The 57,671-nt window shown below is 39.9% G+C and carries 52 protein-coding genes and 3 pseudogenes (2 of these 55 running past the window's edge); 29 read left to right on the top strand and 26 right to left on the bottom strand.

Annotation, left to right across the window (positions count from 1 at the left end):
• Together PluTT01m_RS28020 and PluTT01m_RS28025 are read left to right on the top strand one after the other, a co-directional pair.
• Positions 1–183, top strand: the 3' portion of a protein-coding gene (locus tag PluTT01m_RS28020; RefSeq protein ID WP_324251510.1) for a hypothetical protein. It extends 12 nt beyond the left edge of the window; 183 of the gene's 195 nt are visible here — the last part of the coding sequence; the start codon falls outside the window, past its left edge; it ends in the stop codon at positions 181–183.
• 18 nt (positions 184–201) lie between these two features.
• Positions 202–435, top strand: coding sequence for an Arm DNA-binding domain-containing protein (locus PluTT01m_RS28025; RefSeq protein WP_323839268.1), 234 nt, complete (start codon positions 202–204; stop codon positions 433–435).
• A 100-nt stretch (positions 436–535) separates the two neighbouring features.
• Here PluTT01m_RS28025 and PluTT01m_RS04390 read toward each other — a convergent pair.
• The 7 genes and pseudogenes from PluTT01m_RS04390 to PluTT01m_RS04420 form a co-directional block, all read right to left on the bottom strand.
• Positions 536–835, bottom strand: a pseudogene (locus PluTT01m_RS04390) (helix-turn-helix domain-containing protein); the annotation flags it as partial.
• A gap of 189 nt (positions 836–1,024) precedes the next feature.
• Positions 1,025–3,118, bottom strand: coding sequence for a peptidase domain-containing ABC transporter (locus PluTT01m_RS04395; protein WP_011145222.1), 2,094 nt, complete (start codon positions 3,116–3,118; stop codon positions 1,025–1,027).
• A 5-nt stretch (positions 3,119–3,123) separates the two neighbouring features.
• Complete coding sequence (locus tag PluTT01m_RS04400) at positions 3,124–3,939, bottom strand: HlyD family secretion protein (RefSeq protein ID WP_157866893.1); 816 nt, start codon at positions 3,937–3,939, stop codon at positions 3,124–3,126.
• 77 nt (positions 3,940–4,016) lie between these two features.
• Positions 4,017–4,985, bottom strand: a complete 969-nt coding sequence (locus PluTT01m_RS04405) for an IS30-like element ISPlu1 family transposase (RefSeq protein ID WP_011145223.1) — start codon at positions 4,983–4,985, stop codon at positions 4,017–4,019.
• Positions 4,986–5,055: 70 nt separating this feature from the next.
• A complete protein-coding gene (locus PluTT01m_RS04410) occupies positions 5,056–5,484 on the bottom strand; it encodes an HlyD family secretion protein (RefSeq protein WP_041379934.1) in 429 nt (142 codons plus the stop codon).
• Positions 5,474–6,640, bottom strand: a complete 1,167-nt coding sequence (locus tag PluTT01m_RS04415) for a ribosomal protein uL16 3-hydroxylase (protein ID WP_011145224.1) — start codon at positions 6,638–6,640, stop codon at positions 5,474–5,476. Before PluTT01m_RS04415 ends, PluTT01m_RS04410 begins: the two co-directional genes overlap by 11 nt.
• Positions 6,641–6,799: 159 nt before the next feature.
• Positions 6,800–7,216: a hypothetical protein gene (locus tag PluTT01m_RS04420; RefSeq protein WP_192880152.1), complete on the bottom strand. Its 417-nt coding sequence runs from the start codon at positions 7,214–7,216 to the stop codon at positions 6,800–6,802.
• A 1,541-nt stretch (positions 7,217–8,757) separates the two neighbouring features.
• On the opposite strand from PluTT01m_RS04420, the gene PluTT01m_RS04430 reads away from it, so the two are divergent.
• The 6 genes from PluTT01m_RS04430 (at position 8,758) to hpt (PluTT01m_RS04455) (ending at position 12,505) form a co-directional block, all read left to right on the top strand.
• On the top strand, positions 8,758–9,021 hold the full coding sequence (locus PluTT01m_RS04430; RefSeq protein ID WP_011145227.1) for a helix-turn-helix domain-containing protein: 264 nt from the start codon (positions 8,758–8,760) through the stop codon (positions 9,019–9,021).
• 369 nt (positions 9,022–9,390) lie between these two features.
• Positions 9,391–9,936 carry a hypoxanthine phosphoribosyltransferase gene (hpt, locus tag PluTT01m_RS04435; protein WP_011145228.1) on the top strand — a complete coding sequence of 182 codons (546 nt, stop codon included), beginning with the start codon at positions 9,391–9,393 and terminating at the stop codon, positions 9,934–9,936.
• Positions 9,937–10,156: 220 nt separating this feature from the next.
• Positions 10,157–10,435, top strand: coding sequence for a type II toxin-antitoxin system TacA family antitoxin (locus tag PluTT01m_RS04440; protein ID WP_011145229.1), 279 nt, complete (start codon positions 10,157–10,159; stop codon positions 10,433–10,435).
• A gap of 4 nt (positions 10,436–10,439) precedes the next feature.
• Positions 10,440–10,940: a GNAT family N-acetyltransferase gene (locus PluTT01m_RS04445; protein WP_011145230.1), complete on the top strand. Its 501-nt coding sequence runs from the start codon at positions 10,440–10,442 to the stop codon at positions 10,938–10,940.
• A gap of 154 nt (positions 10,941–11,094) precedes the next feature.
• Complete coding sequence (locus tag PluTT01m_RS04450) at positions 11,095–11,634, top strand: Panacea domain-containing protein (RefSeq protein WP_041379935.1); 540 nt, start codon at positions 11,095–11,097, stop codon at positions 11,632–11,634.
• Positions 11,635–11,968: 334 nt separating this feature from the next.
• The gene (hpt, locus tag PluTT01m_RS04455) at positions 11,969–12,505 is read left to right on the top strand and encodes a hypoxanthine phosphoribosyltransferase (protein ID WP_011145232.1); all 537 of its coding nucleotides are present in this window, start codon (positions 11,969–11,971) and stop codon (positions 12,503–12,505) included.
• A 99-nt stretch (positions 12,506–12,604) separates the two neighbouring features.
• Here hpt (PluTT01m_RS04455) and PluTT01m_RS04460 read toward each other — a convergent pair whose 3' ends face one another.
• From PluTT01m_RS04460 to can, 3 genes are all read right to left on the bottom strand, one after another.
• Positions 12,605–12,883 (bottom strand): HigA family addiction module antitoxin, encoded by a 279-nt coding sequence (locus tag PluTT01m_RS04460; protein WP_011145233.1) that lies wholly within the window; start codon positions 12,881–12,883, stop codon positions 12,605–12,607.
• Between the two features lie 10 nt (positions 12,884–12,893).
• A complete protein-coding gene (locus tag PluTT01m_RS04465; protein WP_011145234.1) occupies positions 12,894–13,175 on the bottom strand; it encodes a type II toxin-antitoxin system RelE/ParE family toxin in 282 nt (93 codons plus the stop codon).
• 1,519 nt (positions 13,176–14,694) lie between these two features.
• Positions 14,695–15,348 (bottom strand): carbonate dehydratase, encoded by a 654-nt coding sequence (can, locus tag PluTT01m_RS04475; RefSeq protein WP_011145235.1) that lies wholly within the window; start codon positions 15,346–15,348, stop codon positions 14,695–14,697.
• Between the two features lie 187 nt (positions 15,349–15,535).
• Between can and PluTT01m_RS04480 the strand changes: the two genes are divergently transcribed.
• Entirely contained in the window at positions 15,536–16,447 is a 912-nt protein-coding gene (locus PluTT01m_RS04480; RefSeq protein ID WP_011145236.1) for an ABC transporter ATP-binding protein, read from the top strand.
• Between the two features lie 11 nt (positions 16,448–16,458).
• On the top strand, positions 16,459–17,229 hold the full coding sequence (locus tag PluTT01m_RS04485; protein WP_011145237.1) for an ABC transporter permease: 771 nt from the start codon (positions 16,459–16,461) through the stop codon (positions 17,227–17,229).
• A gap of 78 nt (positions 17,230–17,307) precedes the next feature.
• Here the strand turns inward: PluTT01m_RS04485 and panD are convergent, their stop codons facing one another.
• The 13 genes from panD to PluTT01m_RS28190 all read right to left on the bottom strand — a co-directional run bounded on the left by panD (position 17,308) and on the right by PluTT01m_RS28190 (position 26,641).
• Positions 17,308–17,688, bottom strand: coding sequence for an aspartate 1-decarboxylase (gene panD, locus PluTT01m_RS04490; RefSeq protein ID WP_011145238.1), 381 nt, complete (start codon positions 17,686–17,688; stop codon positions 17,308–17,310).
• Between the two features lie 67 nt (positions 17,689–17,755).
• Positions 17,756–18,610 (bottom strand): pantoate--beta-alanine ligase, encoded by an 855-nt coding sequence (gene panC, locus PluTT01m_RS04495; protein ID WP_011145239.1) that lies wholly within the window; start codon positions 18,608–18,610, stop codon positions 17,756–17,758.
• 26 nt (positions 18,611–18,636) lie between these two features.
• A complete protein-coding gene (gene panB, locus PluTT01m_RS04500; RefSeq protein WP_011145240.1) occupies positions 18,637–19,428 on the bottom strand; it encodes a 3-methyl-2-oxobutanoate hydroxymethyltransferase in 792 nt (263 codons plus the stop codon).
• A gap of 70 nt (positions 19,429–19,498) precedes the next feature.
• A complete protein-coding gene (gene folK / locus PluTT01m_RS04505; protein ID WP_011145241.1) occupies positions 19,499–20,014 on the bottom strand; it encodes a 2-amino-4-hydroxy-6-hydroxymethyldihydropteridine diphosphokinase in 516 nt (171 codons plus the stop codon).
• 5 nt (positions 20,015–20,019) lie between these two features.
• Positions 20,020–21,522: a polynucleotide adenylyltransferase PcnB gene (gene pcnB, locus PluTT01m_RS04510; RefSeq protein WP_228957153.1), complete on the bottom strand. Its 1,503-nt coding sequence runs from the start codon at positions 21,520–21,522 to the stop codon at positions 20,020–20,022.
• 90 nt (positions 21,523–21,612) lie between these two features.
• Positions 21,613–22,563 carry a tRNA glutamyl-Q(34) synthetase GluQRS gene (gluQRS, locus tag PluTT01m_RS04515; RefSeq protein ID WP_011145243.1) on the bottom strand — a complete coding sequence of 317 codons (951 nt, stop codon included), beginning with the start codon at positions 22,561–22,563 and terminating at the stop codon, positions 21,613–21,615.
• A 62-nt stretch (positions 22,564–22,625) separates the two neighbouring features.
• Complete coding sequence (gene dksA / locus PluTT01m_RS04520) at positions 22,626–23,081, bottom strand: RNA polymerase-binding protein DksA (RefSeq protein WP_011145244.1); 456 nt, start codon at positions 23,079–23,081, stop codon at positions 22,626–22,628.
• Positions 23,082–23,276: 195 nt separating this feature from the next.
• Complete coding sequence (gene sfsA / locus PluTT01m_RS04525) at positions 23,277–23,984, bottom strand: DNA/RNA nuclease SfsA (protein ID WP_011145245.1); 708 nt, start codon at positions 23,982–23,984, stop codon at positions 23,277–23,279.
• A 171-nt stretch (positions 23,985–24,155) separates the two neighbouring features.
• Complete coding sequence (locus tag PluTT01m_RS25465; protein ID WP_041379936.1) at positions 24,156–24,425, bottom strand: hypothetical protein; 270 nt, start codon at positions 24,423–24,425, stop codon at positions 24,156–24,158.
• A gap of 63 nt (positions 24,426–24,488) precedes the next feature.
• The gene (cpmH, locus tag PluTT01m_RS04530; protein ID WP_011145246.1) at positions 24,489–25,034 is read right to left on the bottom strand and encodes a carbapenem biosynthesis protein CpmH; all 546 of its coding nucleotides are present in this window, start codon (positions 25,032–25,034) and stop codon (positions 24,489–24,491) included.
• Positions 25,031–25,567: a carbapenem biosynthesis protein CpmG gene (gene cpmG / locus PluTT01m_RS04535; protein WP_011145247.1), complete on the bottom strand. Its 537-nt coding sequence runs from the start codon at positions 25,565–25,567 to the stop codon at positions 25,031–25,033. Before cpmG ends, cpmH begins: the two co-directional genes overlap by 4 nt.
• On the bottom strand, positions 25,557–26,372 hold the full coding sequence (cpmF, locus tag PluTT01m_RS04540) for a carbapenem biosynthesis protein CpmF (RefSeq protein WP_041379937.1): 816 nt from the start codon (positions 26,370–26,372) through the stop codon (positions 25,557–25,559). The genes cpmG and cpmF overlap by 11 nt, the downstream gene beginning before the upstream one ends.
• A 2-nt stretch (positions 26,373–26,374) precedes the next feature.
• Entirely contained in the window at positions 26,375–26,641 is a 267-nt protein-coding gene (locus PluTT01m_RS28190) for a carbapenam-3-carboxylate synthase domain-containing protein (RefSeq protein ID WP_082303150.1), read from the bottom strand.
• Between the two features lie 289 nt (positions 26,642–26,930).
• Here PluTT01m_RS28190 and hrpB point away from each other — a divergent pair, with 289 nt between their 5' ends.
• From hrpB to PluTT01m_RS04635, 18 genes and pseudogenes are all read left to right on the top strand, one after another.
• Positions 26,931–29,420 (top strand): ATP-dependent helicase HrpB, encoded by a 2,490-nt coding sequence (gene hrpB, locus PluTT01m_RS04550; RefSeq protein ID WP_011145249.1) that lies wholly within the window; start codon positions 26,931–26,933, stop codon positions 29,418–29,420.
• A 93-nt stretch (positions 29,421–29,513) separates the two neighbouring features.
• Positions 29,514–31,970, top strand: a complete 2,457-nt coding sequence (mrcB, locus tag PluTT01m_RS04555; RefSeq protein ID WP_011145250.1) for a bifunctional glycosyl transferase/transpeptidase — start codon at positions 29,514–29,516, stop codon at positions 31,968–31,970.
• Positions 31,971–32,454: 484 nt separating this feature from the next.
• Positions 32,455–34,128 (top strand): S-type pyocin domain-containing protein, encoded by a 1,674-nt coding sequence (locus PluTT01m_RS04560; RefSeq protein WP_011145251.1) that lies wholly within the window; start codon positions 32,455–32,457, stop codon positions 34,126–34,128.
• Positions 34,128–34,580: a DUF6392 family protein gene (locus tag PluTT01m_RS04565; RefSeq protein WP_011145252.1), complete on the top strand. Its 453-nt coding sequence runs from the start codon at positions 34,128–34,130 to the stop codon at positions 34,578–34,580. The genes PluTT01m_RS04560 and PluTT01m_RS04565 overlap by 1 nt, the downstream gene beginning before the upstream one ends.
• An 81-nt stretch (positions 34,581–34,661) precedes the next feature.
• The gene (locus PluTT01m_RS04570) at positions 34,662–35,114 is read left to right on the top strand and encodes a DUF6392 family protein (RefSeq protein ID WP_011145253.1); all 453 of its coding nucleotides are present in this window, start codon (positions 34,662–34,664) and stop codon (positions 35,112–35,114) included.
• A 120-nt stretch (positions 35,115–35,234) separates the two neighbouring features.
• Positions 35,235–35,660: an HNH endonuclease signature motif containing protein gene (locus PluTT01m_RS04575; protein ID WP_071824155.1), complete on the top strand. Its 426-nt coding sequence runs from the start codon at positions 35,235–35,237 to the stop codon at positions 35,658–35,660.
• A gap of 7 nt (positions 35,661–35,667) precedes the next feature.
• Complete coding sequence (locus tag PluTT01m_RS04580; RefSeq protein WP_011145254.1) at positions 35,668–35,919, top strand: bacteriocin immunity protein; 252 nt, start codon at positions 35,668–35,670, stop codon at positions 35,917–35,919.
• A gap of 75 nt (positions 35,920–35,994) precedes the next feature.
• Positions 35,995–36,186 (top strand): annotated as a pseudogene (locus tag PluTT01m_RS04585) (S-type pyocin domain-containing protein); the annotation flags it as partial.
• A gap of 18 nt (positions 36,187–36,204) precedes the next feature.
• Positions 36,205–36,672, top strand: coding sequence for a DUF6392 family protein (locus PluTT01m_RS04590; RefSeq protein ID WP_011145255.1), 468 nt, complete (start codon positions 36,205–36,207; stop codon positions 36,670–36,672).
• Between the two features lie 64 nt (positions 36,673–36,736).
• Complete coding sequence (locus PluTT01m_RS04595) at positions 36,737–37,204, top strand: DUF6392 family protein (RefSeq protein ID WP_011145256.1); 468 nt, start codon at positions 36,737–36,739, stop codon at positions 37,202–37,204.
• 61 nt (positions 37,205–37,265) lie between these two features.
• A complete protein-coding gene (locus tag PluTT01m_RS04600; protein WP_011145257.1) occupies positions 37,266–37,523 on the top strand; it encodes a bacteriocin immunity protein in 258 nt (85 codons plus the stop codon).
• 240 nt (positions 37,524–37,763) lie between these two features.
• On the top strand, positions 37,764–38,213 hold the full coding sequence (locus PluTT01m_RS04605) for a DUF6392 family protein (RefSeq protein WP_255562933.1): 450 nt from the start codon (positions 37,764–37,766) through the stop codon (positions 38,211–38,213).
• A 105-nt stretch (positions 38,214–38,318) separates the two neighbouring features.
• Positions 38,319–38,627 (top strand): DUF6392 family protein, encoded by a 309-nt coding sequence (locus PluTT01m_RS04610; protein ID WP_011145259.1) that lies wholly within the window; start codon positions 38,319–38,321, stop codon positions 38,625–38,627.
• A 148-nt stretch (positions 38,628–38,775) separates the two neighbouring features.
• Positions 38,776–39,108, top strand: a complete 333-nt coding sequence (locus PluTT01m_RS04615) for a helix-turn-helix transcriptional regulator (protein ID WP_244213450.1) — start codon at positions 38,776–38,778, stop codon at positions 39,106–39,108.
• A complete protein-coding gene (locus PluTT01m_RS04620) occupies positions 39,102–40,418 on the top strand; it encodes a type II toxin-antitoxin system HipA family toxin (RefSeq protein ID WP_011145261.1) in 1,317 nt (438 codons plus the stop codon). Before PluTT01m_RS04615 ends, PluTT01m_RS04620 begins: the two co-directional genes overlap by 7 nt.
• 792 nt (positions 40,419–41,210) lie before the next feature.
• A complete protein-coding gene (locus PluTT01m_RS04625) occupies positions 41,211–44,717 on the top strand; it encodes a non-ribosomal peptide synthetase (protein ID WP_011145262.1) in 3,507 nt (1,168 codons plus the stop codon).
• Positions 44,714–49,447 carry a non-ribosomal peptide synthetase gene (locus tag PluTT01m_RS04630; protein WP_011145263.1) on the top strand — a complete coding sequence of 1,578 codons (4,734 nt, stop codon included), beginning with the start codon at positions 44,714–44,716 and terminating at the stop codon, positions 49,445–49,447. The genes PluTT01m_RS04625 and PluTT01m_RS04630 overlap by 4 nt, the downstream gene beginning before the upstream one ends.
• Positions 49,444–55,473: a non-ribosomal peptide synthetase gene (locus tag PluTT01m_RS04635; RefSeq protein WP_011145264.1), complete on the top strand. Its 6,030-nt coding sequence runs from the start codon at positions 49,444–49,446 to the stop codon at positions 55,471–55,473. The genes PluTT01m_RS04630 and PluTT01m_RS04635 overlap by 4 nt, the downstream gene beginning before the upstream one ends.
• A 140-nt stretch (positions 55,474–55,613) precedes the next feature.
• Here PluTT01m_RS04635 and PluTT01m_RS04640 read toward each other — a convergent pair whose 3' ends face one another.
• Together PluTT01m_RS04640 and PluTT01m_RS04645 are read right to left on the bottom strand one after the other, a co-directional pair.
• The gene (locus PluTT01m_RS04640; RefSeq protein ID WP_011145265.1) at positions 55,614–55,898 is read right to left on the bottom strand and encodes a helix-turn-helix domain-containing protein; all 285 of its coding nucleotides are present in this window, start codon (positions 55,896–55,898) and stop codon (positions 55,614–55,616) included.
• Positions 55,888–56,043 (bottom strand): annotated as a pseudogene (locus PluTT01m_RS04645) (type II toxin-antitoxin system RelE/ParE family toxin); the annotation flags it as partial. The pseudogene PluTT01m_RS04645 and the gene PluTT01m_RS04640, both read right to left, overlap by 11 nt.
• 166 nt (positions 56,044–56,209) lie before the next feature.
• Here PluTT01m_RS04645 and PluTT01m_RS04650 point away from each other — a divergent pair.
• Complete coding sequence (locus tag PluTT01m_RS04650; protein WP_011145266.1) at positions 56,210–56,473, top strand: antitoxin; 264 nt, start codon at positions 56,210–56,212, stop codon at positions 56,471–56,473.
• 41 nt (positions 56,474–56,514) lie between these two features.
• On the opposite strand, the gene hemL is transcribed toward PluTT01m_RS04650, so the two are convergent.
• On the bottom strand, positions 56,515–57,671 hold the 3' portion of the coding sequence (hemL, locus tag PluTT01m_RS04655; protein WP_011145267.1) for a glutamate-1-semialdehyde 2,1-aminomutase. The gene runs 127 nt beyond the window's last position; the window shows 1,157 of its 1,284 coding nt (coding positions 128–1,284); its start codon lies beyond the right edge, outside the window; it ends in the stop codon at positions 56,515–56,517.

The raw sequence follows: 57,671 nt of genomic DNA on the forward strand, positions 1-57,671 counted from the left end.
TCACTCAGACAGAGACACTATGTTGAGGTAATGAATGGCACGGACAAACAACTCAGTGACAAAAAACTAAAAGCATTGCTAGGTGTTAAAAGGGATTCTCCGGCTATGATTGCTGCTGGTGAAGGGTTGAGCATTAAGGTTTTCAAAAGTGGACAGTTAAGTTGGGTATTTATATATCGCTGAGGTGGGCGTGGTAGTCGCTTGGAGCGCCCCACTTTAGGTCGTTACCCTGATATGTCACTAAAAGTGGCAAGAGAAAAACGTGGACAGTGCAGAAGGTGGCTCGCTGAAGGTTTTGATCCAAGGATGGAGTTGGAATTGAGAATAGAAGAAACTTTAAAACCGGTGACTGTCAAAGATGCTCTGGAATATTGGTTAGTGCACTATGCACGCGCAAAAAGAGCAGATGAAGAACTTGCAAGAGCGCGCAGCTAGAAAACATATTTATCCCCGATTAGGTCATTATCTTCTCATACGGTGTGAAATCCGTCACTGGGTAGCCTGTTTTGACGAAATAAATAAAACGCAACCTATACGAGATAAAAATGCTTTTCTTACGTAATTCGTTACTGGTCCGGTGCTGGTTGTGAGCAGGGAACTCAATGGCATAATCGATAACCGCTTGTTCTGTTGTTGCATCGATCCTATTTTTGAGGTTAGGGCTGCGATTAACTAACGCTTCGACTCCTCCTTCTTCGACGAGTTCCTGATAGCGATAAAAAGTATCGCGGGATATGCCTATCATCTTGCAAGTTTTCGACACATTGTTAAGTTCTTCAGCCAGGTTCAACAAACTGGCTTTATGTTTAATGGTAGGGTTGTTAGTATGAAGCATGAGAGTTACCCCTTGTATTTTGTATAAGGGTTCGGCACCCCTATCAAAACCTGTAACTCTCAACTTTTCAAGTTCTATGTCATATCTAGTCGCGACTAATACGATTAATAACAATTTAATATTAATAATGCCTTTTTCACTTGTATTAATTGATAAATTATACGTACAAAAATAGACAATTACACAAGGTTATGCACATTTTTTTGTTAAATCAATTAGTTTATTCGCGGATTCTATTGTTTCTTTCCTATGGGCAACCATTACTTTTGTAATGCTTAACATTTTAAGGTTAGATGAAATTATTTTTTCGTTTTCAGTATCGAGATGACTCGTGGCTTCATCTAAAAATAAGATCTTAGGGTCTTTGTATAATGCTCTTGCTAAGCATAACCTCTGTTTTTGTCCACCAGATAAGATAGTTCCCATATCTCCAATCAATGTTTCATATTCCATTGGCATTTTTTTTATATCATGGTGTATAGCTGCTATTTTTGCACAATTAATAGCTTTATCTGTGTCTGGATGTTCATCAAAAAAAGTTATATTTTCCATAATAGAACCAGAAAATAGTGAATCATCTTGCGCTACATACCCGATATTATCTCTGATGATTTTTGGATGTGTTTTATTAACTATAACTCCTCCAATCCTAACTTCTCCTCCTGTAGGTAAAATGTTTCCTATCATTAAATTTAATAGTGTGGATTTCCCACAACCTGATGGACCTATTATTGCCACTGAATCTCCAGGCTGAATGTCAAAATATAAATTCTCTATTAAATAATTATTATTTCCCTCATATTTAAAGGAAAGATTTTTAATTTCAATTTTATTTGATTTTATTGTTTCTGTTTTTAGTAGTATATTGGATTTTAATTCTGTTTCAGATAGTACAATATCTGATAATCTTTCAATATGGATCCCAAGCATTTTAAAAGAAATAAATAGATCAATGAGAGATATAGTTCTAGACTCAAATTGAGTTTTGTAAGCAAGAAATGATATTAATATACCTACTGTAAATGTATTATCAAAGATAAAAGATGTACCTATATAAACTATTAGGATGTTTTGAATTCCAAATATAATTCTATTGGAAAAAGAAAATCCTAGCGATAGTCTTTGAGATTTAAGGGCAGAGTTTACAGTATTTATAGATAAAGTTAACCAAGAATTATATCGGTGATTCTCTTTGCAGAAAATCTTTATTGCTCTTATTCCTCTCATTGTTTCCATAAAATTGGAGCTCAGCTTAGCTGATTGTACGATATTTTCTTTAGTAGCTTCTTTTAAAGGGTAATACCATATTATCCTGATTATTATATATATGAAAATAGTGACAATTGATATTAATGTTAACTGAAAATTATACATTGTCATGATAATAATAGTTGTTGCAGAAACAAGACTATTACATATGGAAATAAAAAAAGAAGAAGTTAACGTATTTTGTATGCTATCAATAGACGAGAATTTTGAAATTATATCACCTAAATGTCTTTTTTCAAAAAAAGAAACTGGCAAATTCATTAAATGAGTAAATACATTTGCCTTCCATTGTATATTCAAATTTGTACTAATATATGTAGTCAATAGGCTTTGAATAATGTTTATTACTTGCTCGAAAACAAGTAATACTCCAAAACCTATTGATAGCAACAATATTAAATTTTTATCTTCAGAAACTATCCCATGATCAATTATTAATTGCATGTAAAATGGCCCGATTAGTGCAAAGAACTCTAATACAAAAGCTAGCAATAATATTTTTACTAGTGATCTTTTTATTCCTGATATGTTTTTAAAAAAACTTAAAATGTCAACTTTTTCTTTATCAATTTTTTTTTTGAAATCGTTATTTGGCCAGAATTCAACAGCAATTCCAGTAAAACAATTAGAGAATTCATTATAACTCAAACGTCTAAATCCAATACTGGGATCCATTATTGTTATTGTATTTTTTGATATTTTTTTTAAAACTACAAAATGATTAAGCTCCCAATGTAAAATACATGGCAGTTTTAATTGATTTATTTCATTGATGTCTAGTTTAACAGCTCTATAAGATAGTTTTAACTCTTTAGCGTAGTAAGCAATATCATTAAGATTTGTACCTGTAAGAGGAATACGGAATTTTTTTCTAAGCGAAGATAAATCAACTTGGTATCCATGATAAGAAGAAATAGATGCTAAACAAGCTAGGCCACATTCAGCTATTTCTGTTTGTAAAATAGATGGCAAATTATGAGAATGCCAAAATATGATTTTTTCTAATTTCATCATCTTATTCAAATGCTATTTTTATTAATAGTAATAAGTGGCTCGAATATCCACTCGTATAATTTTCTTTTTTCGTGTAAAATATCAGCATCTAGAGTCATTCCTATCTCTAATGCCTTTTTTATTTTATTTATTTCAATGTATTGTTTTTCAAGTTCTGCCTTTACTAAATAAATAGGTTCATTTGCTATGTCTAATGTATGGAATACGGTTCCTATGCTTTTAACCTCTTGAGCTGGTATTGCGGTTCTACTTATGGAAATAACTTTAGCCTTAAATATTCCGAATTTTTGATATGGATATGCTGAATATCTTATATTAACTATATCACCATTTTTAACAAACCCTATAGATTGGCTAGGAATATATAAATTAATAGAGAATTTTTTGGTATTGGGGACTATATTCAACAATAAAGTAGATTGTTCTACATGAGAACCTAAATCAAAATTATTAATATTTATAAATCCTGATGAACTAGCCACGATAACAGATTCCGTTTGGCTTTCAATATTTATAATTTCTTGATTAACTGACGCTAAAATTCTATCTATCTCTTGTTTTTCTATAAATTGTTTTAATGGAAGTTCTTCTAACTCAAATTTCTTTTCACTAATTGTTCTTTCTATGTCAATCAATTCTTTTTTTGTTAAACTTAAGTTTATTAATTGGTCTGATTCACTATTTTCTGCAATGGTTATGTGCTCTTTTGATATAAATCCTTTTCTTTCTAATAATTTGTATCTGTTGGTATTTTTTTTTAGTCTATCTAATTTATTCTGTTGTGATGTTAATTTATCCTTAATATTTTCTTTTTGTTTCATTAAGCTTTCAACATGCTCATGTAGTGAATCTAGTTTACTTTTATGTATCTTGGATTCACATAATAAGTGCAACATCGTTAATCTGGAAGTAAACATGTTCGTATTCCTTTAAATAATTCATTCGGTGTTTTCCCACCCCGTGTTTTTCGAGGACGATTATTTAATCGGTTTACCACAAAATTTATTTCCTGATCAGAGATTTCATTAAAATTGGTTCCCTTTGGAAAGTATTGTCTGATTAACCCATTGATATTCTCATTGATCCCTCTTTCCCAAGGCGAATAAGGGTGAGCAAAGTAAATTTGGGTTTCTAATTCTTCACCGATGATTTCATGATCTGCGAACTCCAAACCGTTATCGAACGTGATGGTCTTAACCTTTTGTTTTAACGGGTATAATACTTTCACTGCTGCTTTCGCGACTTCTGATGCCTGCTTGCTATCAAGTTTAACGATAATTGTATACAGCGTCTTGCGGTCAACCAATGTTAATAAGACACTTTTTTTATCTTTCCCTATTATCGTATCTCCTTCCCAGTCCCCAATACGTTCTTTTTTATCAACAATTTCCGGGCGTTCATCAATACTGACCCGATTTTTAATTTTACCTCTTCTTTCATAGCGACCATAGCGTTTGCGATAGGGTTTTCTGGCTATTCGCAGATGTTGCCATAAATCCCCCCCCTCTCTTTTATCTTGATAAATCAGTCTATAAATCGTCTCATGATGCAAAGATATCCCTTTATGTTGCTTCAAATAATCAGCCACCTGTTCAGGGCTTAAATCTTTCCAAATTAACCGTTTTATCCATCTTTTTACTTCCGGCGTTATTTTCACGGCCTTTTTAGCAAAATGACGACGCGCCAATACCTTCAAATGAGCCTGTTCAGGGCAGTATGTCTGGACTTCTTGATTTCTCTTCAATTCTCTGCTGATGGTCGATGGGCTTCGCTTAAGTGACTTCGCAATAAAAAGCTGTGAAAAACCCGCTTCTCTTAAACTGGAAATCTGGTATCTTTCTGTTTCGGTCAGTTGTGTATAGGCCATAGTGCATTTTCCTTTGGCGAGAAAGATGCCTACTATAGCAACTGACCGCCCTTCTGAAAAATTGCACTTATTAGTCGAATCCGCCTATTTTATCTATTTTATCAATGGCTTGATCTAACGTTTTCTTCTTTAAGATGGCTTGCTCTTTTAATTTATCTTGCAGTATTCCTGTGTTTAAGTTTTGAGCTTTGTATATAACACCCAGAACCTCGCCTTTTTTTACAAATTGACCATCTTTAATCATAACCTTGTTAATTATCCCTGTCTCTCTTGAATAGACTTTTGTGATCCCATCTTCAGGGTAAACTTGTCCTTTTATGGTTGTTTTCCTAGAGTAATCAGTAAACATAATAAATATTATTATAAACAATACAAGAAGGCATGAAATATATGTTAAAACGGTAAAAATAAAGGGGCTGGTCAAAATTACTCGACCAGCCAAAGGTATTGCTTTATGCTTTAAAGCCTCCTTGCGAAAAAATTCACTTTTATAAATCATCTATAATTTCTAATATATCTTGGTAACCTAGTTTATAAATTAAATCTTCTATGTTTTTTTGTTTACTATGATCAAAAAAAGAAAGTAGATTCTCGAATGATATATATGGTATCTCACTAATTTTACTAAGAAGATGTATAGAGAATTGATCTAAATTTACTTTTGCTCCGTTGCAAATAATATATCCTTCATCTATGGATAGATTATTATTTGAATTTATTCTTAAGCGTGATGTCTTGGATATGGAATGATGTTTTTTTCCACAAAATAGTCTCAGATTTAATTTTGATGGAACCCTTTTTTCATCGCTGAAAGATTTTAAAAATTCATTATATGAATCTTCTGAAGTAATATTATCAATAACATATTTTGCTAAGATATCAATTTCATCTTTAGCTTGTTTCCATGATCTCGGAAGTGATTTCCTTCCAATGTCAATATCGGTTATTTTATATGATAACCAGTTTATGTACTCATGGGCATAAGGTGGAAAAATGCCAACAGATAAATGTATAGTCTCTTCACCAAGAGGTAATGGATTATGCCACCATCCTCTTGGTAGATAAAGGACATCTCCAGTTTCCAGCACAAAATCATCATATGGTTCAGAAGGGCATGGATACGTATTTTCCATATCTTTTGATTGATGTAAATATACAGGGTCAGGAAAGCTTGGTTTGTAAATTATCCATCTTTTCTTTCCTGATAACTGAATTGCGAATATATCTCTGCTATCCCAATGAGGTTTAAAAGAACTTTTTTCTCCATATGATAAATATAGGCTTGAAAACGGATGACTATCTGTAAATGAAGAGCAAGCCTTAGCCAGTTGATCTATTTTTGTTTCATTAATTATACCATTTGCAACTAGTGTTGCACCTGAGTTTAGATAGTCATATAACTTAGAGTATATATATCTATACCGTCTAGTGCCTAAATCATTATAGGATTCAATATATTCTGTTTTATCAATAATACCATTGTACATTAATTTAATACCTTCAAATGAAGGCAGGTTGGAACGATTAAATATATTTTCTATTTCACTATGTTTTATAAAATCATCATCATATATTTTTTTAAAAACACACGGTTTCTTTTCGAAGAAATTTTCTAGGAAGTCTTTTTTATCAATGGGAAAATTAATTGGATTCATATTTAATGTTAATGATTGTTGATTGTGGCTCTATAAGTGAGTAATAAGTTATCTTATTAAGAGGTTATTAAAATAAAAGGTTTTTGTTTACGTAGCCTCTTTTTTTTGGTTGATGGGTGTATAATTACACCCATTTTTATCTAAAAATATCACGGTTTATTAGTGGCAATAGTTAGATCCACTTGAATTACAATAATTGGTCCCAGCACCATTGCTATTCCCTCCAGAATCAATTCTACCTCCTATCTCTCCTCCGATGTAGCGGCCAGCTGCAGCTCCTCCGGCAGCTCCAGCACCACCACCTGCAAATCGACCAACAACAACACCAATTACTGCACCAGCTGCAGTACCTGGGCCCGGTGCTATTACAGAGCCTATTGCTGCACCAGCTGCGGCTCCAGCATATCCTCCAGCTACACTACCAGCTACTCTTCCAGCAGCTCCCCCTGCGGCTGCTCCTGCTATTTCACCAGCGGTTTCTCCTGCTCCTGCACCTGCAACTAAATCAAACTCTTGAATGGTAAGCTCACGCATAATAAATTTACCTTCATTCAGGTTTACTAAAAATAATAACAATCAAATATATATAAGAACTTATGATTGTATTCAAAAATAATTTTAACGAAAAATCATAATGGATATGATTTAATATATACAAAAAAGGAATCGATACTAATATCAGTAAAATAGTTATAATAGATAGAGTAAATATCTTATAAAAAAAATTTGGTTTTTTATCATGTGAGTATTCTTTTTTGAACCTTTTTTTCAATAAAGAAAATTCATTGGATATTTTATTTGCAGTGCTGAACATGATAATCAATAAAATTATTGACATACTGTAATCTATATACTCAAGAATAGGGGTGTCTAATCTAAGTATAAATACCGAGACAATATAAACTATAAAAAAATTAAAAAATAAAGCCTCTTTTTTAAAGGTTTTTTTAGATAATTTTGATATTTCTTTGGCTCTGTACAATAAGGTGTTTTTATGGTTTTTTATTTTCATAAATTCTTGTTTATTATTTTTATAGGGTTTTTGATTTGTCTTGATTATATTTTTTTGTTTTTTTTATGTCAATGTCTTTTTTTTAAATAAATAAAATAACCAAATGTGGTAATTATCCTAACATCTTGAAAATATAGGGATGAATTAAATTTTAAAAGAAAATATTAAACCTCTAATCTTTTCAAGAGAAACTATAATTAAAGTTATCATGATAATGCGCTAAATCTATTGGATGATATAAATAAAAACTTATTGATATATTTATTTAGTCATTACTTTCTCTTATTGTCAGTAAAAGCATTCGTTAGTCTAAATCTGTTTAATTACCATCACAGATGGTCATCAATGTTTCCGTAGGTCTGAGAGGAAGCGCTTAAACGACTAGAAAAACTTCTGTAGCCTGAAAGTGAAAGCAAGAATTGCGGTACATCTGCACACCTTTGGAAGCATATATTGCTAGTATGAACAATCCTAGCTAGTTTGGTGATGACGGTCTTTTTAGCTAATAGAGTACCAACGGTACTTCGGCGTGTGAGGTTATGGTTTTCATTGCCTTTCGTAGCTGGATTTAAGGTGGGGAAGATCCACTTTACTTTTATCTGATTTCAAGTGGGCATGAAACATGCGCTCGCTTACTTTTCACATTAGCGTTAGGTGATAGCCTTTCGCACAATGGGATTGAGCTACGTCTCGATCTCATTTCACTTCAATGAGCAGGATTGCTTTTGCGCATCTCGCTCATGCCTAGCTATGTTTGCTTAAAATATTTAGCGGGCGGCTTCTCTACACCTAAATAATTAGCTCATTGCTACCGTTTGATCCTTAACGTTGCGGCGTTTTGCTGTGCTTGTTGGTATTTCAACGTTTGCACCACTTTTGCTGACTGTTTGCGGACTTGACGCCGCAGCAAAAGGGCAGTACGACGATTACAGGCTCATGCCTGCTAGCAGCGCAGTGAATCTGACACGGCATTTTATAGATTGAAAGAGTAATGGTGGTTCAGGCGGGGGAGGCTTCGGCCTTGCCGGAAGGTAGCTACCGGTACTGTGAACCCTGTCTGAATCACCATCATCAATTTTCTCAATTAATGGAAGGGGTAGCAGGAATGAATAATGTTAGAAATGACTGGCATCAAGCCGATATTATTGCTGCGCTACGTAAGCGTGGTCCAACCTTAGCTGCGGTATCCCGTGAAGCGGGACTGAATTCTTCCACATTAGCCAACACGCTGTCACGTCCTTGGCCTAAAGGCGAATGGATTATCGCTAATTATCTCAACATTCATTTATCTGAAATCTGGCCTAGTCGTTATTTTGATATGGACAGTAATCTTATTGAGAGCAAAGTTCGCGAGAAATCAGCAGAATAATTATTCTAATACCGTAAAATATCAGGGAAATAGTCACCTCACTTCATCTCATTACCTACTGTGTTGTTTGATTGATGAGGTAGAATAATTGGTTATCCATCACCGTAATCTTTAATACCTTTCGACGAAATGCGTCGCAACTTTCTATCACGAGGCCAGAACGTTTAGTGTACTTATCTACTCACTGGCAACGAGTCATATATCCTTCTTTTACTGTAGGCGGTGAATTCTGATATGCTTTGCAAAATATTTTGTTCTCATGTTTTTGTGTGTGCGTCTTTGTGTGGTGAACGGTATATCAATCGGTGTATCACTTTTTGTAAAAAGACACATGATTTTATTTTAGTTATCGTTTAAAAATATATAGTTATGAGTAAACCAAAACATATTGTAGAAGTTATGATCTCCGAACTGGAGGTTAAACAGCGTATTGCTGAACTGGGAAAACAGATTACTGAACATTATCGTGACAGTGGTAGTGATTTGGTGTTGGTCGGGTTGCTGAGAGGTTCATTTATTTTTATGGCTGATTTATGCCGTGAAATTCAGATCCCTCATCAAGTCGACTTTATGACGGCTTCCAGTTACGGTAGCGGTATGAATTCCACTCGTGATGTGAAAATCCTGAAAGATCTGGACGAGGATATCCGCGGTAAGCATGTACTGATTGTGGAAGATATTATTGATTCAGGTAATACCCTGAATAAAGTACGTGAAATTTTGGCGCTGCGTGAGCCAAAATCACTGGCAATTTGTACCTTGCTGGATAAACCTTCCCGCCGTGAAGTTGGTGTTCCGGTGGAGTGGATTGGTTACTCAATTGAGGATAAATTTGTGGTGGGTTATGGTATCGATTATGCGCAACTTTACCGTCATCTGCCTTATATCGGCCATGTAATTTTGCTGGAAGAGTAGTTTTTATCATATTTTGGAAACGGCAACTTTTGGGTTGCCGTTTTGGCCTTAAGCGGGCTTCAACAATGTTCCCTTGTTGAAATATTACCACTGCATTTTATTAGCGAAAGCCGATGTAAGCCTCTATGCCTAATGGGAGTTCTCTCCCCCCATAAATGTGATGACAATGGCGTTACATTTGTGTATTATTTAGACCATATATAGCATAAGGGGATTTGAAATGAACGTAATAAGTGAGAATCGTAAAAATAAGACACTCAACTTGAGGATTAGGCAAGAGGATCGGGATTTAATAGATAGAGCAGCAAAAGTGAAGGGAAAAACCGTTACTGAATATGTCCTTGATACAATCAAACGTGATGCTGAAAACACGTTATTGGAACATTCATTTATGATTGTATCTCCAGAAATTTTTAATGCTTTTATTGCTAAACTTGATGCTCCGGCTGTTCCAAATGAGCGTCTTATCAAAACGGCAAATATGAAAAAACCGTGGTGATAAAATGATTAATGATCCAACCTTGTTAACAGATGATCACAATTTAAATAGTTTTACTTCAGGAATTGATACCCTAGACAACTGGTTAACAGACAGAGCATTAAAAAATCAAAAAGAGAATGCTTCACGAACCTATGTTGTAAGCGAAGACAGAGATGTTATTGCTTATTATTCGTTAGCGACCGGCTCAATTATGTCAGAAGAGGCGATAAGCAAGTTTAAGCGTAATATGCCAAATCCTATTCCGACGATTATTTTGGGTCGCTTAGCTGTTGATAAGCGTTATCAAGGAAGAGGGTTTGGTCGCTATTTAGTTAGAGATGCTTCCATACGTGTCGCTCAAGCGGCAGATTTGGTGGGTGTTAGGGGGTTGATTGTCCATGCTATCTCGGAGAATGCTAAGGCATTTTATAAGTCTGTGGGTTTTAGTGATTCGCTTTTAAATCCAATGACGTTAATGATCACGCTAAAGGATTTAAAAACGGTTTTTAAAATAACAGATTAATACTATTTATACCCAATGGATTTCAAGATGCATCGCGACGGCAAGGGAGCGAATCCCCGGGAGCATAGATAACGATGTGACCGGGGTGAGTGAGTGCAGCCAACAAAGAGGAAACTTGAAAGATAACGGGTATATTTAAATGAAGGTAATTGAGATGATTAGTGCAAGATTTGACTCAGAAAAGGCTATAGAGGCTATTCTGTACGTTGCCTCTATAGCGCCAATTTCTGACGTTTATCATGTGGGTAAAATTCTGTATTTTGCTGACCGGCTGCATTTGGAGCGTTATGGTCGGTTAATTACGGGTGATAACTATCTTGCAATGAAAGATGGCCCTGTTGCAGTGAATGCCTATGATATTATAAAAGTAGCCAGGGGAGACGGGCGCTTTATTCCAAATAAGTGTGATGTTGATGTCATTCGGTCATTGTTGTCAGTAGAGGGACGTCATGGAAATCATCAAATACGTGCTTTGCGTGATTTCGATGAAGATGTATTTAGTGATTCGGATATTGATTGCATAAATGAAGCAATCGAAAAATATGGGAATCTCTCGTTTAAAGAAATACGTGATATCAGCCACGATAGTGTTTGGATGACGGCTAACCAGAATAGTGAGATTCCATTGGAAGTGATAGCTGCCAGTTGTAAGGATGGTGACAAGTTAGTTGCTTATCTGATTTCTACTGAGTAGCTGATGACTAATTTTGGTGACAGATTTTCCGCATCTTTTAGGGCGGATTTTTTTATCTTCACTGACCTTTTACAACGCCGCCAAAGTTAAAATATCTGTTGGTTTGCTGCTGTGAGCTATTATTACTGAATAATAGTTTTGGTGTATGATCTATAGATTGGTTTCCCATGAATATCCTTATCTTATGCCATACTTGCCTTGAGATATCCTAAGGGAAAGGAACTGTTCAATAATATTGCTAGAAGAATGGCGTATTAATTGGCATATCAACTGGTTATAATCTTTTATTGATTTTTATATATTTATTCATTAAAAACAATTGGTTAACTTTATAATGAAACACACTGTAGAAGTTATGATCTCCGAACAGGAGGTTAAACAACGTATTGCTGAACTGGGAAAACAGATTACTGAACACTATTGTGACAGTGGTAGTGGGCTGGTATTGGTCGGGTTGCTGAGAGGTTCATTTATTTTTATGGCTGATTTATGCCGTGAAATTCAGATCCCTCATCAAGTCGACTTTATGACGGCTTCCAGTTACGGTAGCGGTATGAATTCCACTCGTGATGTGAAAATCCTGAAAGATCTGGACGAGGATATTCGTGGTAAGCATGTACTGATTGTGGAAGATATTATTGATTCAGGTAATACCCTGAATAAAGTGCGTGAAATTTTGGCGTTGCGTGAGCCAAAATCACTGGCAATCTGTACCTTGCTGGATAAACCTTCCCGCCGTGAAGTTGATGTTCCGGTGGAGTGGATTGGTTACTCAATTGAGGATAAATTTGTGGTGGGTTATGGTATCGATTATGCGCAACTTTACCGTCATCTGCCTTATATCGGCCATGTGGTTTTGCTAGAAGAGTAGTTTTCTCGTATTTGAAAACGGCAACTTTCGGGTTGCCGTTTTTATTAGGCATGGTGTGTAGTGTTGTAGCTGGCTAAGTAAAGCCCTCTTATTACGCTATCAGGAGTGAGCCAGTATTGGTTTTATTTCTGGTCTTTTGTGCTGTGAGGCAATCCACAGTTCATATTGGGACTGCATTCCTGTCCACATTTCGGCACTAGTACCTAATGCGGCTTCCAGTCGCAGGGCCATATCAGCAGATATTCCTGCATTGCCGTTTAATATGCGGGATAGTGCAGCTCTGGTTATACCGAGAGCCTTTGCTGCTTCCGTGACAGATATGTCACCAAGATATTCACGCAAAACTATGCCTGGGTGTGCAGGTTTATGCATTTTCATTTCGTTGCCCTCAGTGATAATCTTGATAATTAACGAGAATTATATCTTCGCCCTCAAATCTAAATGTTAAACGCCAATTACTGTTAACAGATATTGCCCAGTGACCGCTAAGATTTGCTCCTTTTAGTGGGTGAAGTTTCCAGCTAGGGGCATTCATATCTTCTGGTTTTTTAGCCGTATTCAATGCAGTTAGCTGGATTTGCAGCTTTAGGGCATGCTTAGGCTGAATGCCAGCGGTAGAACCAGTTTTGAAAAATTTTTCCAATCCTTTGTGTTTGAAGCTTTTAATCATACTAGTCTCGTATACTGTATATGCACACTATGCGGAGGTCGTCATGGCATGTCAACAAATACATATAATTTCTGTAATATTTAAGTATTCAATGAATGATAATTAATTAGTATTTAGATTAATTACTCATTTTACATTATTGAGGATAAGTAATTTTCTTATTCTAAAAATAATTGTAAAAATTGTCAAAAATATTATAAAAGTAGTCTGATTCACCTGATTAATTTAATGGATTAATTAACTTTTGGGTTTTTTATTTCTGTATGTTAAAAGTTTTTACTATTATGCTTTAGTGTGTTGACTCAATCAAAAAAATACTGAATTTTACATTGATGATGATTTTTTATAACCTTATAAAAATAAATTAAAAATTTCTTACATCTTAATATTAATAAAATCATTTTTCATATTCATTTTAACTTACTATCGTTTATTTTCATTCAGATATTCCATTGTTTTTTGATCTTTAGGAGCTCATTAATACCTATTTTCTTGGGGGAATAGGTGTGGTATCGTCATATTGTCCATTTTATGAAAATATTTTCAGTAATTATGTTAGTTTGTTTATTCCAGTTTTTTATATTTTTTTCTTGTTCATATAGAAATAAACTTTAAGATGAAATATGTCAGTTTTAATTGGAAAATAATATTTTAATACATCGGATGGATATTTATTAATTCAATGACTATATATCATGATGAATGTTTATATTATGTTTATCATGGGTTATTTTGTTTTCTTCTTATTACCTCATGCATCCATTCGAAAAATTAAAATAGCTATTTGAGGTTTAAATGGCTATACCCTATGGATTTCAAGATGCATCGTGACGGCAAGGGAGCAAATCCCCGGGAGCGTAGCGAACTATATGACTGGGGTGAATAGGTGCAGCCAGCAAAGAGGCAACTTGAAAGATAACGGGTATATTGCATTTTTATTAGCGAAAGCCGATGTAAGCCTCTATGCCTAATGGGAATTCTCTCCTCTAGAAATGTGATGATAATGGCGTTACGTTTGTGTATTATTTAGCTCACCTATAGCATAAGGAGATTTGAAATGAACGTAATAAGTGAGAATCGTAAAAATAAGACACTCAACTTGAGGATTAGGCAAGAGGATCGGGATTTAATAGATAGAGCGGCAAAAGGCTTCGCGAACCTATGTTGTAAATTTTCCACTCTAGTTTAGATAATATCTCTGGAGAAAAATATTATCATGAGTTTAAAGGGTAAAATATAATTTTTAAGTCTGAGAAAAAATTAAAATATATTTTTAATATAATCTATAATCTATAATCTATAATCTATAATCTATAATCTATAATCTATAATCTATAATCTATAATCTATAATCTATAATCTATAATCTATAATCTATAATCTATAATCTATAATCTATAATCTATAATCTATAATCTATAATCTATAATCTATAAATTGAAAATCTTCGTTTAATTACACTATAGAAAAAGTTAAATATAACCTTTTCTACAGCGTATTTTATGAATGATCTAAAAAATCACTTCTTATGCGTCAGTTTGGATATTGTCTGGCGATAGGCAAGCTCCAGTTTTTCACGGCTGTCAGCCGTGACTTCCAGATCTTGCAATTGACCATTATGGATACCGTAAACCCAACCGTGGATCATCACTTTTTGGCCTCGTTTCCATGCTGCTTGCATAATGGTTGAGTGACCAAGGTTATATACTTGCTCAACAACGTTAATTTCGCACAGACGGTTCAGACGCTCATTAGGGGGTAATTCACCTAGCATAGAACTGTGTTTATACCAAAGATCACGAATATGTAGCAGCCAGTTGTTAATCAATCCCAGTTCGGTGCCATCAATTGCAGCTTCGATACCACCACAACCGTAGTGTCCGCAGATAATGATATGTTCAACTTCCAGTACATCTACTGCATATTGAATAACTGAAAGACAATTTAAGTCAGTATGAATAACCAGGTTTGCAACGTTTCTGTGAACAAATAAGTCACCGGGGGCGGCATCAATTAGTTTTTCTGCTGGTACCCGGCTGTCTGAACAACCAATCCATAAGAAATGAGGTTTTTGTGATTTTGCTAATTCTTTGAAAAAAATTGGATTTTCTTCGTTAACCGATTCTGACCACTGCTTGTTATTGGCAAGCAGCTCTTCTATTTTTTTCATCATGATTCATAGCCTGGTAGTGTTTCTTTAAGATAGAATCATATACAACATCAATTGAAATTTTAATATTTTATTGCTGTTTGTTTTTAATCTTTCTACTGTTTTTGTAAAGCAAGTCAGGCAGAAAAGCAGCATTATGTTTCCACATTACACGCAAAAGCGACCAGATAATAAAGGTGTTTTGTAATTTATGACTTATGCATTGGAGTTAACGCAGCTTACTAAGACTTACACTGATGGTGTTAAGGCACTGCGTGGGATAGATCTGAATGTGGAAGTTGGAGACTTCTACGCATTATTAGGTCCGAATGGTGCAGGGAAATCCACCACAATCGGCATTATTAGCTCTCTGGTAAACAAAAGCAGCGGTAAGGTTAAGGTGTTTGGCTATGATATTGATACTGATATTGTCAATGCTAAACGCCAGTTAGGTCTTGTTCCGCAGGAATTTAACTTTAACCCGTTTGAGACGGTGTTGCAGATTGTTCTCAATCAGGCCGGTTACTATGGTGTACCGCGAAAAGTAGCGCAAGCCAGAGCGAAAACTTATCTGTTGCAGTTAGATCTGTGGGAAAAACGCAACCAACGGGCGATTCGTCTGTCTGGTGGGATGAAACGACGCTTGATGATTGTACGAGCGTTGATGCATCAGCCTAAGTTATTGATCCTTGATGAACCGACTGCTGGTGTTGATATTGAACTTCGTCGCTCTATGTGGAATTTTTTGCAAGAGCTGAATGCCCAAGGAACGACAATTATTCTAACGACTCACTATCTGGAAGAAGCAGAAATGCTGTGCCGTAATATTGGTATTATTCAGCATGGTGAATTGGTGGAAAACACCAGTATGAAAAATTTACTCAGTCGGGTGGAGTCTGAAACATTCTTCTTCGATCTGGCGACACAAAACCCAATTCTTGAACTAGTAGGATATGATTATCGACTGCTGGATGCCTCTACTTTGGAAGTGGATGTTCAGCGTGGTCAGGGAATAAATAGCGTATTTACCCAATTAAGTGCTCAGGGTATTCATATTTTAAGTATGCGTAATAAAGCGAACCGTCTGGAAGAGTTATTTGTCAGCTTGGTGAACAATAAGTAAGGAGATAGTAAATGATTCAGTTGTACTGGGTGGCGCTAAAAACTATCTGGATTAAAGAAATTACCCGTTTTGGTCGTATCTGGGTACAGACTTTATTACCACCGGTTATTACCATGTCGCTCTATTTTATTATCTTCGGTAGCTTGATTGGTTCGCGTATTGGGGAAATGGGCGGTGTCGATTATATGCAGTTTATTGTCCCTGGCCTTATTATGATGTCGGTGATTACTAACTCTTATGCCAATGTTTCTTCCTCCTTCTTTGGTGCGAAATTCCAGCGCAGTATTGAGGAATTATTAGTAGCGCCGGTTCCGACACATATAGTTATTGTGGGGTTTGTTGGTGGTGGTGTTGCCCGTGGTGTCTGCGTCGGTATTCTGGTGACATTGGTTTCTCTATTTTTTGTGCCGCTTCATATTCATGCGTGGTGGATGATTGTTGTCACGTTGTTGATGACCTCCATTTTGTTCTCACTAGGGGGGTTGCTGAATTCGATTTTTGCTAAAACGTTTGATGATATCAGCATTATTCCGACTTTCGTATTAACGCCACTGACTTATCTTGGTGGGGTGTTTTATTCATTGACATTATTACCCCCATTTTGGCAAGCGGTTTCCAAGTTGAATCCGATCGTTTATATGATTAGTGGTTTCCGTTATGGTTTCCTGGGGATTACTGATGTTTCTTTGATAATTACGTTGAGTGTTTTGACTGCATTTATTGTGGCTTTTTATCTTGTTGCTTGGTATTTAATTGAAACAGGGCGGGGATTGAGGACTTAAATTCGGTAATTTATTAACGGTTTCTATTTTTGAAGTCCCCTAAATTTTGCTGGCTAATTTTAGGGGACTAAATTTAATTTAAGCCACTTGAACCGGCACGGCTTTGGCGATCCGCCTCATAATATTATCACCATCGAAGTAAGCGATATTAGGCTTATGGTGACGGGCATCTTCGTTAGGGATTTGTACATATGAGCAAATAATTAGCTTATCACCTACCGCAGCACGGCGTGCGGCTGCTCCGTTAACTGAAATTATTCTAGAACCACGTTCAGCGGCAATAGCATAAGTGGAAAAGCGCTCACCGTTATCCACGTTATAGATATCAATAGCTTCATATTCCAGAATACCGGCTGCATCCATGAAATTCTGATCCATTGCACAGGAACCTTCATAATGCAAATCTGCCTGAGTGACTTTCACCCGGTGCAATTTCCCCTGTAGCATCGTACGCAACATGGTTTTTCTCCTGATTCGATGACAAATTAGAACCTTTTTGCATCAATAACGCCTGATACAACGGCGATTATTGCGTTAAATCTACCTGCTGATTATCGATCATACGGGTCTGCCCTAACCAGGCAGCCATTAGAATAACGGCTTTTTTGCTTTCGGTATTTAACGGTGCCAATGTTTCAGCGTCACGGATAAACAACTCATCAGGTACAAAGCCCGCTTCGTGTAGCTGTGAAGAAGCTTGAGTGAGCAACTGTTCTGTGTGACGTTCACCCTGTGCCATTTTTTCAGCGATAGATCGCATGATCTTGCTGAGTTCTGGGGCGATTCGATGTTCATCGGCGGTTAAATTGTTATTACGTGAACTGAGAGCCAGGCCATTTTGGTCACGCACCGTGGGTACTGAAACCAGCGTAATATCATAAGCCAGGTCGGCAATCATTTTGCGAATAAGTTGTAATTGTTGAAAATCTTTTTCGCCAAAATAGGTTAAATCTGGCTGTACCAGATTGAACAGTTTACTCACTACGGTTGAAACACCACGGAAATGACCGGGACGACTGGCCCCTTCCAGCATGGTAGAAAGCTCAGGAACATCAACGTAAGTCTGATGTTCCATACCATCAGGGTATATTTCCTTATCAGCAGGAGCAAATACCAGATTGACACCGTGTTGATGAAGTTTTTCGCAATCTTCCTGTAAGGTACGAGGATATTTTGCCAAATCATCTGGACGATTAAACTGCATCGGATTGACGAAAATAGAGACGATCACAATATCTGCTTGCCCTTTGGCTGTATCGACTAACGTCATATGGCCGTCGTGCAAGTTACCCATTGTTGGCACCAGTGCAATGCGTTTTCCTTCCTGACGCCAGCGGCGGATTTCACGGCGTAGAATCGGTACAGTTTCGACAATCAGCATTGCTTAATACTCCTTAGGGGAATTTATTAATAAAATGAGTGTTCTTTACCAGGGTAAATACCACTTTCCACCTGTTCTTTATATAGGCGAATGGCATCACGTATATTCCCTGCTTCTTCAAGGAAGTTTTTCACAAATTTAGGGGGGCTTACGGTAATGCCCAGTGTGTCATGCATCACTAAAACTTGCCCATCAGTCACATTACCGGCACCAATACCAATTACCGGGATCTGTAATTCATCGGTGATACGTTTAGCTAAATCAACGGGTACGCATTCTAGTACTAGCAGTTGTATGCCTGCCTTTTCTAAGGTAATGGCATCTTTTATCAATTGATTCGCTGATACTTCATCACGTCCCTGAACTTTATAACCGCCAAGAATATGGACTGATTGAGGAGTTAGCCCTAAATGGGCGCAAACGGGTACAGAACGCTCGGTAAGCATGTTAATGGTATCGTATAACCAGCTACCGCCTTCAAGTTTCACCATGTTAGCGCCAGCACGCATAAGCTTGGCAGCGTTTTCACAACTTTGCTCTGGCGTGGCATAACTCATGAAGGGCATATCGGCAATGATAAAAGTATAAGGTGTTCCGGCACGGACACAGCGAGTATGATAGACAATATCTTCAACCGTCACTGGAATGGTGGTATCAGCCCCTTGCACAGTCATACCCAGTGAGTCACCAACCAGCATGACATCGATACCTTGCTCGGCAAACAGGTGGGCAAAGCTGGCGTCATAAGCGGTAATAGTCGCGAATTTACGTTTTTCTTTCTTGAGCTGATTCAGATCAGTCATGGTCATTGGTTTCATTATCTATCTTCCTTCTCCTGCAATTTTTCTTGTTATGTACAGAAATCGGCCGCGGACTGAACTGAGATCCCTATATGTAGTGATTAGAATCAGAGGACTGCGGTTGCAGCCAGAGTGCCAAGCCGTTTTCTGGGATGTGTTTCAGTCTTTCAGATAAAGCTTCCCCATCAGGAAATATAAGATCAGGGGCAATTTCAGCTAACGGGTAGAGCATAAATTCGCGCTGTTTTAGTCCGTAGTGGGGTACCGTTAAGCGTTCGGTATTAATCACTTGATCACCAAATAGCATGATATCCAGATCAAGTGTTCTTGGCCCCCAGCGTTCATCTTTTCTTACCCGTCCTTGGGTCAGTTCAATCGCCTGAGTGTGATTGAGTAATTCTTCCGGTGCTAGCGTGGTTTCCAGTGCGACTGCTGCATTCAGAAAATCAGGTTGATTCTGCGGCCCCATCGGTTTAGTACGATACAGTGAGGAGCAGGCAATACATTCTGTTTCCGGTAAATCTTTTAATGCAGCAAGTGCATTTTTTACTTGCTGCATAGGTTCTGCCAGATTGCTACCAACAGCGATATAAACACGAGCCATAATTATCAGCCGTTCCTGCTCAGTCTTGGTTTATAGTGACGGCGTGGTCGTGTACGACGACGGACAATCTCACTGCCCAGTTCGGAAATCATACTCCGTTGCTGTGATGCATTGACTTGCTGAAATTCTCCCCACCAATGGACAAGCTCTTTGAGCTCATTGCGATTTTCAACATTGGCTCTCAGTTCCAGCAAATCATAGGCAGCACGGAATTTAGGGTGTTCCATCAGCTTATTTGCCCGCTTACCATGACGGCGTGGCAGACGTAACTGTAATTGCCAGATATCACGCATGATGGTTGTCAGGCGCTTAGGAATGGCAATGGAGTGGCATTGCTCATCCAGAATGTCATTCATCGCCAATGCAAAAGCATCGTAGTAAGCCAGACCACCTTCTTGAGATAGCTTTTCCGCATGTTCGATCAGTGGATACCAGAGCATTGCGGCGAATAAAAACGCCGGGTTAACCCGTTTATCATTTTGTAACCGGTAATCGGTATTCTTCAAAACCTGATTGACTATACGTTCCATTGGTGAATCGTTATTTTCGGTGAAATAGCGTTGAATCAATGGGAAAAGTGGTTGAAATAGGCGGTATTCGCGCAGAAGTTGATAAGTGCTGTAGCCTTGACCGGTTTGTAAAAGTTTTAAAGATTCTTCAAACAGACGGGCAGGTGGAATATTACTCAGCAGAAAAGCCAAACGAGAAATAGGTTCGGCGGTACCTTCGCTGATGGTCATATTCAGTTTGCTAGCGAAACGGATCGCGCGCAGCATTCTTACTGGATCTTCTCGATAGCGGGTTTCAGGATCGCCAATCAAGCGGATAACACCGGTTTCCAGATCATGAAGGCCACCGGCATAATCACGCAGAGAGAAATCATTGATACCGTAATAGAGGCTGTTTATGGTGAAATCGCGGCGCATAGCATCTTCTTCAATTGAACCGAAGATGTTATCCCGCAGTAGCATACCGCTTTGTGCTTGTTGTGACTGATTTTTATCATCAGAACCCGTTTGTTCATGTGGACCACGGAATGTTGCGACTTCAATCACTTCCTGACCAAACATAATATGAGCTAAGCGAAAGCGGCGTCCAACCAGACGGCAGTTGCGAAATAATTTACGCACCTGTTCTGGCGTGGCATTGGTGGCAATATCAAAATCTTTCGGCTTCGTACCGAGTAATAAGTCACGGACACCACCGCCAACCAGATAGGCTTCAAAACCGGATTTATTCAAACGGTAAAGGACTTTCAGTGCATTTTCACTGATATCTCTGCGGGAAATACGATGTTGTTCCCGTGGAATTATCGTTATCGATAAATCCGAATGAGGGTTCTCCTGTTCAACCTCCCTTGGTATCTCCACATTAGATAAGGGTTGATAAGGGGCTTGGCGATTAGAGTGAAGAGTTACGTACTCTTCTTGAGCAGAACGGTCAGATCCGGTGACTGGCCTTTCACTGGCTGCCTGTAGTTCGCGGTTATTTTTCCCTTCGCGGATCAATAAGTTACGGCAGAAATTTGCTACTCGGTTAAAAATGGTACACCTCGATAAGTAACTAATCATATAAAACAAATAAAAAACAGCGGCTAATCATAGCCTACTGTGTATTTTTTGAGAATGGTTGTTATGACTAACCGTAACTTTATTCATGTTATCTATGTGTATTTTACCTTGTCGTGGAATTCGGTCTAGATCCCAATGTGCTGTTGCTTTTTGCAACAATTGATCACGAGAAAGATCTTGCCAGTTTTCTATAACAGATTGATTAAGGAAAGATAATGCCTCAATCAGTAATGGTCGGGGATCATCCAATGGGATCGGCTGAGCATGATTCTGTTTGGAAAGTTTATTGCCATCCTTATTCAGAGCGAGTGGTAAATGAATATAGTCAGGTATTTTGAGATTTAACTGCCGATAAAGCGCAATCTGACGGACGGTTGGTTCAATCAAGTCAACCCCTCTTACCACTTCGGTCACCCCTTGGTAATCATCATCAATAACAACCACTAAATTATAGGCAAATAAACCGTCACGACGGTGAATAATAAAATCTTCTTCAGCCATGACCGGATCGGCGTTCAGATATCCTTGCAATTTATCTTCAAAACCGTAAACCGGATGACGCTGTTTGAATCGAATTGCTGCATGATCAATGGGTAAATTTAATTCACGGCAGTTTCTATCATAAAAACCATTAATCTGGTGAATACGTTGACGGGTACAGGTGCAGTAATAACTTAAACCTTGTTGTTGCAATTGATTAAGGACATGACAGTAGGCCTCATGGCGCTGAGATTGATAGAGAATTTCACCATCCCAATGTAAACCGTAATGCTCAAGTGCGTGAAGAATACGGCTGGCAGCACCGGGAACTTCTCTAGGCGGATCAATATCATCAATACGTATCAGCCACTTTCCCTGACAAGCACGGGCCTGCAAATAGCTGCCAATGGCAGTGATTAATGAACCAAAATGCAGGTCACCAGAAGGTGATGGGGCGAAACGCCCAATATAAGCCTGGGGACGTTCAGATTTTATCATATGGAGATCAGCGGGGTTGTTTATACGGCGTCATAAAGACGCCGTATTCGGAACACCATTAATTAGCCAGCCATCTGTTTTTCACGGATTTCGGCTAGGGTTTTACAATCAATACACAAATCTGCGGTTGGACGGGCTTCCAAACGACGGATGCCGATCTCGATGCCACAGGATTCACAAAAACCGAAATCGTCATCTTCGACTTTTTTCAGGGTTTTCTCGATCTTCTTAATCAATTTACGTTCACGATCGCGGTTACGTAATTCAAGACTGAATTCTTCTTCCTGCGCCGCACGGTCAACTGGATCAGGGAAGTTCGCTGCCTCATCTTGCATATGAGATACAGTACGATCTACTTCATCCCTGAGCTGATTGCGCCATGCTTCAAGAATTAGCTTGAAATGCGCCAACTGGGCATCGTTCATGTATTCTTCACCTGGCTTTTCTTGGTAAGGTTCTACCCCAGCGATGGCGAGAATGCTTAAGGACGAGGTTTTACGTTTTTGCCCTTCTTGCATAATACTTCTCCTACACACGCACTATCAAACAAACCCCTAGCGGGGGAAAAAAACAGGCCGCTATAAATAGCAGATGGAGCATGGGTTGGCAATTGTTCCTGCCATTAGTTTCACAATGGTGTGAAAGCAAATGTATTGCACGCCTTTACACCTTGTACAACCGGGCTGCAAATATTAGGTGAGTCGGTAAGTTAATCATTTCAGTAAAAAAGTTAACTTATCGCCTAAAACCATCCCTTTTCCCGTCATGTTGGCCTGGTAACAGATAACTTCGACCCCAGAGTTTTGCGCTTGTTCCAAAAGAGATGAATAATTATGATCAATATGTGCAGCCGCCGCGACCTGATTGATCCCAGAATGCAGAACAGCAAAAAATAAAACAGCTCTTTGCCCTTGTTCTGCTATGTGCTGCAATTCCCGCAAGTGTTTCTGTCCGCGGGTCGTGACAGCATCTGGGAAATAGCCACAATTTTCTTGGAGCAGTGTCACTGATTTCACTTCAATATAGCAATTAACCTGCTGTTCTGCTTGTAACAGTAAATCTATCCGACTGTTCTCTTCGCCATATTTCACTTCCCGGCTGATTTTTTTATATTCAGAAAATTCTGGAATGGCATTTTGTGCAATAGCCTCGGCGACTAAATCATTTGCTCTGAGCGTATTGACACAAATCCAGTGACCAGCCGGTGTTTCTGTCAATTCCCAACTGTTTGGGTATTTACGTTTTGGATTATCGGAGGTGGAATACCAAACCGTATCTCCCGGTGTCGCACAGCCGGTCATGGCACCTGTATTGGCACAGTGGATAGTCAGTGTTTCACCTTCCGGTGTGATGACATCAGCCAGGAAGCGTTTATAACGACGAATTAGCGTGGCAGATTGTAAAGGTGGATGGAATTCCATAAAAACTCCTGAATGACGGATGGCATAAGATTGAAGCAGGCAATGCTACAATGTTCTTTCAGTCGACCAAAACATCTTTCCACAACATTTCGTCTTATGGTCGAATTTTACCCGTCTATCTGACCGGGATTTTTCGTTTGATTTATACCCGTCATCTTTCAAGTTGCCTCTTTATTGGCTGCACTCACTCACCCCGGTCACATCGTTATCTATGCTCCCGGGGATTCGCTCCCTTGCCGTCGCGATCCATCTTGAAATCCATTGGGTATATACGGAATTATCACTTTTATTCCCTGATTTTTTTAATCGGCTACGTAATGATTGGCTGGAGTAATCTTTATCCGAAATAACTGCTTTTGAACGATGTTTCATAAAACTGTTTTTATGCTGAATACCAAGACTATCCAGCAGGTGTAATGTATATTTAGTCGAATCTGCCATTAAATAGTTATTTAACGGAGTGTATTATTCCGTTGCTTTTGAAACCCCTATTATCGCTTAAAATTAGTAAAGAATTTCAAGTTGAACAGGATCACTTATTATTTTAATAACCCCAGTGTCAGATTTTTCAAATTCAATTTGATATTTTTCATTGTCAATGCCTGTAATAATATTATCTAGATAAGAATATGCGAATCTTATTGATTTGCTTTTAGCCCATTCAGGTAATAAATGCACATAGTAGTTAAAAACTATAAACCCTCTTTTTTTATTTATGTAAGTTATACTTAGAATGTCTTTTAACATCATTCTACCGTAACAAAAATCACCATTTTTATTAAATTCTTTTTTTCCTAACTTGGTTAAGTTCCATAATTTATTTTTTCCTCTTTTAAAATCCAATTTCACTAATCCAGCATCAACAAGAGATTCCATGTTCGCATTAACCCATATAGAATTTTCATTAATTGATACTGGCCATTCAGTTTCACCTAGGCATAATAATATTTTATCGTCAATTTTTTTTTGTATTTTTTTTCTAAAAGATTCATTTTCTCCTGAATGACAAAAAAAAGATAAAAAAACAAAAAAAAATAAAAAAAATTTCATAAACTACACTCCATATTATATTCTGTCATGGCATCACTAACATTTTTATATTTTTTCTTTGTAAGATAGGATTTAGTATAATCCCAATAATAATTTGAAATACCAGGCACTTCATTGTTATATTTTATATCATATTTAATAAATTCTACTGGGTATTCTCCAAATATGTCATCATCATTATTTTTTTTGCGAAAAAAAATAATATAATAAACTCCATTTTTTACCCTTAGCTCGTAATCTTGTATTTTTATTTCAGAAGCAGATAATTTAAAATCAAACCAAGTAAAACCAGTATCATTTGGGAGTGGAACTATATTAAATTTCCCATTTTTATTTTTTATAAAAACAGTTAATGTGTTACTTGGATGAGATGTATTGTTTTCAAATTTGGCATAAAAAATTACATCTTTTTTTCCATCACCATTCAAATCTATAAGATTGATTCCATCCTTTAGATTTACCTTATTTCCGCAATGAGAAAATGCCTCAAACGAGAAAAGTAAAATAAAAATAAGGTAAAATTTATTTTTCATTTAAATAGCTCCTAACTAATCTAAATCCAACATCTGGCATAATATATCCTGAACTATGGTTATCACAACTGGATAAGCTGTTTGCATGGGAAAGATAACTTCCACCACAAAAATAGTACAACTTAACTGTACCAAGTTCATAACTATCATAGACCCATTCAGAAACATTTCCACTCATATCGTATAAATCTAAGTCGTTTGGAGATAATTTACCTACAACCTGTGTTCCAAAATTACTTGTATTAAACTCTGGATACCATGCCACCTTCTTAGAATCATTGCTTCCAGAGTGATAGTATCCATATCTTCCTAATCGTAAGGCAGGCTTTCCGCCCCTTGCTGCAACATGCCATTCATTTAAGGTAGGTAAACGATAGCCATTAGCGTTTGTATTTATAAAGATCTCTAAGTTTTTGTCTTTTTTTCTAATAGTTTTATTTCCTTTTTGAAAATATACTGGAGTGAGTTTTAATTTCTCACTTAATGCATTTGAAAAAAGAATGGTATCTAACCATTTAATACTAGTCACAGGATGCCTGCCTTCTTCCTGCTCAGGAGGAAGGCAATCTTCATAATGTGCCCCATTACATCCATCATCAAAATCATAACCATTTAATATAGCCCATTCATATACCTCTTTATATTCTGAATAAGTAACTTCATTCTTCATGATATAAAAAGAATTTAATGTAACATTAGAATGAGATTCATAATTTTGAGCGCCAAACACACTACCAACGTAAAAATCACCGCCTTCAACAAAGCTGAGTTTCATGTTATCAAATGAATATGCTTTTGATGACATTATTATAGATAAAAACAAATATACCCGTCATCTTTCAAGTTGCCTCTTTGTTGGCTGCACTCACTCACCCCAGTCACATCGTTATCTATGCTCCCGGGGATTCGCTCCCTTGCCGTCGCGATGCATCTTGAAATCCATTGGGTATATCTTTTACTTTTAAATTTAGATACATTTGTTGTATTACGGAAGAGTATTCTTCCGGTAGATAACTCATCAAATTGAAACTCATTTGTTAATTCATTTAAATTTTTATCAAAACCATATTTGATAAAGCAAAATTCAAAGCCTAATTTTAAACTCCTTTCATGACTTTGTAAAAATAATTAAGAATCTAGGTAATTAAAATATTAGTACATTAAATGAATTTATCAATGTATTTGACATTAAAATTATTTATATATCTAATCTAACTATTTGTTTTTAAAAACAGAAACCGCAATATTACTGTATCAATGGCAATTATGCATGATTATATTCTCTCTGTACCCTGTATTGGCACAGTGGATAGAATTCCATAAAAACGCCTGAATGACGGATGGCATAAGATTGAAGCAGGCAATGCTACAATGCAGGCGGTTGAAAGTTAACTTTCTTTGGTATGGAGTATTTGTGTCTTTATTGCCTGTATATGAGATCGTCGAACCTGTCCTGAGTGCGTTGAAAAATTCACAACAGGTCCTGCTTCATGCTCCGGCCGGTGCAGGGAAATCGACGGCTTTGCCATTGGAAATTTTGAAAAAAGCCGCTTTTTCCGGGCGTATCATAATGTTAGAACCACGGCGGATTGCCGCTCGCAGTGTTGCTAATCGCCTTGCCGCTCAACTGAATGAAAATATCGGACAGACCGTGGGTTACCGGATGCGTTCAGAAACAAAAGTGAGTGTAACTACTCGCCTTGAAGTGGTAACAGAAGGCATTTTAACCCGAATGTTACAGCAGGACCCTATGCTGACAGGGGTTTCTCTGGTGATTCTGGATGAATTCCATGAGCGCAGCTTGCAGGCTGATTTGGCGTTGGCATTGTTGCTGGATGTACAGGCAGGGCTGCGGGATGATCTGCGCATTTTGATCATGTCAGCGACGCTGGATAATCAGCGGCTCTGTTCTTTATTACCTGATGCACCAGTGATTATTTCAGAAGGGCGAAGCTTTCCTGTGACCAGACATTATTGTCCTTTGTCTGCTCACCAACCTTTTGAACAGAGTATCGCCACCGTTGTATTGCGGTTACTCCAACAGGAGCAAGGTTCTGTGCTGTTGTTTTTGCCGGGTAGCGGGGAAATTCAACGGGTGTTTGGACTGCTTAGCGGGAGAGTGGCTGAGGATACCGATTTGTGCCCGTTATACGGTGCGTTGTCATTGGCTGAGCAACAAAAAGCGATCGAACCTTCACCATCTGGACGCCGTAAAGTTGTTTTGGCGACTAATATTGCAGAAACCAGTTTAACGATTGAAGGTATTCGGTTGGTGATTGATAGTGGTCTTGAACGCACGACGCGTTTTGAACCCAAAAATGGTCTGACTCGCCTGATCACTCAACGTATCAGTCAAGCTTCTATGACACAACGAGCTGGTCGGGCAGGACGGTTAGAAGCCGGTGTGTGTTGGCATCTATTCAGCCAAGAACAGGCAGAAAGAGCGGTAGAGCATAGTGAGCCCGAAATTCTGAATGCTGATCTCAGTAGCTTATGGCTCTCCTTATTGCAGTGGGGGTGTCATGATATTTCTCAATTGCACTGGCTAGATATACCACCTGCGGCGGCTCTGGCGGTGGCTAAGTCGCTGTTATTACAGTTAGGTGCAATCAGTAACAGTGGTCAGTTAACGTCCAGAGGCAGTAAAATGGCGGAATCCGGTAGTGATCCGCGTCTGGCAGCGATGTTATGTGCGGGGTTGGAACAAGGGGCCGATATGCTGGCAACCGCCGCTATGCTGACCGCGATTCTGGAGGAGCCGCCCCGTGATGGTCAGCCGGACATCACTTATTGGGTTGAGCAGCGACAAGCTCATTGGTTACGGCGGGCAAAGCAGTTAGTTAGAAATATGGGTGATCATTTTGGTGAGCCAGTCGGTGGATTTGCTGCAATGCTATTAGCCCAAGGTTTCCCTGACAGAATAGCCAAAAATCGGGATAAGGGAGGGCGTTTTCAACTGTCGAACGGTCTGGGAACGATAATCGATGATGAAGAAACGTTATCTGGCGAATCGTGGCTGGTGGCTCCTTCATTATTACAAAACAGTAGAAATCCTGACGCGCGTATTTTGCTGGCTTGTCCTCTGGATATTGAACGACTGATACAGCAACAGCCGAATTTATTCAGTGAACAGAGTGTCGTTGAATGGGATGATAACAAAGGGACGTTGCAGGCTTGGAAGCGGCTGCAATGTGGCAGCCTGACAGTAAAAGCCCAACGATTGGCAAAGCCTTCCGATGAGCAATTACAACAGGCTCTGCTAAACTGGTTACGCAGTGAGGGATTACATGAGCTGAATTGGTCACCTGCGGCGGTTCAGTTGTGCATCCGTATCCAATGTGCGGCCAAATGGTTACCTGAAATGCTGTGGCCGCCAGTCAATAATGATGCATTAATGGCTTCTCTTGATGATTGGTTAATGCCGTTCCTTACTGGTGTGCGTGATTTGAAAGGGCTGAAACAGATTGATTTGTTGCCGGCACTGGAAAATTTGCTGGATTGGCAGCAACAACAGTGTCTGGATAATGAACTGCCTATTTATTACACTGTCCCTACCGGCAGTCGGATAGCAATCCGTTATTTCAGTGATAAACCACCGGTATTATCAGTTCGGATACAGGAAATGTATGGTGAGTGGCAAAGCCCATCTCTGGCAAAAGGGCGGGTAACACTGGTGCTTGAACTACTATCACCCGCCCAAAGGCCATTGCAGATCACACAGGATTTGGCTGCTTTTTGGCAAGGATCCTATCGTGAAGTGCAAAAAGAGATGAAAGGGCGTTATCCAAAACATTTATGGCCGGATGATCCGGCGAATACGGTACCGACTCGGCGGACAAAAAAATATTCGTAATAGAGTTTAACCCTTGTTTTTGCCGGCGAATAAATTCATTAAAAAATATGAAAACCCAATAATAGCATCTAAACGGTTTCGGAGAATTTTGGAATGTCTGGTGAAGATCGTCAACCAATCGGACGTAAAGGCAAAAAATGGGTATCCCGCCGTAAACGGTCAATAAAAAGACGGTATCTGTTGGATGATGATAATGGCTATGAAGATGAGGACTACGATGATGAAGAGGATCAACTCATGACAAAGAAAGGAATGTATTCCCGTCCACCTAAGAAAAAGTGGCGTTGGTTCTGGTTGTTATTCAAGATATTCATTATTTTTGCCGTATTATTGGCGGCTTATGGTGTCTATCTGGATGCCAAAATCCGCGATCGCATTGATGGGAGAGTCTGGGAATTACCTGCGGCGGTCTATGGCCGCATGGTCAATCTTGAACCGGGCATGAACTACAGTAAGAAAGAGATGGTACATCTGCTGGAAGGGATGCAGTATCGCCAGGTGACGAAAATTACCCGTCCCGGAGAGTTTTCTGTCAGAGGTGAAACCATTGAAATGTTGCGTCGTCCGTTTGATTTCCCAGACAGCAAAGAGGGGCAGATCCACGCTCTGCTAACTTTCAGTGATAACCGTTTGGCGGGGATCGAAAATCTGGAAAATCAGCGTCAGTTTGGGTTCTTCCGCCTTGATCCGAAGCTGATTACCATGTTGCAGTCTCCCAATGGGGAGCAGCGGCTATTTGTGCCGCGTTCTGGTTTCCCTGATTTACTGGTTAACACCTTGCTGGCGACGGAAGATCGCCATTTCTATCAACATGATGGCATCCGTATTCTTTCCATTGGGCGTGCAGCACTGGCTAACTTGACTGCCGGGCGCACGGTTCAGGGGGGAAGTACCCTGACGCAACAATTGGTGAGAAACCTGTTCCTGACCAATGAACGCACTTTGGTACGTAAAGCTAATGAAGCCTATATGGCTGTGCTGATGGATTATCGTTACAGCAAAGATCGGATTCTCGAACTGTATCTGAACGAAGTTTTTTTAGGCCAAAGTGGTGATGGGGAGATCCGAGGATTTCCGCTGGCGAGCCTCTACTATTTTGGTCGTCCCGTGGATGAATTGAGTTTGGATCAACAGGCGTTGCTGGTTGGTATGGTGAAAGGCGCTTCACTCTATAATCCGTGGCGCAATCCTAAACTCACTCTCCAGCGTCGTAATGTGGTGCTCAAGCTGTTACAAAACCAGCAAATTATTGATGAAGATCTTTATAAATTATTAAGTGCTCGTCCACTGGGGGTAAAACCGAAAGGTGGTGTTATTACCCCGCAACCGGCGTTTATGCAGCTCGTTCGTAAGGAGTTGCAGGACAAACTGGGGGATAGAGTGAATGATCTGTCCGGCGTGAAAATCTTCACTACTTTGGACCCAGTATCTCAAGATGCGGCTGAAAACGCAGTAGAAGAGGGGATTGCCAGTCTGAGAAAAACTCGCAAAATTGCTGACCTTGAAGGAGCAATGGTAATTGTCGATCGCATCAGTGGTGAAATCAGGGCGATGGTTGGTGGTTCTCAACCGCAGTATGCTGGATTTAACCGAGCAATGATGGCGCGTCGTTCAATTGGTTCACTGGCAAAACCTTCGACTTATTTGGCGGCATTGAGTGAGCCTGATCAATTTCGACTGAATACTTGGCTGTCGGATGAACCTCTTGCGGTAAAACAGCCGAACAGCAAGGTTTGGGAACCGAGAAATTATGACCGTCGTTTCCGTGGACGTGTCCTGTTGATAGATGGGCTGGCGAATTCATTGAATATTCCTACGGTGAATCTTGGATTGGCAGTTGGTCTTGATCATGTCAGCAACACATTGATCCGGCTTGGCGTACCGGAGGAAGTGATTCAACAGGTTCCAGCCATGTTACTGGGTTCTCTTAGCTTGACACCTTTAGAAGTGGCGCAGGAATACCAGACGATGACGAGTGGCGGCAATCGTGCGACGCTTTCCGCGTTACGTTCTGTCATCGCGGAGGATGGCACCGTGATATATCAGAGTTACCCACAGGCTGAACGGGCTGTACCGGCTCAGGCGGCTTATCTGACGCTATATGGTATGCAGCAGGTGGTGGCGAATGGAACTTCTCGTTCTCTGAATGCTAAGTTTGGTCGTTATAATCTGGCGGGTAAAACGGGCACTACCAATGATCTGCGTGATAGCTGGTTTGCCGGAATCGATGGTAAAGAAGTGGTGATCGCATGGGTTGGTCGCGATAACAACGGACCGACCAATCTGACAGGCGCTACAGGGGCGTTGAATGTATATCGCCGTTATCTGGAAAATCAGACGCCGCTGATGTTGAATAACATTCCACCGGAAGGCATTGTCGATATGGCGGTTAATCAGGATGGCAGCTTTAGCTGTAGTGGCAGTGGTTGGCGAACATTACCGGTTTGGACTTATGATCCACAGAGTTTGTGCCAACAAACAGCGGTATCAGCACCGGTTCAACAGCAAGAAGAAGCACCGGGCTGGTTGCGAGAGATGTTTGGCCAATAATCAATATTTGATTTGAGATGAATGACAAAGCGCTGATCTTTAATGGTCAGCGTTTTGATTTTCTGAGTTTAACGGCTTTCCAAACATACCGAACCATTATTTTTTCGACTTTATACCTGTCATCTTTCAAATTGCCTCTTTGTTGGCTGCGCTCACTCACCCCGGTCACATCGTTCGCTATGTGACCGGGGATTCGCTCCCTTGCCGTCGCGATCCATCTTGAAATCCATAGGGGATATATGATCATCGCAATGGCGGTGATTATCTGCTTGTGTTATGTAATTGTTTATAAATTGTTTCAAAACATGATGTTTTACACCTGTTTGGGGCAATAAAATCAGCAATTTTCAGAATATTCCTATATGTTTTCTAAGCGAAATGTGATGAATTATTAATCATTCGTATTAACTCATGGTGATAATGATATGACGATAATTTCAATTAGATCCACTCTCCATACTGTAAATCAATGGAGAGATGAATAATGGCAATAGGATATTTCTTGCTTGTTGGTGATAAGACAACCTGTGGCGGACAGATTATTACCGGTGACCACACCATGACATTTAATGGACGGGCAACCGCTCGTGAAGGAGATAAGGTCACCTGTGGCAAACATCCCGGTAGTTATACGATTGTCGGTGGTGTATCAGATGTGTTTGATATGGGACGTAAGTTGGCTGGCACATTGGACAGTGTGAGTACTTGCCCTTGTCGGGCTAGGTTTATCAATTCGGAGATGGACAGCTATGAGAAGCAGGAGCAACCCAATAATCGGGCTACATCCCCTGTTAATATGGCGACCCAAAATTTCTCGTCGCCGGTGGAGGAAGCGAGAAACGTTCAGCCCGCACCTCCTGTGACTAAAGAGCCTCCGATACCGGTGTTTGCGAAATCCTGCTTACGGGGTAAAGGTTGTACCGATGCCGGAACCGAAGCCGAACCGGCGGATAACTTCGGCAGAGTGGCGATATATCAGGTTCCGTCATCTCCCACTCCGGTGACGCCGCAAAAACCAGAACCGCCTCCGCAAGGTGAGAAACAGCCGTCTGAACCGGATAAACCGCAGGATAAAAAATTACCGTGGTATAAACGGTGGTTCCGTGGTGGTGAAGATAAAGCCGAAGCGGCTGCTGCTGCCGTGGCCGCCACTGCTCGTAGCGCGGTAGCGGAAGGGGAAACGCTGGTGATGCGTTACATTGGCGGCGGCGCTATCAGTGCAGGACGTTGGCTAGCGGCGCCGAATCCGGTGACAGTTGGATTAATGGGGCTGTTTTATTCACCTAAGCTGAATGAGGGTGAGGAGGATTACTTAGATCCGTCTCGCCTGAGACAGATAGCGGAACAGTACGGTAAAGCGCCAACTCGTGTACGTTTTCGCTGGATCAGAGATGAAAAAAGCGGCAGGATGACGGTTCAGGGATATCACGTCAGCCCGGAAGGCGGCTTGGATAAAGTACCGGTTCGCATGATGACGCTGAATCGGACCACCGGTAATTACGAGTTTTGGGAACCGGGGGAATACCGGCCGACGATTTTATGGACGCCGAACGAACAGGAATTCAAGGTGCCAGCCCATACCGGGAATGAAGAACAGCCGTTTATTCCGTCGCAAATAACCGTGTTGCCGATCCCGGAGAAAGTGGGCAGCGATATTGAATCGTTACCTATGCCGGAAGAGAAGGATTTTCGTGATTATATTCTGATCCTCCCTGTTCCTAATATGCCGCCGGTGTATGTGTATTTGAGTAAACCACCGGTGAAACCGTTGGAAGTGGGAGAATATCAGGATCTGGCTGGACGTAGCCGTAATGATGGGTTGGATATTGATCATATTCCTTCTAAGGCAGCGTTGAAATTGTTTTTAAAAAATAAGTTAGGTAAGGCTGCAACAGATAAAGACATAGATAAGATACTCAATAGTGGTGTATCCATAGCTATCCCTCATAGGGTTCACAGAGGCTATAGTGAAACTTATAAGGGCAGGAATACAAAGGCGAAACAAGTTAAAGACGCATCAGATATTAGAGTGGCGGTAGACAGTAATTTTGATGCTCAAGTTCCCGGCCTACGAGAAGAAGGCTATACAGATGATCAGTTGAACAAGGCACGAGAAGAATTACACCAACTGAATAAAGAACAAGGGTGGTATAAATAGTGGCTGACATTACGAAATTAATTAAATGTCTTGGAAGAACCGCTGAAACGTTAGTTGAAGATGGTGAGATATCTAAAGGAATATTTAAGTTTCATTTTGAAGGGGATGAATCGTTCAATTGCGAACCTGAAAAAGGAATCACATTAGTTTTTGATTCTAAATCTAGGCAATTGAATTCAGTCCAGATAACTCTAATTGATATACATGGTGATCATGATGAATATAATGGTAGTTTGCCTTATCCATTTTTACCTTTAATGGATAAGGCAATGATAAGAGCTGAATATGGAGAACCTATGGAGTCAAAAGATATGATAGAAGCACCGGTTATAGGTGTTATTGGTGGATACGATGCTTATATAAATCGTATAAAATCTTGTCCAAACGTGGAAGTCATTTTTATTTATGATGCTTATTATCGAGTGAGAGCTCTTACTTTCAACACTATCTGAGAAGAGAGCTTTTTTACATACTATAATCGGCGGATAGTGGCTAGTAAACCATTATCCGTGCTTGTATGCTAGAGGTTAGGCATGAGTATTAAGGAGCTTATTAATAGCTTAGGGAAAACAGCAGATTTATTAATTGAAAAACAACTTATCCCGACAGGAAAGTTTGAATATTTGTTTGAAGGAGACGATGAATTTCTCTGTATGCCAGAGGATGGATTAACGTTAGTTTTTGAAGATAAATCAAGGTTGTTAATCTCAGTCGGTATTACTCTAATTACGTCTGGGCCAAGGATGAAGATTTATAGAGGTGAAATGCCGCCCCCATTTTTGTCTGAAATGGATAAGACAAAGGTTAAATCTGTGTTAGGAGAGCCATCAGAGACAAAGGGTGCTGTTAAATTGCCAGTTATTGGAATGGTTGGAGGATGGGATACTTATATTGACCGGATGAGCGATCAATACCCAAATACACGAATAATTTTTGCGTATTCTACAGATCAGAAGGTGAGTAATATAACGTTTAAAAAAATTTGAGTGAAGTGTGATTTCTAATTATTTGTCTTTGGTAAAGTGGATAGCGATATTAAATCGCTGCCCGTAACGTAGGAAAAAGATTTCCGTGATTATATTCTGGTATTCCCAGCCGATTCAGGCATGGAGCCGATCTATGTGATGTTTAATATTCCTCGGAATCAACCGGGAGTGGTAACTGGTCGGGGACAAAAAATCGAAGGAAACTGGTTAAGTCGAGCAGGGCAAGATATGGGAGCACCAATTCCCAGTCAGATAGCAGATAAGTTGCGTGGGAGGAAGTTTAATAACTTTGATAATTTCAGAAATGCGTTTTGGAAAGAAGTTGCTAATGACCCTGAGTTTTCTAAGCAATTTAAAACTGCGAATATGGGAAATATGAAAAAAGGAAAAGCTCCAGCTCCAAGGAAAGACGAATGGAAAGGAAAAAAGAAAAAATACGAATTACATCATAAAAAGCCTATTTCTAAAGGTGGAGATGTTTATAATGTTGATAACATTAGTGTTGTTACGCCAAAGAGACATGGTGAACTACATAGTTGGAGGTGAATAAACTATGGAAAATAATGTAATGAATATTACTGAAAATGAATTTTTATCCTTGATAAAGAAAATATTTAATGGAAATTTTCGAACAGAGGAGGAAGAATCAGAAGCTATAGATGAATTTGAAAGAATTTCAGAACACCCCTCTGGCGGTGATTTAATCTTCTATCCAGAAGATGGCATTGAAGATAGTCCTGAAGGTGTGCTTGAAGTAGTAAAGGAATGGAGAACCAAAAACGGCAAACCTGGCTTTAAAAAATAGAGATTGAGTAAGTGATGAAAAGGATTATAAAAATCCTTTTCATCACAATCAAAGTGAATACCTCACAACTATCATACTGATATTGAATCGCTACCGATTTCGGAAGAAAAGGATTTCCGCGATTATATTCTGGTATTTCCTATTCCGAATATGCCGCCGGTGTATGTGTATTTGAGTAAACCACCGGTGAAATTGTTTGAAGTAGATTTGTATAGAAATTTTGCGGGGCGATCAAGAAATGGAACACATGCAGAATTTCAACACTCTATCTGAAAAGGGGGAATAATGGCAGATATTATGACGATGATTAAAAGTTTAGGACAAACGGTGGAACAATTAGTTGAAAAAAAACTTATTTCTGATAAAAAATTTGAATACCTTTTTGAAGGAGCTGATACGTTTAATTATGAGCCTGAGGCTGGTCTTATCTTGGTATTCGATGATAAATCGAGAAAATTGAGGTCAGTTGAATTTACACTGATTAGTATTTCTGGACGTTCTGGAAATAGTGAAATGTATCATGGGGAAATGCCTCCTCCGTTTACTCTATCAATGGATAAAGTTGCTGTTAGAGCTTTGCTAGGCGAACCTGATGTTACCTCAGGGGAAACAAAAATTCCTGTTATTGGTGTTGTCGGCGGACATGATTGTTATATTCGTAAACTTCACTTTATATACCCCAATACAAATATTCGTGTCCTATATTTAATAGATTTGCGTGTTCGAGGATTGGTTTTTGAGAGGGAAATATAATTTTTCCTGTGAAAAATTTGAAAATCTAAGTGGAAGATATATCAGAGAAGGGGATGTAAAAATAATGACGGTTAATGTTGAATCGTTAATTAATAGTTTAGGTAGAACCTACCAAGATATTTATGATGAGGGACTAATTCCTTATAAAACTAAACCAACAGGGTTTGCCGGTGATAGTATAGTATGCTTGGATATGGTTAAAGAAGGCGTTTTTCTGTCTTTCCATCGGGAAGGAAAGCGATTAAAAGAAATTACATTAACTTTGTTTGACGAGAAGAATTCTTTATACCAGTTTACTAATGAGTTGCCTTCACCATTAATTCCATTGATGTGCCGACAGTGGGTTCATGAACAATTTGGCAAACCAGAAAAATTTCTTCCACCGAGAAAAAGGCTCAAAAAAGACATTGGCTGGACTGAGTTATATTCATTGCTGGATTTTCGTATTCCGACCAGTATGAAGTTTGATTATGATCTATTGGAGCAAGTTATATCAGTGACATTCTTACCTACATCAGAAGTACGTTGGTAGTCAATAATAAGAGGGGAACCGTTTTAATAGCCAACTCATTTAAATAAAGAGGTAAAGTAGAATGGAACTGAAAAATAAGTTGGAAGATTATACAGAAGCTGAATTTTTAGTTCTGCTGAATAAAATCTTCGATGGTGAATGTAAAACTGAGAACGAATATCACAGTTTAGTAAAACATATTGAGATAATTACCGATCACCCCAGACGAAATGGACTAATTTTTTACCCAGAAAATGGAGTTGAAGATAGTCCAGGAGGTGTGCTTAAAGTTATAAAAGAATGGCGAGCTAAAAACGGAAAACCTGGCTTCAAAAAATAAAAGGGATTCGGTAAATTAGGAAAAAGATTTCCGCGATTATATTTAGCTGATTTGCGTGTTAGATGGTTGGTTTTTGAGCTGGGAATATAGCCTTAGCTTAATCAAGAACAGAGGTTATGAAAATAATGGCAATTAAATAGCGTTTCATAATTCCGCTACACATGGCCTTCTTCAACCCATTGTTATATATGGAATTATGAGTGGTATAAGATATAGCACTATTTTAGAATCTTATTTAACATTAAAGAGTTAATTGATAATTTGGGACAAACAGCAGAACAAATAATTGAAAAAGAGATTATTCCAGCTAATAAGTTTGAATATTTCTTTGAAGGAGATGAGGAGTTTTTTTATAAACCTGAATCAGGTATGAGACTTGTTTTTGATGATGTTTCGAAGCGGCTAAAATCGAGACAGTTCACATTGATTAATATCTATGACAATAACGGTGCATATAATGGAGAAATACCTTATCCATTTTCACATTCAGTGGATAGAACAATTGTTAGAGCACTTATGGGGGAACCAGATTCTGCTGATGGCCCAGAAAAGATCCCTGTCATTGGCATGGTTGGTGGATATGATTCTTATACACGTAAGTTGAGTGAGCAATATCCTAATACAGAAATTCGTTTTCTCTATTTGGCTGATTTACGGGTACATGCATTAATCTTTGAGCATATTGTATAAACGCTTTCTGGAATATTTTTCTACTTTCATTTAATAGCAGTTAATAAACCATTATCCATGTTTATATGCTATAGGTCAGATATAAATAAAGAGGTTATATAAATAGTGACGATAAATGTAGAGGCGTTAATAAGCAGCCTGGGTAAATCTTATCAGGAAATTTTTGATGAAGGGTTAATTCCTTATAAGAGTAAGCCTAGAGGAGATTCTGGTGACGATTATGTGTCGCTAGATATGCAGAAAGAGGGGATATTTCTGGCTTTTAACCGGACCAGCAAGAAATTAACACATGTCACGCTGACATTGATCGATGAAGAACGGCCCCGCTATGTTTACCCAAATCAATTGCCATTCCATCGGGTTAATCCAATGACGCGTGCATTCAGTTTCTACCGATATCAACTCATCTCATAATGTTCCATATATAGGATATTACTGCTGTTAAAGTCTATAATGTCCTTTTAATAGGACATTAGCATATAAGGTTGTGATTGATATGTAATGTGCTTATAATTGCTCATTATAGATAATAACGGCTTTAATGTGTCATTATGGGAGCGTTATGATGTTACATGAAAAAACAGCTTCAGCAATTGCAGAAGAGTTGGGAGAACGCTTGAAACAAGCTCGACTAAACAATGATCTGACTCAAGCTGAAATTGCTGAGCTTTTAGGCGTCACAAGAAAAACTGTACTGAATGCTGAAAAAGGTAAAGTCCAATTAGAGATTTTTGTTGCCATTATGGCAGCATTAAACTTAACCGAACAATTAGATCTTTTTCTTCCCAAACAAAGTATATCTCCTATTCAACTCGCTAAACTTCAGGGAAAAAAACGACAACGGGCATCTGGTCTTAGAAAAAACCATATTGAAGAGGATACGCCAGAATGGTAATGGAAGTTATCAACGTAATTTACAATCAACATGAAGTTGGTGCGATGAGTTTTGACCCTAGTAAAAACTTGGGCTTATTTCAGTACGACCCCAGCTTTATCGCTAAAGGGATCGAACTGTCTCCGTTGAAAATGCCTTTGTCAAATAAAATCTACAGTTTTCCAGAACTGGACTACCACACGTTTAAAGGGCTACCTGGATTGATTGCAGACTCATTGCCAGATGATTTTGGCAACGCTGTACTCAATGCATGGGTTGCAGCTCAAGGTAAATCTCCTAACGACATTACACCTTTGCAGCGACTTCAATATACTGGGAAAAGGGGGATGGGCGCTCTTGAATACGCACCAGCAACCAAAATGAGAAATCTTACTTCCTCAAAACAAGTAGAAATAGGTTCATTGGTTTCTATTGCCCAAGAAATTCTTAACTCCCGTGGAAATTTTACTGCTGAGTTGATTAATAATGGTCAGGAAGATCGCGAGGCCATGATGTCATTACTTTCCGTGGGTATGAGTGCTGGCGGAGCCAGACCCAAAGCTGTATTAGCCTTTAATGAGGATTTTACTCAGGTTCGCTCTGGTCAAGTTAAAGTTCCTGACGGTTTTATTCACTATCTTATGAAATTTGATGGTGTCAGTGAGCACAACAAAAATCAGGAAACCTTTGGTGATCCACTAGGCTTTGGAGCAATGGAATATGTATACCATTTGATGGCAAAAGACTGCGGTATAGACATGATGCCTTGCCGATTACTCCATGAAGGCAATAGGCGTCACTTTATCACACAGCGTTTTGATCGTCTGGGGAATAAAAAAATCCATGTCCAAACATTAAATGGACTTGCTCACGTTGACTATAAAAAACCAGGCTCCTTCTCCTACGCAGAACTTTTCTTTGTTGCTAGGCAGCTAAAACTATCGGCTAAGGCTGCTGAACAGCTACTAAGAAGAATGTGCTTTAATATCATTGCTAGAAATCATGATGATCACGCTAAAAACTTCGCGTTTATATTAAAAGGCAAAAAATGGGATTTGGCCCCGGCTTACGATTTAGCCTACAGTTACAAGCCTGACAGTAGATGGGTTAGCAGTCACTGGATGAGTTTAAATGGTAAAAGAGACAACTTCACTCGGCAAGATTTTTATTCATTGGAGAAACTAAGCCCACTATTCACCAAAAAAATGGTCAATGGGATTATTGAGGAAACCATAGAAAAAGTCTCTGCTTGGAGTAAGGTAGCCGCTGATTTTGGTGTACCAAAATCGTTGATTGATCTAGTTGATACAAATTTGAGATTGAATATCTAATATTGAAATCCTTATTTTCGAAAACAAGCTATAAATATAGGCAGCTTAGGAGTTGTTATTAAAAAAGCCCTGCATTACAGGACATTTGTGTGAGAGGGCTTGATGCAGATGGGGATTATGTGCTTGCCGATGCTGATTTATCAGCTTCATCTTGAGCCTGTTTCCGGTTCTTCGGCCTGACTATTCTTTCGTTCAACTCTTTGGCTGGCGCGGCAGCATGGCGCTCCAACGTGGATGCTATTTTGCAAGAAATTGGACTATTGCAGGCTTGATCTTTTGTTCTAGAAAATCCTTGGATGCAATTCGTAAGACCTTCTCCTTTCGAATCACTTGGGGCGATTTATATCAACAAGCCCAAAAATATAACATTTGAATTTGCATATAATCCATAACTCTATTCCAAAGAAGCTATTGATAGTTTACTCCGATATTATGGGAGATTAATGAATGCCATTATGTCCAGTCAGTAAAAAGAGAATATCAGTTATTTTTGTGATTAATGTTTTTTAGATGCAGATTTATATTAATAGCAGGTAAATAGTTAATTGATAAATAGAATATTCCTATTATATTTTTAAATGGTTATTAACTTAGGTGTGATTTTTATATTGCTCATCTATTAAAAAAACCTTCATATTTTCTCACTGTTTTTGATAATAAAATCAAACAACTTAGATAATGATTTTCGATGTCCATATGCTAACATGATTAGAAATTCGTTATTTTACAATTACGAGCGTCATAAATAATCACTTATATAAATAATTTGATGTTATATTTTCAAGGAAATATATGAAAAATGCAGTGCAAATTGTGAATGAGGCTTTAAATCAAGGAATTACTCTGTTTGTTGCTGATAATCGATTACAATACGAAACTAACCGTGATAGTATTCCGACGGAATTATTCAATGAATGGAAAAATTATAAACAAGAGTTGATCGACTTCCTGAGCCAGATCGATGCAGAAGAAGAAATTCAAACATATCAATTACAGAATATCCAACGTGATGGCAATGCAGAACATTATCCACTCTCATTTGCTCAACAACGCCTGTGGTTTATCGACCAACTTACCGAAGGTAGTCCTCAATATAATTGTCCCGGATATTTGAGATTACGGGAGCAACTGAATTTCAACGCTTTTAAGGCTGCGGTAAAAACATTGCTTGAGCGTCATGAGGCGTTACGTACCCATATTAAAGTTATTGATAATGAGCCACGGCAAGTCATAACACATTGCTATGATTTACCCATTACACGACATGATTTGACCGCATTCTCTGAAACTGAGCAAGAATCTCAAATCAAAAGATTCAGTAAAGAAGAAGATAACTTGGTTTTTAACCTCAGTACTGATTTGATGTTGCGTATTCGCCTGATAAAGCTGGCTGAAAATGATTATGTGATTATTTATACCATTCACCATATTGCCTGTGATAGCTGGTCAATAGAGATCTTTGTCAATGAACTTATCACCTTATATCGCGCGTATAGTAAAGGAAAAATAGCCCCATTACCGCCACTTAAAATCCAATATACCGATTATGCTCAATGGCAACGAAATTGGCTGCAAGGCGATATTCTGAAAAAACAACTGGATTATTGGCAAACCCAGTTATCAGGTATTTCTCCACTTCACCGTTTTCCACTGGATAACCCACGACCAGAGAAACAGAGTTTTGAGGGGCGGCTTAATGAACAACGTATTTCAAAGGATTTGACACAAGAAATAAGAGTATTATGTCACCAACATGAAGTCACATTATTCATGTTTCTGGAGACAGCCTTTGCCGTATTGTTGAGTCGTTACAGTAATGAAAAAGATATTCTGGTCGGAACACCACTTGCAGGGAGAAGGCACCATGATATTGAGCCTCTGATTGGCTTTTTTGTTAACTCTCTGGTGATCAGAACGGATTTATCCGGCCAGCCCACTTTCAGTGAATTATTAAAGCAGAACAGTCGCACTATTCTGGATGCTTATGCACATCAAGATCTGCCATTTCAAATGCTGGTAGAAAAAATGAGTCCGGGACGAAACTTAAATTATAACCCGATATTCCAAATCGCTTTTACTCTGGAGAATACTCAGTGTGATACGGTACTGGCGCAGGATAATAATATTGAGTTTGAAGAACGTCTGCTTTTGAAAGTCCGATTTGATTTGGAAATTCATATTTATGAAGAAGAGGAGGGGGGATTATCCCTGTTATGGGTTTATGACAGCAGCTTGTTCAACAATATGACTATTGAAAGATTACTCGCCAATTATGAAACCTTGCTTGCTAATATTGTTAGTGTCATGAAGCCATGCATTGGTTCCGATCTGATATACAAGGAACCCTCTGTCCATGATATTCCTCTGTTAGCAGAAGCTGAAATACAGACTTTATTACATGAATGGAATGGCCCGCAGGATCATATCCAGCATGGCGGCTGTTTTCATGAACTATTTGAGCAACAAGCTGCGCGGTATCCTGAAAAAATAGCCGTTATTTTTGACGGCAATTCATTAAGTTATCAGGAACTAAATAAACAAGCTAACCAACTTGCTCACTACTTGATAGAACAAAAGATCAAACCAGAAACATTGGTCGCGCTCTGTATTCCTCGTTCAATACGCGCTGTAGTCGCGCTACTGGGGATTATTAAAGCCGGCGGAGCTTATTTGCCGTTAGATCCCAGCTATCCGAAATCCCGTCTTCAATATATGTTAGAACACAGCGAAGCTGAGTTCATTCTGACCGAAACAAATCTGATAGAAAAACTCCCAATCAGCCAACAGAAAGTCATCTGTTTGGATACTGAGACAATACAATCACAATTGCAGCACATGCCTGCGGACAATATCGCTGAACGCCCATTCCCACTAACGGAAAATAATCTGGCTTACGTTATTTATACCTCTGGTTCTACGGGTAAACCGAAAGGAGTTATGTTGGAACATAAGGGGTGGGTAAATCTGGCACTTTCGCAGGCGGGTTTATTTGGTGTTGATTCATATAGCCGGGGATTGCAGTTCGCTTCCTGGAGCTTTGATGCCATGATCTTAGAAATATCGATGACACTGGCGTATGGAGCTGCACTTTATTTAATTTCAGAAACTCAACAGCATAGCCCTGAATATTTGGATGAGTTAGTTGATAAACATCAGATTACCCATGCTGTATTACCACCCGCTTTGCTGCCTTACCTAGACTTTAACAAATGGCGTTCCGTTTCAACCTTACTTTTAGCAGGGGAAGCGGTACCACCACAGATCGCCGTTCGTTGGTCACAGGGCAGAAAACTGTTCAACGTCTATGGCCCGACAGAGTGTACTGCTATTGTGACTTCGGGCTTATTAACGGATGACAAAATTACGATTGGGAAACCATTGCCTAATACCGTTATCCGTATTCTTGATCCATCAGGCAATTTAGTTCCTGTTGGTGTTGCCGGGGAATTATGTATTGGCGGCATCCAACTGGCACGCGGGTATTTGAATTCTCCTGAAACAAACGCAACGAAATTTATGACTGATTTGACGGGCAAATCCCAATCCCAACGTTTATACCGAACGGGAGATTTAGCCCGTTGGTTGCCTGATGGTAGTGTGGAATTTATTGACCGGATTGACTCTCAAGTCAAGATTAGAGGATTCAGGATTGAGTTGGGAGAAATCGAAACTGTACTGGTCGGGCATGATGCTTTAAGCAGTGCTGCGGTTATGACTTATGGGAACGATAAAAGATTGATTGCCTATGTTTGTCCAACCAAAGATTGGCTGGATAAAAAAGGGCTAAAATTTAATACCGACAACGTTTCTCAATCCTCCGATATTAAAGCTGAACTTTCTGAGCTACTTGAATCAGCACTGAAAAAACAATTACCAGAATACATGGTGCCAAGCCTTTATATTCCGCTAGAGCGAATGCCACTCACGTTAAATAACAAAGTGGGCAAAAAAGCGTTGCCTATTCCAAATGAAAATGATTTCCGCCAACAAGGTTATGTCGCGCCAAGAAATGAAGTAGAGAGAAAAATCAGTCAGTTATGGCAAGAAGTGTTGGGCGTTAGTCAAGTCGGCATTTATGACAACTTTTTTGTGCTGGGTGGTCACTCTCTTCAGGCAACCCGCCTTATCAGCTTAATACGCAATGATCTAAACATTGAAATACTGTTGAGCAGTGTCTTTGAGCATCCAACACTGGAGCGATTAGCACGAATCGCCACGATTCATCAGGTTAAAGAAAAAAGAAAGCATTTCCAGGCTGGACAAGAGACAACACAGAAACTATTGGAAGGTGATATATGAAAAATGCGGCACAAATTATCAATGAAGCTTTAAATCAAGGAATTACTCTGTTTGTTATTGATAACAAACTGAAATATAAAACCAGCCGAGACAGCATTCCTTCGGAACTGCTTAATGAATGGAAACAATATAAACAAGAATTGATTGATTTCCTGAAGCAAATCGATTCAGAAGAGGATTCGGACACTCACCGACTGCAAGGTATTCCGCGTTATGATCGTGCGGAACATTACCCACTTTCATTTGCTCAACAGCGTTTGTGGTTAATCGATCAACTCACCGAAGGCAGTCCGCAATATAACTGCACAGGTGATTTCAGGTTGAGAGAGTCGCTCAATCTCAACGCTTTTGAGGCGGCTATAGCAACATTACTTGAACGTCATGAATCGCTGCGTACTTATTTCAAAATTATTGATAATGAGCCCCGGCAGGTTATCGCGACTGCTTATGATTTGCCGATTACCATACATGATCTGTCCACACTTGCAGAATTTGAGCAGCAACAACAGGTTAAACAACTCGGTGAGCAAGAGTGGAAACAAGCTGTTAATCTCAGCACTGACCTGATGCTGCGTATTCGGTTGCTAAAATTAGCAGATGATGATTATTTCATTCTCTATACGATTCATCATATCGCTTGTGATGGCTGGTCGCTGGCAATCTTTATCAGTGAGCTGCTGACATTATATCGTGCTTATTGCCAAGGCGAGGGTAATCCTCTGCCACCATTACCCGTTCAATATACTGATTATTCACAATGGCAACGGGATTGGCTGCAAGGGGATATTCTGGAAAAACAACTGGATTACTGGCAAAACCAATTATCAGCTATTTCTCCTCTTCACCGTTTTCCATTGGATAATCCTCGACCAGAAAAACAAAATTTTGAAGGGAATGTTCATCCACAACGTATTTCAAAAGCGTTGACCCAAGAAATACGAGCACTGTGCGCCAAACATGAAGTGACGTTATTTATGTTTCTGGAAACGGCTTTTGCTGTGTTGTTGAGTCGTTACAGTAGTGAAAAGGATATTCTGGTTGGCATGCCGCTTGCCGGACGAAGACACCGTGACACTGAGCCTTTGATTGGATTTTTCGTCAATTCACTGGTGATCAGAACGGATTTATCCGGTCAGCCGACATTCAGTGAGTTATTAAAACAAAATAGTCGTACGATCCTGGATGCTTATGCACATCAAGACCTGCCTTTTGAGATGCTGGTGGAGAAAATCAGCCCAGAACGGAATTTAAATTATAATCCTATTTTCCAGATCATGTTTGCAGTACAGAATAATCAACGGGATACAACGCTGGAGCAGGATAGCATCGTGACATCTAAAGAACGTTCTCTGCTGACCACCCGATTTGATTTGGAAGTTCATATCTATGAAGAAGACGAAGGTGAGTTATCCATTGGATGGATCTCTGACACCAGCCTGTTCAGAAATGCGACCATTAACAGATTAATCGCCAATTACGAAATTTTGCTGACTAATATTGTTGATGTGATGAAGCATCATGCGGGTATCAGCGAGCCGTCCGTTCATGACCTTCCATTATTGGCGGATGCTGAACGGAATACCTTACTGCATGAATGGAGTGGGCCACAAATTCCTTATCCGACCGGGAAATGTTTCCATGAACTCTTCGAAGATCAGGTATCACAACACCCTGAAAAAAATGCACTGATTTTGGGCGATGACACCCTGAGTTATCAGTCATTAAATGAACAAGCTAACCAATTGGCTCACTATCTGCTCGAACAGGGGATCATACCGGGCACGTTGGTTGCATTTTGCATACCAAGGTCATTGCAAGCTGTTGTGGCATTATTGGGTATTCTTAAAGCAGGTGGCGCTTATGTACCGTTAGACCCCAGTTATCCGAAAGCCCGCCTTCAATATATGTTGGATCACAGTGAAGTCGAATTCATCCTGACCGAAACTCACCTGGTTGAAAAACTGCCAATCAGCCAGCAGAAAGTGATTTGTTTGGATACAGAGACGGTACAGTCTCAGCTACAACATATGCCTACAGATAATATTACTGAGCGTCCACTTCCGCTCACGGAAAATCATCTAGCTTATGTGATTTATACTTCCGGTTCTACCGGTAAACCGAAAGGGGTGATGCTGGAACATAGAGGGTGGGTTAATCTGGCATTCTCGCAAGCAGATTTATTTGGCATTGACTCACATTGCCGGGGGTTGCAGTTTGCCTCCTGGAGTTTTGATGCCATGATTTTAGAGATGTCGATGACATTGGCCTATGGCGCAACACTCTATTTGATTTCCGAAACCCAACGGCGTTCCCCTGAACTGTTGGATGAAGTGGTTGAAAAACATCAGATAACCCATGCGGTACTACCACCGGCACTGCTTCCTCATCTGAATTTTAATAAATGGCGTTCTGTCTCAACTTTGCTTTTGGCGGGTGAAGCAGTACCACCACAGATTGCTGTTCGTTGGTCACAGAATAGAAAACTGTTTAACGTATATGGCCCGACAGAATGTACATCCATTGTCACCACAGCTTTACTCACTGACGAGAAGATTACGATTGGAAAACCGTTGCCTAACGTTGTGATGCGTATTCTTGATCCGGAAGGTAATTTGGCTCCGATGGGCGTTATCGGGGAACTGTATATTGGCGGTATTCAGTTAGCACGTGGTTACCGAAACGCACCGGAAATCACAGCAAGGCAGTTTATCCGTGATCCATTCAGCCCACACTCAACGGATGGCGGGGAAAACAGGCTTTATCGAACGGGCGATTTAGTGCGTTGGACACCGAATGGTCAATTGGAATTTATCGGCCGTGTTGACTCTCAGGTTAAGATCCGTAGTCACCGCATAGAGTTGGGTGAAATCGAGACAGTTTTGTCCGGGCATGATGCTTTAAGTAGTGCTGTTGTGGTCGCTTATGGTCAAGATGAAGATAAAAAACTCATTGCGTATGTCTGCCCAAGTACAGAGTGGTTAGGTGAGAAAGCGGTTGAATTTAACGCAAGCAGCGTTGAGAACTGGACAGAAATTTTTGATGATCAGTACCGTCAAACCACAACGAAACCTACAACGAAACCTACAACGAATAGTACTCAAAAAGAGAGCACTCAGAAAGGTGATGTAGTTGCATCAGACAGTGATTTCGGCGGCTGGATGAACAGCTATACTGAACAGCCGATTGCCCTTGAGCAAATGGAGGAATGGTTAACAGGAATCATGCACAGGATTAAAGCCCTGCATCCTCATCGCTTACTGGAAATTGGTTGTGGTACCGGATTATTGTTGTATCGCTATGCTGAACAGTGCGAATCAGTGGTGGCGACCGATATTTCGGCTGAGGTTTTAAATCGGCATCAACATATTCTGCAACAACGTGGCTGGTCACATGTGCAGCTCAGAAGAGGCGATGCGCTCAACTTAGGAACATTGAGCGCTGATGAATTTGATACTGTCGTGATTAACTCGGTTATCCAATATTTCCCCAATGTTCAATATCTGGAAAAAGTACTTGAACAGTTAATACCGGCGGTGGAAGCGGGTGGGAAAATTTTGCTGGGAGATATCCGCAATTTAGATCTATTAACCGCCCATGCTACAGCAATAGAGCAAAGTCATCTTAACGGGCAGCGTATTCAGGTAGGGACGCTGGCGAACCGTGTTCAGCGGCGTTTACAACAAGAACCCGAGTTTTTACTCAGTCCAACTTATTTTGCCCAATTACCGGAGCGTTACCCCGAAATTGGTCGGGTTGATATTCTGGTTAAACGTGGCATCGGCGACAATGAAATGTTGCGTTATCGTTACGATGTCATATTGCACAAAAGAGGTGAAAAGACCAAATCTTGTAATGAATTGTTTTCAAATTGGCATCATTTCGATTCTTTTGACAGTCTGCGTAATTTGTTACAGATGGGCACCGAGGATATATTGGGTGTTTCAGGTATCCCCAACGCCAGAATTAAAGATGACCTCACTTTGGCAGAAGGGCTGCGTCACTGGTCAGCCAATCAGATGATAACGCCACCCGCAAATGTTGGCAGTTTCTCCCCACAGGCATTACAACAGGTTCAGGAATTCGAATCCTTATTGCAATACGCTGAACAATGTGGTTATCAATGCGGCATTACATGGTCACAACAGCAACCTGATTTGCTGGATGTGATTTTTAGTCGTGGAGAGTTACCGCCGGTACAAGCACGTGCTGACTATAATCAAACCCATTTAGCTAATTATCCGCAAATTTCGGCCATCAGTGGGGAACTGTCAGAATTACTCGAATCCGCACTGAAACAGCAACTGCCAGAATATATGGTGCCAAGTCTCTATATTCCACTGGAACGAATGCCACTCACATTAAATAACAAAGTGGATAAAAAAGCGTTACCGATCCCAAATGAAGATGATTTACGCCGACAAAACTATGTGGCACCAAGAAATGAAATAGAAATTAAGATTGGTCAGTTATGGAAGCGGTTATTGAATGTCAGCCAAGTAGGCATCTATGACAATTTCTTCACATTGGGTGGACATTCACTTCAAGCGACCCGCCTTATTAGTTCAATACGTAACGAATTAGAAATAGAAGTTCCGTTGAGAAGTGTTTTTGAACACCCGACACTTGAGCAGTTATCACAGGTGGTCACTATTCATCTTATCAAAGAAAAAAGAAAACATTTCCAGGCTGGGAAAGAAACAACGCAAGAACTATTGAAAGGTGATATATGAGAAATGCCGCGCGAATTATCAATGAATCTTTAGAGCAGGGAATTACTCTGTTCGTTACTGATAATCGTTTGCAATACGAGACTCGCCGCAGCAGTATTCCACCCGAGTTGCTCAGTGAATGGAAACAGCATAAACAGGAGTTGATTGATTTTCTGAACCAGCTTGATGCAGAAGAGCAAACTCAAACGCATCACTTTTTGCAAGATATTCAGCGTGATGGTAAAGCAGAACATTATCCGCTTTCATTTGCCCAACAACGACTATGGTTTATTGATCAACTGGATGGAGGTAGTCGCCAATATAACTGTATGGGGGATTTCAGGCTGCGGGAATCCATTAACATAGAGGCGTTTGAGGCAGCCGTTAAGGCATTACTTGAACGCCATGAAGTCCTGCGTACCCATTTTAAAATCATCAATAATGAACCGCGGCAATTTATTGCCGCGGATTATGATTTACCGATTACAGATCATGATTTATCTGCGTTGTCTGAAACTGAGAAAAACGATCAGGTAAAACAAATTAGTAAGGAAGAAGAAAATCTAATTTTCAACCTGAATACCGATTTGATGCTGCGCGTCCGGTTAATAAAATTGGCAGAAGATGATTATCTTATTATTTATACGATACATCATATCGCCTTCGATGGCTGGTCGATGGCAATATTTCTCCATGAATTTTTCACATTATACAAAGCTTATTGTCAGGGTAAGGCAAATCCGCTACCGCCGCTGAGAATTCAATATGCCGATTATGCCCAGTGGCAACAGAGTTGGTTGCAAGGTGATGTGCTGAAAAAACAACTGACATACTGGCAGAATCAGTTAGCTGGAATTTCACCCGTCCACCGTGTGCCGCTGGATAATCCACGTCCGGAAAAACAAAATATTGAAGGACGGCTTCATCTACAGCGTATTTCAGCACATCTTACCCAAGCAATTAGAGCATTATGCACCAAACATAACGTTACACTATTTATGTTCCTGGAAACGGCTTTTACCGTATTACTGAGCCGCTATAGCAATGAAAAAGATATTCTGGTTGGAACAGCTATTGCCGGCAGACAACATCCTGATATTGAACCTCTGATCGGTTTTTTTGTTAATTCATTGGTTATTAGAACAGATTTATCCGGTCAGCCGACGTTCAGTGAATTATTAAAACAGAACAGCCGTACCATCCTAGATGCTTATGAACATCAAGCTTTGCCGTTTGAGATGTTGGTGGAAAAGCTCAGCCCGGAACGAAGCTTAAATTATAATCCGGTATTTCAGATCATGTTTGCAGTACAGAATAACCAACGTGACGCAATACTGGGACAGGATGATATTATTGAACTCGGGGATAATTTACTCAGAACAACTCGGTTTGATTTGGAAATCCATGTTTTTGAAGAAGAACAGACAGACGAATTATCTATAGTATGGATTTCAAATACCAGTCTGTTCGATAGTAATACCATTGAAAGATTTATCGCCAATTACGCAACCTTGCTTTCTGGCATTGTTGAGGTAATGACAGATGACTCAGTCAATAAAGAGCCCTCCATTCATGAACTCCCATTATTGTCAGAAGCTGAAAAGCATATTTTACTGCATGAATTAAATGGGCCGCAGAACCATTATCCACAAGGGCGTTGCTTCCATGAGCTGTTTGAAGAACAGGTGGCACTGAATCCTGAAAAAACCGCGCTGGTTTTTGGTGAGGAAACCTTAAGTTATCAGGCGGTTAATGTTCAGGCCAATCAATTGGCGCATTACCTGATTGAGCAAGGTATCCAGCCAGATACCTTGGTTGCAATTTGCCTTCCCCGGTCGTTGCAAACAGTGATTGCACTGCTGGGCATCCTCAAAGCGGGTGGTGCTTATGTGCCTTTGGATGCCAGTTATCCGCAAGCACGCCTGCAATACATGCTGGAGCACAGCGGGGCTGAAGTTATCCTGACCGAAACACCGCTGGTTGATAAATTGCCTATCAGTCAGCAACGCGTTATCTGTCTGGATGCTGAAACGGTACATTTATATGTACAAAACCTGCCTACCGGCAATATCGTTCATCGTCCGGTGCCCCTGACAGAAAATCATCTGGCCTATGTCATTTATACCTCTGGCTCTACCGGCCGACCAAAAGGCGCGATGTTGGAGCACAAGGGGTGGGTGAATCTGGCGCAGGCACAAGCCGCGTTATTTGGTGCGGATGCTGATATTCGCGGGTTGCAGTTTGCTTCCTGGAGCTTCGACGCCGCAGTGTTGGAAATGGCAATGACCTTGGCCTATGGCGCTACATTGTATTTGATTGCAGAAACACATCGCCGCTCGCCTGAATGGTTGGATGAGATGGTTGAAAAGTACCACATTAGCCATGCCGTACTCCCGCCAGCGCTGTTGCCTCATTTGGATTTCAACAAGTGGCGCACAGTTTCAACCTTGTTGCTGGCAGGGGAAGCCGTGGCACCGCATATCGCCGCGCAGTGGTCGCAGGGCAGAAAGCTGTTTAACGTTTATGGCCCAACAGAGTGTACTTCGATTGTGACCTCTGCCTTATTAACAGCAAATAAGCGAGTGACGATTGGAAAACCGTTGCCGAATACCGTGATGCGAATCCTGAATGCCGACGGTAATCTGCTGCCTCTTGGCGCTGTCGGGGAACTGCATATTGGTGGCATGCAACTGGCGCGTGGCTACCGTAATGCACCGGATATCACGGAAAAACAGTTTATCCGAGATCCTTTCAGTACCAACCCGGCAGACCGACTTTACTGTACCGGTGATTTAGTACGCTGGACGCTGGAAGGTGAGTTGGAATTCATTGGCCGCCGGGATTCGCAGATCAAAATTCGCAGCCATCGCATTGAATTGGGGGAAATCGAGTCGGTGCTGGCGGGGCAGGAGATTTTAAGTAATGCTGCCGTGATCGTTGATGGTCATAACAGTGAAGAGAGGAAACTCATTGCTTATGTTTGCCCGAGTACCAATTGGCTGGCGGAGAAAGCAGCCGATTTTAATGCCGATTACATTGAAAGCTGGACAGAGATCTTTAATGGTCAGTATCGGCGGGAGATAACAGAAAATATTGTTACCGATACTACCGATGAGAGCGATAACAATAGTGATTTTTATGGTTGGATAAATACTTATACCGAACAGCCAATCGCATTGGACCAACTGGAAGAATGGCGAGTGGGTACCATGCGGCGGATTGAATCCCTGCATCCCAGCAGCTTATTGGAAATTGGTTGTGGATCGGGCTTATTGCTATATCGTTACGCTGGACGATGCGAATCAGTATTAGCCACGGATATTTCAGCGGAGGTATTGGCGCGTCACCAGAAGATTTTGCAACAGCGTGGCTGGTCGCACGTGGAGCTAAGAAGGGGAGATGCACTGAATTTGGGCACTATCACGCCTGATCAGTTCGATACCGTTGTGATTAATTCCGTTGTTCAATACTTCCCCAATATTCAGTATCTGGAAAAAGTCATTACCCAGTTATTACCCGCGGTTAAATCCGGGGGAAAAATTCTGCTAGGAGACATCCGTAATTTAGATTTGTTAACTGCACATGTAACAGCCATCGAGAAAAATCGCCTGAATGGGCAACGTATTTCGGTGGGTACGTTGGCAAACCGTATTCAACAGCGTCTACAGAAAGAAAAAGAGTTTTTATTGAGTCCAACCTATTTTGCACAATTGCCGACGCGTTACCCTGAAATTGGAAGAGTGGATATTTTGGTTAAACGTGGTGTTGGCGACAATGAAATGCTGCGTTATCGTTATGAAGTGATATTACACAAGTGCGATAAAAATGCGGAATTATGTTGCAATTTACCCCTAACTTGGTGCGATTTTAACTCTATTGAAGATCTTTATCATGTGTTGGAGACAGGGAAATTCGATACATTTGGTGTCTCTGGTATTCCTAATGCCCGTATCAAAGATGATTTTGATTTAGCGGAAGGTCTACGCCATTGGCCATCTAATCAGATTATTTTTCTACCAAAAGATGTCGGCGGTTTTTCTCCAGAAGCCGCAGAGCAAGTTTTGGCCCTCGAATCCTTACTTCAATATGCGGAACAGTGCGGCTACCAGTGTGAACTTACATGGTCACAGCAGCAGCTTGATTTACTGGATGTGATTTTCAGCCGTGGTGAATTACCTCAAGTACAGGCACGTTTAGGTTATAGCCAAACGCATTTAGCTAATTATCCGCAACTTCCTGCTATTAGTGGAGAACTCGCAGAGCTACTGGAATCCGCTTTGAAAAAACAACTGCCGGATTATATGGTGCCCAGTTTCTATATCCCATTGGAACGCATTCCACTGAATTTAAACAATAAAGTGGATAAAAAAGCGTTACCTATTCCGAATGAAAATGATTTACGTCGTCAGGCTTATATCGCACCGAGAGATGAAATCGAGGAAAAACTCTGTCAGTTATGGCAAGAACATCTAAAAATCAATCAAATTGGTATTTATGATAATTTCTTCTCACTCGGTGGTCATTCACTCTTGGCAGTTAAGATAACCGCTTCCATAAGAAATACGTTAACCAATAATTTCAATATGCATGAGCTGTTTGCAAATCCAACTATTGTTCAGATTGCAAGTGTGATTCGTCACAGTCATAAGCATGAAATATCTGCACCGAAGACAACACACAATATATCTGATCACAATGCATTTGATGGAAAAATGCCGATTTCTTATTGTCAGAAAATGTATTGGTATTTTGTGCAAGAAGCGTTGTTGGAGGACAGTTTCCACGTACCCATTACTTTGCTGATGGCAGGAGAATTGGATCGCAGTGCGTTGGAAAAAAGTTTAAATACCATCTTAGCGCGACATGAAAGTTTACGTTTTAAGTTTTATCAAGAAAATGGGCAAATTTTCATGCAGCCTGATAACAGTATGAAAATCAATCTTCAAGTTATCGAAGCGTTACCAAGAGGAATCGAGAGAGACCAAATTATTATTGAAATTAATAAACTCTGGCAAGAGAAATTAAGAACACCTTTTGATGTTTATAATGGTCCATTAATCAAGACATTTCTACTGCCTGTTTCGGAAACAATCACGGTATTATTGATTGATGTGCACCATATTATTTCCGATGGGTGGTCTGTCAATATCATTATGAATGAGTTTAAACAGTTATATACCGCTTATTCACAGGGGCAAGAAAACACATTGCCACCCGTTGCCATGCAATATTCTGGTTATGTTTATGACTTACAAGAAATCCATGTGACTGAAGTAGCTAAAAAACAAATTAAATTCTGGCAACAACAATTTGCTGATGTTAATTCAGAACGCGATTTTCCTGTTTCTTTCAGAAAGCATCTGGCTTCAAAATATCGATCTCATGCCCATCATATCAAAATACCTGATTCGCTGGATAAAGCTGTTTTACAATATTGTGAAACTCACAAAATCACACCTTATATGTTATTTATGGCTTTGTTCCACACTTGTCTTTTTATGTACTCCGGTGAATCACAACTTATTGTTACCTCACCAAAAGCTGACCGAACTCGCATCGAAAGCCATCAAACAATAGGGTTATTCTTGGGTGACTTGATAGTAAAATCCAATATTAATCAGGAAATGAGCCTACAAGAAATCATTAAGCAGGTTAGTCAGTCTATTCATCGCGCCATAGAGAATGCTAATATCCACATGTCTGTTGTGATTGACGTGGTGGGGGAAAAGGCGAGGGATAATATATTTAACGTTCTGTTTAACTATTTGGATGCACAAAATTTCTATGATTTTATCGACATGTCTAAAGATGAAAAATTATCATTGCCAAATCTTGAGGTGGAAGTGATAGATACCGAAATAATTCCTTTTGAATCACTTGGGATGAATTTCTTATACATGCCACAAAATATCAAGTGTGAACTCCATTACAATCCGGAACTGTATACAGAAGCAGTCATTGATAGGATGGCTATATATTATGAACGACTGTTAAACGTCATCGTATCCGGCCAAGAAAAAGAGAGTATCAGTCAGTTTTATGATTAAATTTTTCTGAGATATAAAGAGATTGGCCTCAGGGATGAGGCTAATCGTGACATCTGAATACGAATATGCCGCTGTATATATATACCCGTCATTCTTTACCATGAAGTTTGATTAAGATATCAGGTATTGGGATTAACGTATTATGCGATAGTAATTTTGAGATTTACTCCACAGGCTGCTGCATAGCGTTCAAGTGTTGCAATACTTGCTTTCATTGGGTTTTTTTCAACCTTAGCTACTGCCGGTGGAGTAATTCCTAGTCGTTCGGCTAACTGCGAACTATTAATACCTGCTTTCTGTTTCATGTTTTGAATGAGCTCGTAGAGTTCTTCTTCCTGTTTAGCAGCTTCATAAGCGGCCTGAGCTTTGGGGGATGAGAGGGCTTGCGCCTTCACTTCTGAAAATGGAATACCCTTAACTTTCATCTGTCATTTCCTCTAATCTTTGTAATGCCAGTTTGATTTCTGTCGGTGGAGTCTTCGGGGTTTTCTTTATAAATGTGCGAAGTATATAAATTCTTCTTCCCTTAGCATAAGCAAAAATTGTTCTGGTGATGTCTTTGTTGCCTACTACGGCGCTGAGCCTATGATTCAAGTTACGATATTTCAGTAGCAATCGTAGCGGTGAGTGTGACATCAAATTGATTTATCAGTTTATGATTATTAAATCTCTTTTGATTTATGTATCAAGATCTGTGATAGGATTTGGGATATTCCAATCAATATCAGGAGGTTGTATGAGTCAAAAAGCTAAATTGTTTATGGATGGGAAGCGTCAAGCGGTACGTTTGCCAGCAGCTTATCGGTTTGACTCTGATGAAGTTTTTATTCGAAAAGATCCTGAGACAGGAGATGTAATACTGTCCTGTAAGCCACACGATTGGGCTGGATTTTTTGCGGCATTGAAGGGAACAACTATTATTCCCGACGATTTTCTGAGTAAAGAAGCGCGGGGCCAGCAAGAACAATCTTGTGACCCATTCGAAGGATGGCAAGAATGAGCGCCGTAAAAATACGGCGCTATTATTTGAAAACAAAGAAATTATTTCAGCTTGGCAAAGCAGCGAGCGGCTGCATTGACAGTACGCTGAATATCTTCATCCGTGTGAGCAATAGACATAAAACCCGCTTCAAATGCAGAAGGCGCTAAATAAACCCCTTCATCAAGCATCAGGTGGAAGAAATGTTTAAAACGTTCAATATCGCAATTCATCACATCCTGATAGCAAGTGACGGTTTCTGCATCAGTAAAGAAAATGCCGAACATACCGCCGACATGGTTAACCACCAGAGGAATATTGGCTGCTTTTGCTGATTTCGTCAGGCCAGCAGCCAGATTATCTGTTAGCTCAGTCAAACGCTGATGTACACCGGGTTGAGACACTTCTTTCAGACAAGCAAGACCGGCAGCCATTGCAATCGGATTGCCGGATAAAGTTCCTGCCTGATAAACAGGGCCAATTGGCGCTAGTTTCTCCATCACTTCATAACGTCCACCGAAAGCGCCAACGGGCATACCGCCACCAATGATTTTGCCAAGGCAAGTTATATCGGGTTCGACATCGTAATAAGATTGTGCACCGGATAGAGCGACACGGAAACCGGTCATCACTTCATCAATAATCAACAGAGCACCGAACTCATCACACAGCGCACGCAGACCGGGGAGGAATTCTGGTTGTGGCGGTACGCAGTTCATATTACCCGCAACCGGTTCGACGATAATACAGGCGATCTCTTGTGGATATTGTTCAAACGCTTCTCGAACTGAACTCAAATCGTTATAGGTACAGGTTAGCGTATGTTTGACGAAATCAACCGGAACCCCCGGAGAGTTGGGTTGGCCGATGGTCAATGCGCCAGAACCGGCTTTCACCAGCAGGCAATCAGCGTGGCCGTGATAGCAACCTTCGAATTTGATGATCTTATCGCGATGGGTGTAACCACGGGCCAGACGGATAGCACTCATGGTCGCCTCTGTACCTGAGTTAACCATGCGTACCATATCCATCGATGGCACCAGTTCAGTCACCAATTGCGCCATTTCCACTTCAGCGGCGGTGGGCGCGCCAAAACTCAATCCTTGCTCCGCGGCTTTGATAACAGCATTACGGATAGCGCTGTGGTTATGTCCCAACACCATGGGTCCCCAGGAACCGACATAATCGATATAGGCTTTACCATCAACATCATAGAGAT

The organism is Photorhabdus laumondii subsp. laumondii (assembly GCF_003343245.1).
GTDB lineage: Bacteria > Pseudomonadota > Gammaproteobacteria > Enterobacterales > Enterobacteriaceae > Photorhabdus > Photorhabdus laumondii.

Excerpts from the sequence above, each read along its gene's own strand:
- PluTT01m_RS04395 (WP_011145222.1), bottom strand. The coding sequence starts at position 3,118 with ATGATGAAATTAGAAAAAATCATATTTTGGCATTCTCATAATTTGCCA.
- PluTT01m_RS04400 (WP_157866893.1), bottom strand. The coding sequence starts at position 3,939 with ATGAAACAAAAAGAAAATATTAAGGATAAATTAACATCACAACAGAAT.
- PluTT01m_RS04405 (WP_011145223.1), bottom strand. The coding sequence starts at position 4,985 with ATGGCCTATACACAACTGACCGAAACAGAAAGATACCAGATTTCCAGT.
- PluTT01m_RS04410 (WP_041379934.1), bottom strand. The coding sequence starts at position 5,484 with ATGATTTATAAAAGTGAATTTTTTCGCAAGGAGGCTTTAAAGCATAAA.
- PluTT01m_RS04415 (WP_011145224.1), bottom strand. The coding sequence starts at position 6,640 with ATGAATCCAATTAATTTTCCCATTGATAAAAAAGACTTCCTAGAAAAT.
- PluTT01m_RS04430 (WP_011145227.1), top strand. The coding sequence starts at position 8,758 with ATGAATAATGTTAGAAATGACTGGCATCAAGCCGATATTATTGCTGCG.
- hpt (WP_011145228.1), top strand. The coding sequence starts at position 9,391 with ATGAGTAAACCAAAACATATTGTAGAAGTTATGATCTCCGAACTGGAG.
- PluTT01m_RS04440 (WP_011145229.1), top strand. The coding sequence starts at position 10,157 with ATGAACGTAATAAGTGAGAATCGTAAAAATAAGACACTCAACTTGAGG.
- PluTT01m_RS04445 (WP_011145230.1), top strand. The coding sequence starts at position 10,440 with ATGATTAATGATCCAACCTTGTTAACAGATGATCACAATTTAAATAGT.
- PluTT01m_RS04450 (WP_041379935.1), top strand. The coding sequence starts at position 11,095 with ATGATTAGTGCAAGATTTGACTCAGAAAAGGCTATAGAGGCTATTCTG.
- hpt (WP_011145232.1), top strand. The coding sequence starts at position 11,969 with ATGAAACACACTGTAGAAGTTATGATCTCCGAACAGGAGGTTAAACAA.
- PluTT01m_RS04460 (WP_011145233.1), bottom strand. The coding sequence starts at position 12,883 with ATGAAAATGCATAAACCTGCACACCCAGGCATAGTTTTGCGTGAATAT.
- PluTT01m_RS04465 (WP_011145234.1), bottom strand. The coding sequence starts at position 13,175 with ATGATTAAAAGCTTCAAACACAAAGGATTGGAAAAATTTTTCAAAACT.
- can (WP_011145235.1), bottom strand. The coding sequence starts at position 15,348 with ATGATGAAAAAAATAGAAGAGCTGCTTGCCAATAACAAGCAGTGGTCA.
- PluTT01m_RS04480 (WP_011145236.1), top strand. The coding sequence starts at position 15,536 with ATGACTTATGCATTGGAGTTAACGCAGCTTACTAAGACTTACACTGAT.
- PluTT01m_RS04485 (WP_011145237.1), top strand. The coding sequence starts at position 16,459 with ATGATTCAGTTGTACTGGGTGGCGCTAAAAACTATCTGGATTAAAGAA.
- panD (WP_011145238.1), bottom strand. The coding sequence starts at position 17,688 with ATGTTGCGTACGATGCTACAGGGGAAATTGCACCGGGTGAAAGTCACT.
- panC (WP_011145239.1), bottom strand. The coding sequence starts at position 18,610 with ATGCTGATTGTCGAAACTGTACCGATTCTACGCCGTGAAATCCGCCGC.
- panB (WP_011145240.1), bottom strand. The coding sequence starts at position 19,428 with ATGAAACCAATGACCATGACTGATCTGAATCAGCTCAAGAAAGAAAAA.
- folK (WP_011145241.1), bottom strand. The coding sequence starts at position 20,014 with ATGGCTCGTGTTTATATCGCTGTTGGTAGCAATCTGGCAGAACCTATG.
- gluQRS (WP_011145243.1), bottom strand. The coding sequence starts at position 22,563 with ATGATAAAATCTGAACGTCCCCAGGCTTATATTGGGCGTTTCGCCCCA.
- dksA (WP_011145244.1), bottom strand. The coding sequence starts at position 23,081 with ATGCAAGAAGGGCAAAAACGTAAAACCTCGTCCTTAAGCATTCTCGCC.
- sfsA (WP_011145245.1), bottom strand. The coding sequence starts at position 23,984 with ATGGAATTCCATCCACCTTTACAATCTGCCACGCTAATTCGTCGTTAT.
- PluTT01m_RS25465 (WP_041379936.1), bottom strand. The coding sequence starts at position 24,425 with ATGGCAGATTCGACTAAATATACATTACACCTGCTGGATAGTCTTGGT.
- cpmH (WP_011145246.1), bottom strand. The coding sequence starts at position 25,034 with ATGAAATTTTTTTTATTTTTTTTTGTTTTTTTATCTTTTTTTTGTCAT.
- cpmG (WP_011145247.1), bottom strand. The coding sequence starts at position 25,567 with ATGAAAAATAAATTTTACCTTATTTTTATTTTACTTTTCTCGTTTGAG.
- cpmF (WP_041379937.1), bottom strand. The coding sequence starts at position 26,372 with ATGTCATCAAAAGCATATTCATTTGATAACATGAAACTCAGCTTTGTT.
- hrpB (WP_011145249.1), top strand. The coding sequence starts at position 26,931 with ATGCTACAATGCAGGCGGTTGAAAGTTAACTTTCTTTGGTATGGAGTA.
- mrcB (WP_011145250.1), top strand. The coding sequence starts at position 29,514 with ATGTCTGGTGAAGATCGTCAACCAATCGGACGTAAAGGCAAAAAATGG.
- PluTT01m_RS04560 (WP_011145251.1), top strand. The coding sequence starts at position 32,455 with ATGGCAATAGGATATTTCTTGCTTGTTGGTGATAAGACAACCTGTGGC.
- PluTT01m_RS04570 (WP_011145253.1), top strand. The coding sequence starts at position 34,662 with ATGAGTATTAAGGAGCTTATTAATAGCTTAGGGAAAACAGCAGATTTA.
- PluTT01m_RS04575 (WP_071824155.1), top strand. The coding sequence starts at position 35,235 with ATGGAGCCGATCTATGTGATGTTTAATATTCCTCGGAATCAACCGGGA.
- PluTT01m_RS04580 (WP_011145254.1), top strand. The coding sequence starts at position 35,668 with ATGGAAAATAATGTAATGAATATTACTGAAAATGAATTTTTATCCTTG.
- PluTT01m_RS04590 (WP_011145255.1), top strand. The coding sequence starts at position 36,205 with ATGGCAGATATTATGACGATGATTAAAAGTTTAGGACAAACGGTGGAA.
- PluTT01m_RS04595 (WP_011145256.1), top strand. The coding sequence starts at position 36,737 with ATGACGGTTAATGTTGAATCGTTAATTAATAGTTTAGGTAGAACCTAC.
- PluTT01m_RS04600 (WP_011145257.1), top strand. The coding sequence starts at position 37,266 with ATGGAACTGAAAAATAAGTTGGAAGATTATACAGAAGCTGAATTTTTA.
- PluTT01m_RS04615 (WP_244213450.1), top strand. The coding sequence starts at position 38,776 with ATGATGTTACATGAAAAAACAGCTTCAGCAATTGCAGAAGAGTTGGGA.
- PluTT01m_RS04620 (WP_011145261.1), top strand. The coding sequence starts at position 39,102 with ATGGTAATGGAAGTTATCAACGTAATTTACAATCAACATGAAGTTGGT.
- PluTT01m_RS04625 (WP_011145262.1), top strand. The coding sequence starts at position 41,211 with ATGAAAAATGCAGTGCAAATTGTGAATGAGGCTTTAAATCAAGGAATT.
- PluTT01m_RS04630 (WP_011145263.1), top strand. The coding sequence starts at position 44,714 with ATGAAAAATGCGGCACAAATTATCAATGAAGCTTTAAATCAAGGAATT.
- PluTT01m_RS04635 (WP_011145264.1), top strand. The coding sequence starts at position 49,444 with ATGAGAAATGCCGCGCGAATTATCAATGAATCTTTAGAGCAGGGAATT.
- PluTT01m_RS04640 (WP_011145265.1), bottom strand. The coding sequence starts at position 55,898 with ATGAAAGTTAAGGGTATTCCATTTTCAGAAGTGAAGGCGCAAGCCCTC.
- PluTT01m_RS04650 (WP_011145266.1), top strand. The coding sequence starts at position 56,210 with ATGAGTCAAAAAGCTAAATTGTTTATGGATGGGAAGCGTCAAGCGGTA.